We start from the raw sequence: 57671 nt of genomic DNA on the forward strand, positions 1-57671 counted from the left end.
TGCCCTTTTCCTAGTGTTCGGAGCACTATTTATATTTAAACAAAGTTTGGTCAAAAGACCTCTTTTTCACTTTGAGGTCTTGAGATACAAAAATGTGATTTTGGGAGTTATCCTATTTTTTCTCTTTTATATTATTCGCAGCTGCCTCAACAATGTTTATACCGTAATGGCTACCGTCTGGAAATGGCCCTGGCACTATATTATTGATGTACAATTCATCAATGTCACAGGTACTATCTTGGGGGTTATTAGTTCTGGCGTCTTACTTCTATGCAACGTATCGCCGAAATATAGCTTTGGTTTTGGCTTTTTGATATTGGCAATCTCCTGTTTTCTCTTCGTCCCTACCTTTTATTCTGATACCACAATCTGGGCCATCGGGCTCCCATTGTTCATTCAGGGCATCGGACAAGGTTGGCTGTTCACACCGTTGGTGATTTACATTTTAACAGGTGTCAAATCCCAACATGTAGGCAATGCTGGCCTCATGGGTACAAGTGTTCGATTTTGGAGTACCAATATTGGATTTGCCTTTATCCAAAACATCAGCTATATACTAAATAAAAAGCATTATAATCAACTCGAACAGACACTGAATACAGGCAATCCGCTGACACTAAATTATTGGAACACATTAATCGAGAAATATAGCGGATTATATGGCGATCAAGTGGCAAACCAAATTGTTAGTAAAAGTCTTGCCGAAAGTTTGAGTCAGCAAGCATCGCTAATCAGCAATATGGAAATATTTACTTTCCTCGGAATGCTGGGATTAGTTGTAACCGGAATAATATTTTTATTTGGCCCAGTTAAGACCCTTTATATCCGGCTGAGGTTACCTTACTTATAAATCAAACTGGGGGAACGCCTATTATAAGCAAATTAGGGGAAGCCTATCTAACAAGGTCTAGCAACTCCATTAAATCCAAAGAAAATCAACGTTTCCAATAAACTGAGCATAGCAAACTCATGCCCCTCTAGTGGACAATATTAAAAGAGGCTATTCGCAAATCAATGCAAATAGCCTCTTTTAGTATTTTATACTCCGTTCATTTAAGCATCAAATTCCTGAAGTGCTTTTTTTACACGATTTACGACTTCATCTCTGCCCAGCAGTTCAACTATCTGAAAGACATCTGGACCAAATTTTCCACCGACTAACATAATACGGAATGGCATCATCAGTTCGCCCATTTTCATTCCGGATGCCTGAATGGCATCCTTGAAGAAAGGCTCCAACTCAGCAGCCTTCCAGGTATCAAATCCTGCGAAAGACTGGTTAACCCCCTCAAAAAATGCAGTTTTTTCAGCAGACCATTTAGGCTTCACTGCGTTTAAATCGTATTCTGCAGGTTGCAGGAAGAAAAACGACGCTTGGCTCCAAAAATCTTCCACAAAGGTCAGACGCTCTTTTACCGCATCCAATACTTTACTCACATAAGTGTCATCAGCCGCGACTTGATGATGTTCCAAAACTGTTTTAATCTGCGGTAACAGCGACTCTGTTGAAGATCGTTTGATCCATTCATGGTTAAACCATTTTGCTTTTTCAAAATCAAATTTCGCCCCAGCTTTACTGATACGGTCCACGCCGAATTTCTGGGTCAATTCATCTAAAGAAAAAAGTTCCTGTTCAGTTCCATCATTCCAGCCTAACACGCCAAGCATGTTGACAAAAGCCTCTGGCAAGAAACCCATCTCACGAAAACCTTTTGTTGTATCGCCAGAGTTCGCATCGGTCCAGTTCATCGCGTAAACAGGGAATCCCAGACGATCGCCATCGCGTTTACTTAATTTACCATTTCCATCGGGTTTGAGGATTAGAGGAAGGTGTGCCCAGCTCGGCATACTATCGCCCCAGCCAAGGTATTCCCACAACAAGATATGGATAGGTGCCGAAGGCAACCACTCTTCGCCGCGGAATACATGCGAAATATCCATGGTTTTATCATCGACAACAACGGCCAGGTGATAAGTTGGCATACCGTCAGCTTTAAGCAATACCTTATCATCAACAAGATTGGTATCGAAAGCAACCTTTCCACGGATCATATCTGTAAATGTTACCGTGTCATCAGTAGGAATTTTTATACGAATGGTATGCGGAGTCCCCGCATCCAACAGGTGTTGAGTTTCAGTCTCAGATAGGCTCAACGAATTGCGCAATTGAAGTCTGTTCTCGTGGCTATAGCGAAAATTAGGCTGCAACTTACGCTGCTCATCCAGCTCCTCTGCTGTGTCAAAAGCATAGTAAGCATACCCATCTGCGATCAATTGCTCAGCATATTTCCGGTAAGATGGTTTTCGCTCACTTTGACGGTAAGGCCCATATTTCCCCCCTATTAACGGACTTTCGTCTGGCGTCAGGCCACACCATGCTAAACATTCGTTGATATATTCCTCAGCACCTGGGACAAAACGAGTTTGATCCGTATCCTCGACACGTAAAATAAAATCTCCCTGATGCTGACGCGCATAGAGAAAATTAAACAAAGCTGTACGTACCCCACCAAGGTGAAGACCACCTGTAGGGCTTGGTGCAAAACGCACTCTGACTTTTCTTTCTGAACTCATGAAGCAAAATTACCACAAAATTTTTGATTTGGGCGGTACGACCACTTCTTCAATGAAATAAAAGTGCAGAAAACAGACATTTATTCAGTAATTTGCGATGAAGGACACGAATACGGAATCATGAAACCCTATCAGATTAGCCAGCAACGCTGGAAATTTATCTTGCTCATCTTTGCAGCAGTCATTGCTGTTGCCTCCTTGGTGTACACCAATTACCTCGTTCGAAATCTTGCTCACGCCGAACGTTCAAAGGCCGAGGTATGGGCCATGAGCACTAAAAATATCATGACCATGCCCGACGTAGATGATGAGTTCATTACATTTATCTACGCTGTAAGAGACAGCCTAAATTTGCCAGCAATTATTACTGACGATAGAGAAGATATCATTTTTTGGCGGAACCTCGATTCTACGAAGACCAATATTAAGCCCGGACAAAACGACAGTGTTACAAAGCATCTAAATTATGACCCAGCTTATTTTCAAAAACAGTTGGCATTTATGAAAAAAAGCCATCCCCCCATTACTTTGGAATTGGAAAATGGGCAAAAATGGCATGTATACTACAAAGATTCTTGGTTTTTGCAACAGCTAAGGGTGTTTCCGTACGTACAACTATCGCTCATTGCACTCTTCCTTATCATTGCATATACCGTTTTCAACTCTATCCGAAAATCTGAACAAAATCTTGTTTGGGTAGGCCTCACCAAAGAAGCGGCACATCAATTGGGGACCCCCATTTCATCGTTGATGGGTTGGCTAGAACTGATTCGTATAAAATTTGATGCCGAAGAAGATGATACCCTGAATGAAATGGAAAACGACATAAAGCGGCTTGAGATTGTCGCTGACCGCTTTTCAAAAATAGGGTCCACCCCCGTACTGACCAATCACAACCTCTACGAGGTCATTAAAAATTACATGGATTATTTCCGTATACGGACTAGCAATAAAATTACTTTCGAATTAAAAGGAGACAAACATCTTGAAGCAAAGCTCAATATTCCACTCTTCGACTGGATTATAGAAAATTTATTGAAAAATGGTGTAAATGCCATTGGTACAGAAGGAAAGATAACTGTTAATATTTCAGAAAATATTGCGAAAGAAGAAATTTTTATAGACATTAGCGATACGGGCAAAGGAATTCCGAGATCTAATTTTGAATCAGTTTTCCAGCCAGGCTTCACAACAAGAAAGAGAGGCTGGGGGCTCGGGCTTAGTCTGACAAAGAGAATGGTGCGGTATCACCAAGGACAAATCTTTGTAAAAGAATCTGAATTAGGTAAAGGAACAACATTTCGAATAATCTTAAAAAGCAATTTAAAATATGAAGCCACTCAAATCTGACGAATATCCAGCAGTCTATGCGCCATATATTGAGACTGTCGTCGATAACGTGTTTGATGCACTCGAAGAACAAACGCTCTCCTTTCCGGCATTTCTGGACACAATTCCTGAGGAAAGAGGCAATTTTAGATACGCCGAGGATAAATGGACTATCAAAGAAGTCGTTGGCCACGTCATCGACAATGAACGCATCATGGCCTATCGTGCGTTGCGCTTCTCCCGAAATGACCTGAAGGAGCTCGCCGGTTATGACCAAGACTACCTCATTCAGTATTCGCGCTATAATGACCGTACCTTGGAAAGCTTGAGCAAAGAATTCACCTTTATTCGCAAAGCCAATATGATGCTTTTCAACAGTTTCAATGACGCTGAATTGGAGCGTAAAGGAATGGCATCTGAGCGACTCACAAGTGTAAAAGCACTGTTATATGTCATTGCGGGACACCTCAATCATCACCGCATTATTATCCAAGAACGTTATTTAAACTCAGACGATGTCAAAAATTTGGTTTCAGCATTACAGCATTGAGGAAATAAATGTATTTTTTAACAAATACCTGTCAGGTCTTTTGGAAATTCAAGCGACAGAAATAGATGACAACACCATTACAGCAACTATGCCTGTAACAGATAAAGTCAAGCAGCCGCATGGAATATTACATGGTGGAGCCTCGGTAGTCCTGGCAGAGTCTCTAGGAAGTATTGCCTCTAACCTGGTGGTTGATCCAGATAAATATCGCGGCGTTGGACTTGAAGTGAACGCAAACCATATACGTCCCGTAAGCGCTGGAATAATTACAGCGAAATGCAGTCCCATACATATTGGCCGTTCCACACATATCTGGGAAATAAAGATGTATGACCGGTTCAATAAATTAAATTGTATTTCCAGACTGACAGTAGCGATCGTTCCGAAATAATACAATTTATCGGGCTTTTGAGCACGCGAATTCCAAAACCATCAAATTTTAATCCGAAGCATTAAAACTTAAAGGAGGATAATTACAATTTATCCTCCTTTTTTCGTGAATTAATTCTCAAAACCGAGCAAAAAAATATGCCTTTATTTATTTCCTATATTCAATAAATTTAAGTAGTCTTGTACGTTGGATAGTTTAAAAATCAACAAAATAGCATGCAATCGATTGCTTAAAGCAACTTTTTCAACAGATTTCTACTGCGTGAACGATAACTTAACTAAATATAATTAAAAAAATGACCACTAATCCTAATTCGGGTAAAACAGCAATAGTCCCTATGCTCATTTGCTGTGCATTATTTTTTATTCTTGGATATATCACTTGGGCCAATGGCGCATTGATCCCTTTTGTACGCTTAGCATTTAATTTAGAGACCGACACACAAGCATTTTTAATTCTATTTGCGTCGTATATTGCCTATTTTTTTCTCGCATTACCCAGTTCATGGATTTTAGGGAAAACAGGCTTTAAAAATGGATTAGTGGCCAGTCTAGTGTTAATTATTTTAGGCGCCCTTATCATTATTCCTGCCGCATCAAATTTGAGCTACAAACTGTTCTTGGTCGCTATCTTTGTGCAAGCTTCAGGTATGGCGCTTTTACAGACAGCGATTAACCCTTATTTAAGTATAATCGGCCCCATAGAAAGTGCCGCTCAAAGGATCTCCATCGTAGGGATTTTCAATAAAACAGCTGGCATGATTGTTCCAGTAGTCTTGGGGAGCATCCTATTAAAAGATTACGACAGCATTTCCAGTAGAATCAAAGAACTCAAAGCAGGTGCAGAACACGATGCACTGTTAGCAGAATTATCTGAAAGGCTTCATGGACCCTACATTGGAGTGGCTATCGGTGTTGCGATTCTAGCGATTGTCGTATTTGCTGTAAAAATGCCCGAAGTTGATGTCAATAAGGAAGAAGAAGCAACAGATGCTGCTGCTGTCACCAGTACTAAAAAGACAAGTATCTTTCAGTTTCCACATTTATTTTTAGGATTTCTCGCTATTTTCTTCTGCGTTGCAGTCGAAGTAATGGCAGGTGACATCATCGGAACGTACGGAAGATTATTATCACTGCCGCCATTTTTTGTTAAGTATGGTACTACGTTTACGCTAGTATGTATGTTAGTTGGCTATTTCATTGGTATCATCTCTATTCCAAAATTTGTATCGCAGCAAACCGCTTTACGTATCTGTACAATTGTTGGGATAACATTTACGGCAATTTCGGCATTTTCTACAGGACTGACGTCTTATATCTTTGTAGCCCTATTAGGTGTCGCTAATGCATTGATGTGGCCAGCAATTTTTCCGCTGGGTATAAAAGGACTAGGACGCTTTACGAAAACAGGATCAGGCATTATGATTATGGGTATTGCCGGAGGAGCAATCTGGCCGTTGATATATGGTTATTTGAAGGACACTTTACATGTTGACTTCCAACATGCGTTTCTCTTTGCGATGGTTCCGGCCTACCTGTATATCTTATTTTTTGCCACTAAAGGGCATAAAATTGGAAAAGGAAACACTTAGTAGAACACAATAGCGGACGAGCGAAAGGGCATCTAAAAATAGATACCCTTTTTCTGTGAAATTCTTCCTATTTTTAGAAGATAGATAGAGGCGTGAAACTGTTGAAAACGCGTATATAACAAAACAAACAATGATACAGATGAAAAAAAATCTTTTTGCAATTGCCATTGCCGCAACCATGATGTTTACGGCTGGAGAATCTTTCGCTCAAATTAAGCTTCCTGCAGCCAGCAGCTCACAAACAATTACACAAGGATTAGGTATTGAAAATGTAACACTAAACTATAGCAGACCAAGTATGAATGGACGTAAGATCTTTGGTGATCTTGTCCCTTATAATCAGGTGTGGCGTACAGGAGCAAATACCAATACCACATTAACCTTTGAAGGAGATGTTACATTAAATGGCAATAAGCTTTCAGCAGGAACCTATTCGCTTTTTACGATCCCAAACAAATCGGAGTGGACCATCATAATCAGTAAAAACACAAAACAATGGGGCGCATACACGTATAAACAAACTGAAGACGCTTTACGTTTCAATGTTAAACCACAAACATTAGCCAATCCAGTGGAAACTTTTACCATCGCTTTTGACAATGTTACGCCAACAGATGCGGTTTTAAGTTTGGCTTGGGAAAAAACTGCTGTAAAAATCGCCCTCAAAGTAAACCAGCAAGATAAAATATTAGCGTCAATCGACGAGGCTATGAAAGGGGAGAAAAAACCATATTTTGCAGCCGCTCAATATTACTTTACTAATAATTTGGATCTGAATAAAGCTTTAAACTGGTTTGATGAAGCTGCTAAAGCCCAACCCAAAGCTGCACATGTGCTCTATTGGAAAGCAAAAGCTCAATTAAAAGCAGGAGATAAAAAAGGAGCGGTAGAAACTGCGACGAAAGGTCTTGAAGTGGCCACAGCTGACAAGAACGCTGAATACATCAAGTTGAATACACAAGTGATCAATGCTGCAAAAAAATAGCGGTCTATACGCAGCAATGCCCCAAAAAGCAGCTAACTTTTTGGGGCATTGTATTTAATAATCATTTTTTACAACTCATCTTTCAGTAGCTGCTCAAGTTCCTCCGGCGAAACGTTCATATTGACATTTCCATCTTTCGCAAAAGATATCTCACCAGTCTCTTCCGAGACAATCACAGCAATAGCGTCGGAGACTTCCGTTACACCAATTGCCGCCCGATGTCTTAATCCAAACTGCAAGGGCAGATCCTCACTATCCGACAAAGGCAATACACACGATGCTGTCATAATCTTAAAATCGACAATAACGACCGCACCATCATGCAAGGGACTATTTTTATGAAAAATACTTTCAATCAAGCGCTTGGAAATATGAGCATCGATATATTCACCACTACTTTGGTAATACTCCTCATCAAAATATTTTGAAAAAACCAACAACGCCCCGGTGCGCGTACGCGACATACTTCTACAGGCTTCAATAACAGGTCTTAAATCATCCGTCAGATCCTTTTGTATAGCCTTCTTATTCCCGATAAACGACCAAAAAACCTTTTTTCGCTTCATCGATATATTCTTCCCAACATGCAGCAAAAACCGCCTGATTTCTTGCTGGAATACGACAATTAACGCAATCGAACCCACCGATATAAAACCGCCGAATATTTCTGTCAACAACCGCATATGCATCTGCTTGACGACAATATAAACGCCATAAAACAATGCGACGCCAATCAGGATATTAACAGCAATGGTTCCCCTAATCAAACTATAAATGTAGTAGATAATAATCGCTACCAATATAATATCAATAACGTCCAAGAGGCGAAAGCCGCTAAATAGGCTATAGTCGATTCCATCCATACATGCAAGTTAAAAAAAAATAGATATTATTTGTATTTTTACAACACAACATACAGCAAAATGACTAGACTTTCAGTAAATATCAATAAAATCGCAACGCTCAGAAATTCTAGAGGTGGGAATAATCCTAATCTAGTCTCAGCGGCATTGGCCTGTGAGCGTTTTGGGGCTCAGGGAATCACTGTTCACCCCAGACCAGATGAGAGACATATCCGCTATCAGGATGTATTTGACTTAAAAGAAGCAATTCAGACTGAGCTGAATATTGAAGGAAATTGCCAGGAGCAGAAATTTATTGACCTTGTATTGGCCAATAAACCAGCACAGGTTACATTAGTGCCTGATACCGAAGGTCAATTAACCTCCAATCATGGCTGGGATACCATTAAGAACAAAGCATATCTAAAAGATATGTGCAAATTGTTTAAAGATGCAGGGATACGTGTTTCTATTTTCGTTGATCCTGTCGAAGAAATGGTAGAGGCTGCTGCAGAAACAGGAACAGATCGCATTGAGCTTTATACAGAAGGGTTTGCAACGGAGTATGGTTTCGATAAAGAAACTGCTATAAAGCCCTATTTCAAGGCAGCCTTAAAGGCACGTGAAGTCGGATTAGGACTGAATGCAGGCCATGACCTGGACCTCAACAATCTGCAATATTTCAATCAGCATATTCCGGAACTGTTGGAAGTAAGCATAGGCCATGCACTTATCTCTGATGCGCTGTATTTAGGATTAGAGGAAACGATCAAACGTTACCTCACCTGTTTGAAGTAGTACAACTTTCGGCAAAGACAGAAACCTATAATTAGTAAGCACAAGTTATTTCAGAAAAAAGGGCTTTCGTTAAGAAAGCCCTTTTTATTACCTTCATATCATAAGGCTAGCATGTTGATTTGCTCCGATTAATGAATGCCCTTAAAGATTCGATTCCAACGAATTTTCGAGAGTCCTGTGCCAATATCGTCCCAGCTCATCCAGGTAAATAAAGCCTTTCCAACAATATGGTCCTCGGGAACAAATCCCCAACCTCTTGAATCAAGGGAATTATGGCGATTGTCACCCATCATCCAAAAGTAATCCATTTTAAATGTATAGTGATCTGCTTTGACATCATTGATATAGATTCCATCCGCGCGCTTTTCAAGTTTATTGTTCTCATACACGCGGATAGCTCTTTCATAAATTGGTAAAGTCTGCTCATTTAAAGCAACTGACCAACCTTTTTTCGGAATTAAAATCGGTCCAAAATTATCAAAATTCCATTTGTATTGTGGATCGTACGGATAAGCACCTTCACCAACTGGGCTCCTTCTTATCTCTTTGACATTCGACCAGGATTTCACAATGGCCAGCTCATCTTGAGTCATGAACAACTGATATACACCAGGCTGCTGATCGCCACCTATTGCTTCAATTCTCAACTCCTTTAGCCTTTCCATATCTAATGGTGTACCATCCGTTAATACCAGATAATCCAATTGACTTTCAGGAGGATCAAATCCCGGTTGATCATTCACAAAAAGTTTGGCATCTTTCATGGAAATCTTATCCCCTGGCAATCCCACACAACGTTTAATATAGTTCTCACGCTTATCAATCGGCCTTGCCTGAATCGTAAACTGCGAATTCACGGTCTGCCAGCCATACGCTCGAACAAGATCATAATAACTTGCATTTTGGTTTTCGAGCGCGACAGTGTCACCAGCGGGAAAATTAAAGACGACCACATCATTGCGCTCAATCTTCTGAAATCCAGGCAGACGTTTATAAGGAAGTTCAATCAATTCTGAATATGCTTTCCCTCCTGTAATGGGCATGGTATGATGCGCAAAAGGAAAAGCAATCGGCGTATTAGGAATACGTGGCCCATAATTTAACTTGCTGACAAATAGGAAATCGCCAACCAACAAGGTACGTTCCATAGATCCTGTTGGAATCATATAAGCTTCGATCAGAAAACCACGAATAAGCGATGCTGCGACAGTGGCAAATACAATAGCGTCAGCCCATTCGCGTACCATGGACTTTTTGTATGGATATTTAATTTTATACTCTTTATACGATTCAAGGGCTATTTCGGCACGTTTCTCCTCGGTCAGTTCAATACCTTCCTGCGTAGCTGCCTTTAAATTTTTTGCATATAAACCATTCAAAAAACGCACATTATTATCCTTTGCCCACATGGGCAGCACAATAAAAGGCACTAAAACTGCAGCCGCATTTTCCCAAAAACGACGCTTCCCAAAACAATGAATAAAATCAAGATAAAGATTATAGAAAATAAAGACATTGACAATTGGAACAAGCAATAATATTACCCACCATAGCGGTTTCCCCATCAATTTTGCCTGAATATACTGGCTGTAAAAAGGAACGATCGCTTCCCAGCCTTTTCTGCCAGCTTTAACATACAATTGCCACAACCCATATCCCGATATTGCTGTTAAAACCGCAAATATAATTAAGCCCATAAACTACTAATTAGTACTATTTATTAAAATCAAAAATCTCTGTAACTTGATAAAAGCCTTTTTTACCATTCAACCATTCCGCGGCAACAACAGCACCCAAAGCAAAGCCATCGCGGCTATGTGCAGTATGCTTAAATTCTATCTGGTCAACCTCCGAACTATAAAGTACCGTATGTGTTCCCGGAACCTCTTCAATGCGATGACTTTCAATCAATAGCTCTTGGGGCTTTGGAATAATTTCATCTTGCTCGCCAACAACAGTATTCACCCAGTTGGTCTTCACATCACTATTGTCCAATATCCCTTCAGCAATGGTAATTGCCGTACCGCTCGGCGCATCCAGTTTGTGAATATGGTGAATCTCCTCGACTTGAACATCATATTGCTTGTAGGGTTGTAATGCCTTTGCCAACATGCGATTGATATGAAAAAAAACGTTCACACCGATAGAAAAGTTAGACCCATACAAAATCGAACCTCCAAACGCCAGACACTTCGCCTTAACATCTTCCAATTGATCATACCAGCCCGTTGTCCCTACCACAATAGGTACTCCTGCTTCCAGACAAAGATTCATATTATCCAATGCTGCAGAAGGCACACTAAAGTCTATCGCGACATCAGCTCCTCTCATGTCATCAGCAGTCAGGTTAGGACGATTATGTTCATCCACAACTAAAAAAATTTGATGGCCTCTTTTCAGTGCGTATCTTTCGATAATCTGCCCCATTTTGCCATATCCCAAGAGAATGATGTTCATATATTCAGAAAAAAGTATAGTTTATTTTTAAAATTAAAAAATTTCAATGAAATACCCCTATTTAAAAACCATAATCCCTGATCTTAGAGACCCTGTAAAACTAATATTACTGAAATTCAAAGTATACCATCCGTCATCAACAGTCATTTTAGATCGAAATATGAGGTCGAAGAAATCAGATTTTAATTGAATTTCATGGTCAATTTAAGTCCAACAGTGGGTTTAAACGAATAAGTTCCCGACGCGAGACTGGCATCCATTAGAGTCGGTCCAATTAAGAAAGCAGTCTTTTTAGGCTTATCATCACCAATGCTCCAACGATATTTAAGCATCGAGTCGATATAGGCTTCGGCAACGTTAAGGCCATACACACCCAAAGTAAGAAGCACCATGAGATCGCGATCTCGCCGCGCATTATCTTTTGCACGAATGATAGACTGCTCGGAAACGTTGAGATAATATGGGTCTATTGGCCTTCCAAGAGCCTTATCTTGCAACACCCCCAACAATTCTTTATAATAGCGGTTATTAAAATCAAAAACAAGCACCGTTGTCAATAGCCCCCCATAAATTGCAGGGACCTTTATCCACCAAACGCCTCCATTTGTATATTGCCCCCATCCAGGAAGAATCAAAGAACGTTTCCAGGCTTGCTTATTTTTTGCTTCAATCGCCAAGCGGGTCGAATCTTTGAACACCACCTTCTCCTTTGCCTTAGCTTCCTCTTTCTCCCGCTTTTTACGTTCTTTCCTAGATTCCTTCTTTACAGTATCCTGTACCGCTTTTTGCTTTATGCTATCTATTTTTACAGGTGTTACCTGTTTCTTCGCAATGGAATCCACCGTCTGACCATGCACTATCGACAGCACAAACACGGCAACGATCAAGCTTATTAATTTGGCCATATTACCAATCTAATAATTCTAGAATGCGACTTAAATCATCTTCTGATTCAAAAGGAATTTCGATGGCACCTTTCCCTTTGGTACTCTTGAGATTCAATTTGACACGCGAAGAAAATTTAGATGCCAGGTCATCTTCAATTTTCTGCAGTTGAAAAGACATCGGAGCCTTATCCTTTGCCGCCTTTTTCTTACCACCTTTTTGTAGTTCACGTACCAGTTCTTCGGCTTTGCGAACAGACAAACCTTGATCAATAATCAACTTAAAGATATACAGCTGCTTATCAACTTCAGGAATATTAATCAATGCGCGAGCATGTCCCATGGTCAAAGCACCATCCCGTATTGCCGCTTGAATGACAGGCGGAAGTTTCAATAAACGTAGATAATTTGTAACAGTAGAACGGTTTTTGCTCACACGCTCTCCCAGCTCTTCCTGCTTTAAATTACACTCCTCTATCATACGCTGAAAACTCAAGGCGACTTCAATCGCATTTAAGTTCTCCCGCTGGATATTTTCAATCAAAGCCATTTCCAGCATCTGCTGGTCATTAGCTGTACGGATATATGCTGGAATTTCGGTAATGCCAGCCAAACGAGACGCACGGAGACGACGCTCGCCAGAAATCAATTGATAATTACCATCCGAAATTTTACGTACGGTGATGGGTTGAATTAAACCCTGTAGACGAATAGATTCCGACAGTTCCTGTAAGGCAACCGGGTCAAATTCTGTTCTCGGTTGAAAAGGATTGACAGCTATTTCCTCTACACGGACATGGCTAATACTGCCATTCTCTTTCGTTGTCTTTACAGCAGTGGGTGTTACTTGAGGAGCCTCTTCCACTTGCTGATTACTTTTAGCAGGAACTTCTACACTATCGTTTAATAGCGCACCTAAACCTCTTCCCAGTCCTGTTTTACGCTGATGTGCTGCCATATTATGCGGTTACTGTTTTATTCATTTCACTAAGATGCCCGTTTTTCTGTAAGATCTCACGCGCCAAATTCAAATAATTGATTGCCCCTTTACATGACGCATCATGCATGATGACAGAAATTCCAAAACTTGGAGCTTCGCTCAAACGGGTATTCCGCTGAATAATCGTATCAAAAACCAAATCCGTGAAATGTGTTTTTACTTCCTCGACCACCTGATTCGATAGCCGCAAACGGACATCGTACATGGTTAACAAAATGCCTTCAATCTCCAAGCTCGTATTTAAACGATTTTGAACGATCTTAATCGTGTTTAATAATTTACCAAGACCCTCTAAAGCAAAGTATTCGCATTGCACAGGAATGATGACAGAGTCCGAAGCAGACAGTGCATTGATTGTAATTAAGCCCAAAGAAGGCGAACAGTCAATGATAATAAAATCATAATCGTGTTTCACCTGATCCAAGATTTTTTTCATCTTGTACTCCCTTTCATGCATATTGATCATCTCAATTTCTGCCCCAACCAAATCGATATGAGCAGGCAAAAGGTCTAAATTTGGCGTTTCTGTCGATTGGATAGCCTCACGGGGATCCAAATCATTTACCAAACATTCATATACACTTGCGGTGATTGTACGAGGGTCAAAGCCAATCCCAGAAGTAGAGTTTGCTTGAGGATCTGCATCCACTAACAATGTTTTATATTCTAAAACCGCCAAACTTGCCGCCAAATTAATTGACGTCGTGGTTTTTCCGACCCCACCCTTTTGATTTGCAATTGCAATTACTTTTCCCATCTGAATGAAAATCTTTCTTAATTAAAATGTCATTTTATCCCACATTTCACTTTTTTGAAGATCAATTTGCCAAAATCTCTATCCGCAACTCAAATTAACAGAACAAGTTCAGCATATTTCGTACTTTTGACGAAGCAAAAGCACATATCCTCAGGATGCTAAGATACAAAAAATCGAGATATGTATTCACTTTGAAATTGCGCTTTTTATAAGTACCAACAACACAATGATTTTAATAATATCCGGAACAAACCGCCCCAATAGCAAGACGTTAAAAATAGCAAAGTGCTACAAGCAAATACTTGATCGTAAGTCAATTGAAAGTGACATTTTTTCTTTGGAAGATCTACCAGCAAACATTTTAGAGACAGATCTTTATGGCAAAAGAAGCGCAGCATTCGAACCTATCCAAGAAAAGGTCAGTAAAGCTGAACTGTTTATCTTCATCGCCCCAGAATACAACGGAAGTATACCCGGAGCACTCAAGCTTTTTATCGACTGCTGCACATTTCCGATCAGCTTTTATCACAAGAAAGTTGCATTGGTCGGACTATCTTCTGGACGCTATGGCAACCTTCGTGGGATCGATCACCTCACTGGGATATGCCACTATTTAAGAATGCATGTGCTTCCCCTCAAGATTTTTATCCCCGGGGTTCAGAACGAATTGAATGATGACGGAGAATTATTCAAGGAAGATACACTGCAATTCATCAATGAGCAGATTGATGAAATGATCCGATTTTAATAACGGCTACCAAAAAAGAGGCCTTCAGTGATACTGAAGGCCTCTCTCAAATGTATAGGCACTATGCGAATAGCGGCTAAGCTAATACCCAAAAATCTCTTTTAGATTTAGCTTTTTAACTTCCCCTAATTTGGCGAGATCAGCTGGTTTAAGACTGTCTTCTTTCGCTACGACACAATAAACATAGGGCTTTTGGCTCATTTCCTTCTTATGAAAAGCATGCAGATTTTCATACGTCAATTTCGGTGCCTCTTCGTAAACAACTTTACGAATATCGGTTGCATTCCCCAGACGTTGTGCTGCCAAATAACTCCCTAAGATAGAAGCATTCAACACACGCTCACTGGCAATTGACTTTTCTAGACTAACTTTCGCGATATCCAGTCCTTTAGCACTTTCAGGCAATACATCCAACAACTCGTTCATGCCTTTAATCGCATCGTTAAACTTATCTGCCTGTGTGCCAACGTAAGCCCCTACCGTATAGCGATTGCCTTTTTTATACGGTTGTCCATAATAAGCGTAGGTGGAATATGCCAACGCTTTTGACTCACGGATAGTCTGAAAAACAATACTTCCCATGCCGCCGCCAAAATAATTATTAAACAACGAAACAGTAGGCGTCAGGGCACTGTCGTAAATTTCTGAACTTCTATACCAAAACACCTCAGCCTGTTTCATATCAAAATCAGCAAAAAGCACCTGATTCTTGGTTGTTGGCAACTCTTCAAACACAACTGCCTTTTTTGCCACTGTGTATGTTCCGGCACTTTGTTTTAAAGGCTTCGCTTTCGCTACAAATTCCGTAGCCGATAATGGACCAAAATAAAGCATCGTGTGCTTCATATTCGCCAAATCATGCAATACCTTTACCAGATCCTCCGCTTTTAAAGCGTCCAATTCAGCATCTGTAAAGACATTATTAAATGGATTTTTAGCGCCGTATTTAGCATAGGATTTTAAACCTTCCATGATTGCAGTCTTGCTTTCTTTGGCATTTGCTCGTGCCTTTTTTACACGGGAAATATACATTTTGAAAGCCTCCTCATCAACAATACAATTGCGCAACAAGTCTTGAATCAAGTTCAGTGTTGGTGTAAAGTTTGAATTTAAGCCCGAAATCGACACCATGGTTTCCTCATTACCTGCGGATACAGAGAAATCAGATGCCAATTGATAAAAATCTTTGCTGAACTGCTCACTTGACTTATCCTTTGTACCCAAAAATTCAAGATACCCCGCAGCTAAAGACAGTAACTTATTGCTCCATTTTCCGCCGTCAAAACGATAAGACAGTGAAAACAGCTCATTATCTGAGTTCTTTACGGCAAGCACGGGCAGTCCATTTGCAGTAGCTTTTTGAATAGCTTTGTCGTAATTTACCCATACCGGCTGGATTTTATCCTCGGGCATCGCTTCAACCCGCTTTAAGAAATCAGACTGGTCGTCGCGATTGACCGTTACAGGCGTAATCTCTGGTTTAACAACCTTAACCACACTATTGTCCACTCCCTTACGTTTATAAACGACAACATAATTATTGTCGTTCAGGTATTTGTTTGCAAAGTCCACCACATCTTGCTTGGTAATCTTATTCAACTCATCCGAATACCCCACAACAGCTGCCCAATCTTGACCAGAAGTAAAGGCATCCATCAATGATTCAGCACGGTCGCCATAGCTTTCGTTCTGTTTAATTTCATCTTTCTTTGCATTATTGACAATTGCCGTTATCAGATCATCCGAGAAATCACCTTTTCTCAATTTCGCCAATTCTTGCAACAGCAACTGCTTTACCTCTTCCAAGCGCTGTCCCTGACCTGGATTACCCTGTAGTAGCAGCAAGGAATAATCTTTTAATACGTAAGGAAAAGCACCGGCACCTAACAATTTTTGGTTCTTCACCAAATCCAGATCAATCAGACCCGCAGATCCGTTCGTTAAGATCTGACTCATCAAATTGAGCATGCGGGCATCCTTCGTTGCAGCACCTGGAAAACGGAATCCCATCAGCATAAACTCTGCATCCGGACCTTTGACCTCACGGACAACAGGTGTCAAAATCGGCTTTTCAGCATCAAAAGTGTAAGCAGGAATCTCTTTGGGCTGCATAAAAGCAAAGCTCTTATCCACTTTTTTAACGACCTCAGTGGGATCAAAATCACCCGACATAATGACCCCCATATTATTAGGGACATAATATGTATCAAAATACTCACGAATGGCCTTCAACGACGGATTTTTAAGATGCTCTACCGTCCCAATAGTGGTCTGTTTTCCATAATTATTATCAGGAAAAACAGCCGAAAACATCGATTCCACGGCCTTACGATTATCTTTATCCAGACTTATATTTTTCTCTTCATAAACAGCTTCAAGTTCGGTATGAAACAAGCGCAATACGGGATTTCTAAACCGTTCAGCTTGTACAGCGAGATACTTATCCAATACATTGCTAGGGATTTGTTCCTGATAAACAGTCTGTTCAAATGAAGTGAAAGCATTCGTTCCTTCTGCTCCCATGGACGCCATCAATTTATCGTACTCATTTGCTATCGCATATTTGGCAGCTTCTCCAGATACTTTATCGATCTCCCTATAAATCGCTTTCCGCTCAGCTTCGTCGGTCGTGCTATTGTATTTCTCATACAGCGCATCGATCTGATCCAATAGCGGTTTTTCCTTAGCCCAGTCTTTAGATCCAAATTTATCCGTTCCCTTGAATAGCATATGCTCCAGGTAATGCGCTAAACCCGTATGCTCTTTCGGATCGGTTTTACTACCTGCCTTTGTCGCAATGTAGGTTTGGATACGCGGTTCCTTTTTTGTGGGGCTCAATATCACCGTTAAGCCATTTTTTAACTTATAGAACCGAGAGTGAGTGGGGTCATTGGTTACGTACTTGTAGGTGTATCCCCCTTCAGATGCTTCTTTCCAATCGAATTTTGCACTTTGGGCAAACAAGGCAACCCCTGCTGTTGTTAGCACAAACGTAACAGCAGTTATTCTAAATAGGTTTCTAATCATATTTCCTTTTTCTTTTCAGCTCAAACTTAGATAAATTGCTTTTTATATGCAATACGATGAAACATATAACAGAAGATTATTTACCATTTTGATACTGTGAAAGTTAAGCGAGCCGATAATGCTTACTGCTCACGTAAGATACCTTGCTTAAAAATGGTATTTTTTAACCCATTTGTTCCCCAACGGTATAAATGGCTCTTGTTACAATGATATATCATGCTTACTTTTGCAAAAAATTAAAAAAACGCTAACGTTTTATTTCATGAAATCAAGAATGCTTGCTTTTGTGACCTTGGCCCTGCTCTCCTTTCGTACCATAGCCCAGGTTACACCCCGAACAGAAAATTCAACAGACACTTTACAAAGCCTTATCCCAGCCAAGAAAAGACTGATATTTCAACTTGAACATGAAAGTGGTGGCGAACTTAAATTTAATGAACGTTCCAAAGAAACACTAGCCGACTCCTACTATAACGGCTTAAATTTCAGAGTAGGCTTTCAGACCCAGTTTCAAGATTCGATAAAAAGCATTTACAATGAACTGTACAACTATCCGATCTACGGTATTGGTATCTATAGCAGCACCTTTGGACAGGAACATCTGGGCCAACCTTTTGCAGCATACGGCTTTGTGGCTATTCCCATTCGACCAAAAGTAAATTCGAGATGGAATTTCAATTATCGGATTGCCCTCGGTCTCTCCGGCAGATTCAACCCCTATAACGAAGAAGACAACCCTTTCAACCTCCTTATCGGCAGCAAAAACAACGTTTTTATTGATTTCGGAATCCAGGCCAACTATCGGTTAAACAAACATTTTCAGGTCGGTGCTGGCGCGGCATTTCACCACTTTAGCAATGGAGCACTGGCATTACCCAATACAGGGATAAATCTCGTCCCTTTGAGCTTATCCGTTTCGTATACACCAACAGACAAGCCATTTGATTATAGAAAAACGCGTATTCCCCCGATGGAGAAAACCGAAGAACTGCACTTCAATTATGCTTTTGGTTTCAAGCAGATCGACCGGGAGCATGATAGCCAATATTTTAAATCGATGTTGGGAGCATACTATAGCAGACATTTGGGCTACAAATGGCGGCTCGGCGCTGGAGTTGATGCATTCTATTCAGCCAGCGGGAATGATGAAAGAGTGGCGGGCGACAAAGCCGGCAAATTTTCAGCCTTATTTTCTTACGGGCCAGCGGTCTACATAGATCATGTCCTAAATTCGAGATTGTACATCAACGGAAATGTGGGGACCTACCTGCATCGCAACAAATTCAATGGCGAGAGCATGCCCATATACCTTAGAGTAGGTGTACGCTATAAAGTCTACAAAGATTTCTTTGCTGGCGTTTCTATTAAAGCCCACGGAGGTAAAGCAGACTTTATTGAATGGACGACAGGCTACGGCATTAAGCTAGGTAAAAAGAAGACCTAAAAATAAAATAACCACAGGAGATTCCCTAAGTAGACTAACTACCTTAAAGAGAATTTCGAAACTTTATAAGCAATTCAATGCATAAAAAAAAGCGTTCATGATGAACGCTTTTTTATTGTGGGGATTACTGGGTTCGAACCAGTGACCCCTACCTTGTCGAGGTAGTGCTCTAAACCAGCTGAGCTAAACCCCCTAACGAAAAAAAAGCACCAGTCAATGATGCTTTGTGGAGGCTACAGGATTCGAACCTGTGACCCTCTGCTTGTAAGGCAGATGCTCTGAACCAGCTGAGCTAAGCCTCCGTTTTGGATTGGTGGAGAATACTGGATTCGAACCAGTGACCCTCTGCTTGTAAGGCAGATGCTCTGAACCAGCTGAGCTAATTCTCCGACTTTGTATGGTGGAGGCTACAGGATTCGAACCTGTGACCCTCTGCTTGTAAGGCAGATGCTCTGAACCAGCTGAGCTAAGCCTCCATACTTTTTTAAAGAACGCCGTTCCCTAATTGCGTGTGCAAATATAGCTTAAAAATTCTATTCTCAAAATTATTTTATAAGAATTTATGCCTTAACGATCACAACAAGCTAAGAAACACCGAAATAATTTTTAGTCATAGAACTTCCACGAAATTCCAAACCTAAAGTTGGCGGTATTCATCGGATAGCGGCGCACCGTGTAGTATCCGTGTGGATAGAAGTTCTGGTTTAAAAAATTATAGCTCAAAAACATGTTTACCCGTTGTATGTTTGCTGTAATCCACAAATCCATAATTGGATAAGTCGAAAACTCGATTTGCTTATATGCATTGTAAAATTGCCCAGTACCAACCGAATAATTTGGATTTGCATAAGGTGTATTAAACTTCGCATCCAACCCAATACTGTAATCAATCACTTTATAGAAAAGATTGCTGTAGTACAAACTATGCCAAGTATACAATTCGGGAACCGCCAATACGTCTTGTTGATCTGTCTTTTGATAGACAACCAGGTTGTCTAAAGTAAAATGGTTCAATTTAAATTTTTGTCCGACCGTTACCTTCAATAAATTGGCCTTATCCAATTGGGTCGGAACAATCCATTTGTCATTTTTAGGATCGTCCTGCGGATTTGGCCGCTCTGCGAAATACGTATAATTATTCATCAGGAAATATTCGACCTTACCATGAAAACCAAGCATCGGATTAGCATATTGAAAACCGAGATTCTGAATTTTAGTATTTTTAAGATCCAAATCATTCCATTTTGCATACGTATAATTTAAATTCTCAAAAACCATCTCAGGGGATTTATTCTGTGAATACGCAGAAAGCGTCACCTTTCCGATTTTATCGCCCATCGCGATATCCGCTTTGGCATCATATAGAAAATCACCAAAATTGTGACCGAATACGATCTGATTGGCTTTCAAACTAAAATCAAGACGGTCGGAAAACTGATAGCCCAATTCGCCCTTTACGATGCCATTTTGGTAAAAGCGATCAAACGTGGTGCTATCCGGCAATTTATTAATTGCCTGCGGATAAGCCGCGCGGTTGTTATAATAGCGATTGGAATCGAGCTGGTTTTGCTCCACCCAGTTCATATCGTGTTGAAACGCCAGGTTTAATTTTGCCTCATTCTTAAATACGGACTTCCCGCGGAGGAAAAAGTTGTATTCAAACTCATTCGAAACATTCGTAATCAGGGTCTTATCATTATTTAACGCCAATGCTCTGTTGTTATAAGGCAACACTGCATACTGATCATCCGTATTCTTGAAGAAATTATAGGTTTGTCTTCTAATACGCGTATTGTGCGCCATGCTATTGGTAGGCCGAATCTCCATGGTGGGCTTACCTTTATCGATGGTATCCAATCGCCCCACATAAAGCGACTGTCTCAGAAAAAATGATTTATCCCACCATCTGGATCGAGGAATCACATTCTTGTCAGAATTGCCAAATTTAGGGTTAAAACGATTTGGAGCCTGTCTGTTTTCAGGTGCAAACGGGCGATCTTCGGTAATAGAACCGTTTTCCATGGCATCCAACCGGTTAAACACCGCATTGATCAACAGGTTATACCGATTATTTTTTGATTCGTACCACGAGGCAATCGAAGCCTTTAAATCGGAGTAATTCTGATTCAGGTAATAACCATCCGTTTTAGTTGAATGGAAATCCACATTCATATTCCATTGGGAATTGATATTTTGCGCTACCCGAGCCCTAAAGACCTGATCATTAAAGAAGAAACCCACCGCCGACAACTCAGAGTATCTGGCCCGAGCCCTAAAATATTGAACCGAATCAGGATTTAGCAAATAGCGCTCCAATGCGGTAAAACCCGACTGAAATCCAATGGTTTTTTTAGGCTGAAACAGCAGGTCGCGCGTAGCCAGACCATAAGAACCAAGGTTCACACTGGGATTCCAGGGTAAATTTTGCGGGTTATAATATTGGTAATTATGATGTGAAGTGTCAATCTGTCGTGTATAGGTACCTTTTTTTAGCATATCCAATGTTGCATATCGGATATACTTGGCCGATAGGATAACAGAATCCTTCTTTCCGTCCTCCTTGGCCCGCGCCGAATCCAATGCACTGCTCCAATCCTCTTTGCTCTGCGCAATGACATCCATGGAATAAATAAATAAAAAACACCATGCGGCAAGAATGCGTACAAACAACTTCATCTAAAATTATATAAAAACCAAAAAAGCTAAATTCACCGGAATGAACAAATTACCTTCAATACCCACCATTCCAACACCGTTACCTTGAAAAGATGACATATAAAAATGCAATTTATTGCAAAGCTATTAATTCTTTCAAAATTAATGTCATTTTAGGTTCTGCTTTCTCCGCAACTGCAACAATTTCCTGCAGGGATACAGGTTTAAGCTGTTCATGAAAGCCTTCATCCGTAACAACTGAAATGGCAAATACCGGCAGCCCCATATGATTGGCAACAATAACTTCCGGAACCGTACTCATACCGACCACATCCCCACCGATCAAACGCATATAGCGATACTCCGCTTTGGTTTCCAAATTGGGACCCGCAGAAGAAACATAAACAACTTTACGTGCAGTAATCATATGCTGGCTCGCAATTTCAAGTGCCTGTGCGATCATTTCTTGGTTATACGGCTCACTCATATCCGGGAATCGTGGGCCAAACTCAGCCAGATTTTGTCCGCGAAGTGGGTTGTCGGGCAATAAATTGATGTGATCTTCAATAATGCCAAGGTCACCTTTTTTTACTTCAGGATTTAGCGAACCGGCAGCATTGGAAACAAACAATTTTTTTATCCCCAACACCTTCATGATACGGATCGGAAATGTAATCTGCTGCATATCGTAACCTTCATAGTAATGCAGCCTCCCTTGCATGGCGACCACATTACGGCCACTCAGCTTGCCAAAAATAAGCTTACCAGAATGAAATTCAACAGTTGAAATAGGGAAATTAGGAATATTGGAATACATCAGCTGATACTCGACTTCAATCTCATCAACCAACTTACCTAATCCAGTACCTAGGATGATACCGAACTCTGGAGTAAAATCTCCAATTTTTCTACGGATAAATTCCGTAGTCTCATTTATGCTATGATACATACGTACAGAAAAACTAAGTATATCAAACTTAACTTAATTTTTCTGTACGTACAAATCAAATCAATACTTGTATTTACATCTTCTCACCAATGGAGAAACTTTTTATAGCCAAAATGTGTTAGTTGTGGGACAATGCTTTTTCGCTAGCTTTACCCGGCGTACTGATCAAAAGCATCACAAATGTGATGAAGCCATTAATGATAATCAGATCCAATCCGATAACATAAGGCGTATACACCTCGATAACATAGGTCTTAAGCAGAAATAATACTGTTGGCGAAAGGATACAGATGTAAGGTACCGCCTTATCCCGCACCGCATATTTTGTAAAAATCCCAAAAACAAATAAACCCAATAAAGGTCCATACGTATAGCTCGCCGCGGTAAAAATTGCATTGACGACCGAATCATCATTGATGAGCTTAAAGACCAGAATAACCAATAACATCACAATAGAAAAGCCAAAATGCACATAGTTACGCTGTTTGATCAAAGCTGGATCATTGGGGTTTTCCTTTTTATTGAAGTTCAAAAAGTCTACACAGAAAGAAGTCGTTAAGGCCGTTAGCGCACTATCCGTCGTTGCAAAAGTAGCAGCCGTTAACCCCATCATAAAGATGATAGCAGGAACGAGAGCCAAATGATTCAATGCAATTTCTGGATACAAATAATCACGCGTGGCCAACTGGGTGACATCAATACCGTTTTTAGCCGCATAGATATACAATAAAGCACCTACAGCCAAAAAGAAAATATTAATGACCACAAAAACGCTTGTAAAAGTGATCATATTCTTTTGCGCCTCTTTAATGGTCCCCATCGATAAGTTCTTTTGCATCAAATCCTGATCGAGCCCTGTCATCGCAATGGTCACAAAAATTCCTCCCAAGAATTGTTTCCAAAAATTTGCTTTACTGCCCACAAAATCATCCCAGAAAAAGATTTTGGAGTAGCTACTTTCTTTCACGGCCTCAAAAGTGTCTACAATACCAAAATCTAATCCTTTTGCCATAAAATAAATGGAAAGAATAACAGCAGTCACTAAGAAGGTAGTCTGTAGGGTATCTGTTACGATAATCGTCTTTAAACCGCCCTTATTGGTATACATCCAGATTAACACCAAACATATAACGACCGTAATCGCGAAAGGCACATTCCAGGCATCAAAAATAAAATGCTGTAATACGATGGCGACCAAATAAAGACGAAATGCAGAACCTATCGTTCGGGAAACCAAAAAGATAGCAGCACCTGTTTTATAAGTGGTGTACCCAAAACGCTCTTCCAAATACGTATAGATAGACGTCAGATTCATTCGATAGTAGAGCGGAAGCAATACATAGGCAATAATGACAAACCCCACTGCATTGCCAAGAACGAATTGGAAATAGCTGAATTCCGAAGCACCGACGGCACCGGGAACTGAAATAAAGGTTACGCCGGAGAGCGCGGTACCGATCATCCCAAAGGCAACCATATACCATTTAGAATTACGGTTTGCGACAAAAAAAGTAGAGTTATCAGAAGCTCCCTTTGAGGTAAAGTGCGCAACTGCGAGCAAAACCGCAAAATAGATTATTATAAAAGATAATAATATTACTGGTGACATAGTTTGTTTTTAAAATAGGTGATTAGTAGTTGGTTTTAGTCAATGCGCCGCCTGATAGGATTCTATCGCTTGTCTCACATTCCCGAACTGCTCAAGCAAAGCCGCAGCCTCATCCTCGGGCGCTCCTGTTTGATCCATAATGATACGCACACCACGACCTACCAGCTTATGATTTGACAATTGCATATCGACCATCTTATTTCCTTTTACCCGACCCAATTGGATCATCACTGCGGTGCTGAACATATTTAATACCAGCTTCTGTGCAGTACCCGATTTCATTCGGGTAGATCCAGTGACAAACTCAGGCCCCACAATTACTTCGACAGGATATTGCGCTATCTGCGCAATTGGAGAACCACCATTGCAGACGATACATCCTGTCACAAGTCCTTTTTCATTTGCGGTTTGCAATCCACCAATCACATAAGGAGTCGTGCCAGAAGCCGCAATACCCACCACAACATCGTTCTCATCGATATCATAGGCTTCCATATCCTTCCAAGCCTGCTCCAGATCATCTTCTGCAAATTCAACCGCTTTCCGAATTGCGGTATCGCCACCGGCGATCAAGCCGATGATCCATTCAAATGGCACACCGTAAGTTGGAGGTAATTCAGATGCATCTAACACGCCTAAACGGCCACTCGTACCAGCGCCGATATAAAAAGTTCGACCACCAGCCTTCATTTTCTCCACAGTGACCTTAACCAATGCTTCAATCTGAGGGATAGCCTGCTCTACAGCAAGTGGTACAGATTTATCCTCATTATTGATATTAGTCAATAATTCGTGCACAGACATCTTGTCCAAATCCTGATAATTCGAATCTTTCTCCGTTGTATTTACCATTATTAGTATGTATTGTATTTCTTTATTTCAATAATTCGGGTACATCCACAAGTTGATACCCTTTTCCCTTTAATATGCGAATGATATCATCCAAATGATGATACAGTTTATCTTTACGCCGATCATCCGTGCCCATATGAATCAATAGCATAAACCCGTTAAGCCCAAATCGTGCCTCGTAGGACCACAGATTGTGGAGAATCACTTCCGATGATAAATAACGAGTCCCCATTTCAGGATACGTATAATCGGCCGCTGTCCGTATTCCGGGTGTATAATTAACCGAAGATAGCCCCATCGCTTTTGCCCAGTTGACCGTTTCACTCGTATACCATTCATACGAAGGAATATAATAAGCCAGATTCCGGCTATCAATACCTGCACTTTGCAATGCATTCAGATTGGCTTTCAGATCACTCACAAAAGAGTCACGTGCAACCAATAACACATCTCGACTTCCCCAGTCGCTGACCAAAAGATGTTTATCCGAATGCCCCGAAACAAAGTGACCATCCCTTAACATCCGACGCACATATGGTTTAAAGGTCGGATTTCTGAGATAATCACCTGTCAGAAAAAAAGAGCCTTTAACGCCATTATGTTTTAGACTCGTCAATATCTCAGCTGTACCTTCAGATAAATCATGACCAGTAAACATCAGAGCCACCTGCCGCTTTGTCGAGTCGCCCCGGACAATAGCACCAAAAATATCTCGTGTTACTTTTTTCCGGTCGGCTCCTCCATGGCCTTATCCTCTTTTGAAGCCAACAGATAAATCAACGAAGCGGTACCATCCATTGTCGGCTCATTCGTACTATAATCTCCGTAGTCGTCATGATAGACCGCCAAATCACTTTGAAACTCCGCATAATGATCGGGATTATTCAACTTGATACCGATCAAATTGCGATAAGTAGACGCCATAATAGGGCCATCAACCAAACCTCCGTCGATCGGGTGCTTTCCCAGAAACGTAAACGCCGAATGCGGATCCACAGGTGTATCGCCCCAAGATGGAAGACCATAAACCATGCTTGTTCCCCAGGGATTCGTACCAAACAACCAGTCAAAATTAGCCTGAGCGAGCTCATCGAATTGTGCATCTCCTGTCAGTTCCTTATACCACAAACATTGGATGGCAAAAGATACAGTCAAATTATTGCTACACCAGATAAAGGGGACTCCCCGATAAAAGGCATTTAACTCTGCCCTGCGATTAACCTCCTCAATCCCTTGCTTATAGTAAGATACAATCTCCTCGCGATCTTGTCCTTTTAATCCTTTTGCCAGCTCATAATGCCCAAGGTTGATAAACGGATACCACTGATAGTGAGCGGCAGTATCGGTAATCATCCAAGGTGTCACCTTTTCCTGTCTGGCATATTGTAAACCCTCTCGGGCAAATTTCTTTTTCTTTGTCGCTGAAAAACCCATTGCAGCAGCCAACTGCATATCATCCACCCAATTGTCCTCTGCATAGATATAGGGCGATTTCACAGAAACCGTCTGTGTCACGCCGGGCTTAATAGTGGCATAGGCATAGGCGGACGCTGATTTCTTGGCCAGCAATCTGGCATACTTCCGATCTTCCTTATCAAACAACGAAGCCCCGAGGCGAAAAGCACTGCTAAATTTACCCGCAGTGGAGCTTGTCCCCGTCGTATTATTCATAAACTTACCGCGTTGCTGCGGCTCACCATCGATAAAATACACCGGCCTTTCAAATCCACGTCCATAATACGGATCTTCCTTGGGCATCCGCATACTGGCATGATCCCGGTCGTCTCCAATCTGATTGTACATTTCGTTAGCCTTGGGATGCATCTTCAACAACCAATCCAACCCCCATTTTGCTTCATCCAGGACATCTGCCCGGCCATTTTTACCATCAAGCCCATTCGCCAGCTTCCGATCACCAAACACTCTTGGAAAATCACGATAGGCAGCAAGCAAGTGAAATGTTGCATTTGCCGAAGTTGTCGCATATTGCAAATAATCAGAAGCATCGTGCCAACCACCACCAGCATCGATACGCGAACTATCTTGAATTCCCACCTTTTCGGCGTAAAGCGTAAAACCATCGTGTGTATGGCAACTATCTTGCAGAAAGGGATTGAACAATGTCCGTTGTTGCCGCATATATCGCAATACAAAATCTGCGGCCCCTTTATGGACGTCCCGTGCAATTCGGAATGTTGCTGATTTTACATCGTCAGCCTGAACAAAGAAGCGTCCTGTATCTTGTACGGCAGAAAAATCAAAACGAAAGCTTTGAATAAAAGGACCGTAAGACCCATAATCTTTTCCAACAGGATGCACATACACGGTTTTACCTGTTTTTGCGTTTTTAATCTCAAAAGAACGAAGCTGCCTGATTGATTTCCCACCCCATACTGCAACCTTCTTACTTGCTGGAGTATAACCCAATTGGTTTATTCTAATCCAAGCATTTTGCTGTGCTTTCGCAAAGTTACAAACAAAACATGCAAAAACAAGCATAAAAGCTTGACGTAAATTTAAGAAGTTTAGACATTTTTTTATCATATCAAGGCATTTATTTTCAAAAAAGATGTTTTTGTCAAATTGTTTAAAATGCTAATGACACTATTTTACCATCCATTGTACTCGCAATCACCCCTTTTTGACCAAGTATTGCAACCGGATTAAGCATTCCATTCGATATTTTATATTGCCACACAACATCGCCTGTTTTTGCGTTTACTGCAGAAAGTAATCCCGAATGACTCGGCACAAACACCAATCTGCCGTTTGTTTTGATAACCGATGGTGTCAACTCATAAGGCAACTTCAAGGCAGACTTCCAAACAACATCCATGCTGTTTCCGGCCACCGATACACCCAACAGATCACCATCCATTGTCTTTACATAAACCAATTTTTGATCCTCCGAAAGTCCCATCGACTCCCGTACTCGAATCGTATCTCTCTTTTCCCGCCAAATAACAGCTCCTGATTTCGCATCCAGCGCCGTCATAAAGCGATCGGGCGCAACCACAAAAACACGATTATTTACGCCCACTGGATTACACGCTGCGGCAGAAAACATGCGATTGGCCTGTCCATTGTTCCATTCCCAAGAAAGACGACCTGTCTTGGCATTCAGGGCATAAAACCCATTACTCCATGAACCGAAAATGACATTGCCCAAATAATAGGTCGGTAATGTTGACACAAATCCTTTGACCTGATCAAAACTCCATTTTACAGCACCTGTTTTAATATCCAACGCTCTAAACTTACCATCAGAACCGCCGATAAAAGCAACGCCATCGTGTAGTAATGGCGATCCCAAAACCGCCTTCTCTGTCTGCACCTTCCACAGTAATCGACCATTCCGAGCATCCACGGCATAAATTGCATGATCCGATGATCCAGCCACCACGATTCCTTTCGAAACTGCTGGCGTGGAATACACTTTACCTCCAGTACGGAATGCCCACAACTTCCTACCGGTCTTTAAATCGAGTGCAAAGATATCTCCGGCAGTGTTTGATGTAATCACGCTATTTTTGTAAACCGTCAGTCCCGCTCCGATATCACTTGCATCTTCAAAAGTCCAATTGACCTTAACTTGATTGGCATATTTTGCATTGACAGCATAACTAGGTCGTGGGTAAGTCGCGGTTTCATTTTCAAAATGATGATTGAAAAGAGGGACAACGAGCCAGGGCTTTTCTTGCGTACCCATTCCCGGGTTACGCTCTTGATAAGTGGCCTTACCATCTGCTATGGTTACAATATTATAACCACCAATTTCCTTATTTGCCCGCAGGTTGGAACGCCCCATTACACCAGGAATTCCTTCCCAATCGTACAATTTATTGATATGCCCATGCCCACAAAACGCCAGCTGAACATTTCGAGTTTTGACCCTTTTCAAGGCGTCAAACCAGTTATTCAACGATGAATCTTGTGGATAGTGGTTAATATAGATCAATGGTAGCTGTTTATCCGGGTTCGCGGCAAAAACAGAGTCCATCCAGACCAGATTTTCGCGTGGAATCTGACCGGGGCTCATCCGCATATTCGGACCGGAATTGGTACCCATAAATGCATAACCTTTGTGCTTAAAGAAAAAAGTTTCACCACCAAAAACGGTGCGAAAAGTATTGGCCCCATTTTCAGACCAATTTCCATCATGATTCCCCGGAATAACATACCAGGGAAGCTGCAAGCTATCCAAAATTTGCTTAGCCAGCTTGAGCTCATGATCAGCACCAAACTCGGTGATATCACCAGACAGTATCACGAAATCGATATCTTTCACCGTATTTAGGTCTTTTACTGTACGTCGCAAATCTTCCGCTCCTGTTGCACCGCCAACATGCGTATCGGTCACGTGAGCGAATTTGAAGGATTGCTGTGCTATCGAGACATTAAAAATGCAGGATAATGCAATAAAAAAGGTAATAATTGGAAACCTCATGCGTAATGTTTTCTTAAAAATAGCGTTTTTATGCATAAAAAAGAAATAAAAATGCGTTTTTATGCAAATCTAGTGTTTAATATTGGTTTAGATGCGCCTTAATAGTATTCGCTATCAAAGCATAAAAAAGCCTTGTCTACAAACATAGACAAGGCTTAATAGGTATGTAAATTAAATTACCACCCTTTAGTTTGGGTTAATTTATAACCTTTGGCAGCATATTCATTCACCTGCTCTAATCCAACAGGCGCAGTATAAGAGCGATCTGTAAATGATTCCCGGTTACGTACGTCCTCAACGCGATAATAACCAATTAACTTATCGCCATTCGTACCATCGTACGAAATGGTATTACCATTCGCATCCACCACTTTCAACAAACCTTTTTTGCTGTCCACCAACAGAGCCGGCATATCTTGTTTAACATTGATCCAAGGCCCCAAGAAATAGTCGTTGTTTTTGCTGAAATCCATGTAATTCAACTTCTTCCAACGCTTGATATCAAGCAGACGTAATCCTTCATAAACAAACTCCATACGTCGCTCACGTCTGATTTCCCACATTAACGGCGAAACGTCAGCATCGCGGGAAGGATCATTTGCAATGGCGCCAACTTGCAATGGAGCTGTTTTCTGAACACCCTTTGCAACCGCAACAGCGTCAAGCGGACGATTACGGATTGCATTAATGGATTTATCGATATCTGTCTGTGTCACTGCAACACCACCGAAACCTTCTGCCAAAATTTGCTTCGCCTCAACCCAGTTCAGCACAACTTCCGCCAGGCGGATAACAGGAGCATCCGATGTATTTGTACTGGAAGCCCAAGCTGCCGGATAAGTTTTGCCCAAATAACCCAAAGCTTCTCGCGATGCAAACTTATACGCATAGAAAAGTGTCGACGAGGATGTTAGGGGTTTCTCGTAGATGGAAGCCTCAAAACGAGGGTCACGCGTCAGCGCCAAATCTTTTAGCGTAAAACTATTTGCATTTGCCAAAGAAGAACTTTGCCATGGCTTACCGTCGTTACAGATAAAAGATTTAATCAACACAAGATTAGCAGCATTACTCTGACCTTCGGTACCATTGCTATACGATCCTACACTATGCGTTGCGCTCTTCGTAGCATCATAAGCGCGGTACATAATCACCTCCTTATTAGCACTTAAATCTTCCGAAGCAAATAAGCTTTTGAAATCACTGCTAAAATTATAGGCATTGGAAGCCATAACAACTTCTGCGGCTTTTTGTGCCATTTCAAGGTATTTTTTTGCTCTTTCCTTATCTAAATTGTGATAGTACAAAAAGGAGCCTTCAAACAACATCAGTCTAGAGATAAACGATGCCGCCACATATTTGTTCAAATATTGCTTACCATCATTTGTACGCATATTATCCAATACATACTGAAAATCGTCATACACATGATCCATCACAACCGCACGGCTGTCGCGATCTTTGTACATCAAATCCAGTTCAGTATCTTTCAACTCCTTATCATAATAAGGTACGTCACCAAACACTTCGACCAGTCGACTATATTCAAACCCTCTGAAAAAACGAGCTACCGCCATCCAATGACGGTATGTTTCGTCATTGATATTCGGTTTGGTTTTGTTCTCAATACGGTCGATAAAGATATTTGCTTTACGCACATAAGTAAAACTCCATGTCGGACCGGCATATTCACGGATCATTTCAGGAGTTTCCATTAAAGCTATCGTGCTGGAATATTGATTTTTTCGACTTGTAGGAATCGTATTCTCAAAATTATCCTGAATATTTTTCTTCGTTAGATCATCCGAAAAATCATAACCTGTCACCGGCGCATAAGCCTTAGCGAAACCTGTATTATATCCCGTAAAATAATTGGCATAAAAACCGTTAGCGTACAGGCGCAGCGCAAGCTCGTTGCCCCAACCTTTATCATCTTCCAAGCTTGTCAACTGATTACGATCAAGCACGTCTTTATTACAGGATGATAGCACCAACGTTGCTCCGAGCGCCAAAAATGCTATTTTCTTTGTAAATTTCATTGTTGTAAATTTTAAAAATTAACCTGAACACCAAACGACACCGACTTAAACATTGGTGTACCAACTCCTGTTCTACCCGAGTTATAATTTGTAGCATTAAAAATAGAAAATCCATTGATTGCCTCTGGGTCTACTGGTAAGCCGTTCAGCTTATCAAAAGTGAAGAAGTTTTCCAATGAAGTATATACTCTTGCCGTTTTGATAAATGCTTTTCGCGTAAATGTCGATGGAAGGGTATAACCCAATGTGATATTTTTAATACGTAAATAAGACATATCCAATAGGTAACGGGACTGTTTAACCATATTGTTTGCATCATTGCTTGCCGCATTATTATATGCTCTCGGATAGAAAGCACCTGTATGGTCTGCAGACCAGAAATTATCAGCAATTGCTGCAGGCATAGCACCATCTGAAGCATTATAACCTGGAATCGTCAAGAAACCATTACCCCAGATCTGACGTTTTCCAACCCCCTGCATAAATCCAGAAAGATCAAAGCCCTTATAGTCAAATCCCAAACGGAAGCCATATTCATAACGCGGTGTTTCGTTACCGATAATCTCCATATCACCATGATCATCCAAGGTACCAGCTCCGGCATTAATCTGACCATCGCCATTCAAGTCAGTAAATTTCACGTCACCAGGACCAAATTTAAAATTACTGCTTGTCGGGAAGGTATTGTAAGCGCCGTTAGGATCTGAAAGCTTATTAAATTTCTTTTTATTAATTTCAATCTCCACCATCTTTCCCGAAGCATCATATTCAAAATCACCCGCCTGATACAATCTATCAGTACGATAACCCCAGATTTCACCCACATCTTTACCATTATAGTAATCTGAAATTACCCGCGTGTTTGTATATTGCAGAATAGTCGTTTTCGCATCGGATAACGTTCCTCTGACATTAAAGCCAAAGCCACTTTCAAAACGATGGTTAAAATCTAAAGCGAGTTCCCATCCTTGTGTACGTAAGGCGCCAAAGTTACCCTGTGGTGCTGGAGCTCCAAACGTTGCGCTAACATCGCCACTTGGGACGATCATGTTTTTAGTATCTCTTCGATACCAATCGAAAACTAACCCCAATTTGTTTTTGAACATGCGCATATCCAAACCTATGTCTGTCGTTTCAATACGCTGCCATTTCAATTCACTTCTTACTGCCGAAGGAGTTCCGATCGTAAAATAACGGCTACCGTCAGCACCCAACCAAGCGACATCCCCAGGTATCATGGTCGATGTGTATAAACTTGGAGGTACAGTTTGGTCACCAATAGATCCCCACGAGCCTCTGAACTTCAACTGACTAAGCGTAGGCTTAGCCCATTCCATAAAACTCTCTTCCGAAGCTACCCAACCTGCCGAGAAAGATGGGAACCATTGCCATTTCAGATCTTTCGGAAATTTCGAAGAACCGTCATAGCGAATGTTTGCCTCCACAAGATATTTATTTTTATAGGCATAATTTACACGTCCAAAATAGCCTAGTTGTGCCTCCCATGCAGCATCACCTTTCGCTAATTGCGCAGACGTATTTACACCGAAACCCAATTGTGGATTACGAATATCCAATAAGTTAAATGTTTGCGAAGAGTTCATATCATAATCCAACGTCACACGGTTAACACCGGCAATAAATTTGAAATCATGATCATCGTCCAGATTTAAATCATAGGTTGTGAACGCATTGATCGTATTGTTACGACGAGCACCTGAAGCTCTCAAAAAGTGATCAGGATTTGCTCCATTAGCTGTATACGTATAATAATTCAGATCATATGCAGGCATCGCTCCTGTAACACCTGCAGCAACCACCTGACCATCAGAATTTACATAGATCGGATTGCCCGAAGCATCTTTTCTCGCTACACCCGCAACCCAAGAATCTGCTGCAGTAAAACGTGTACCAGGCTGCGTTGTGATTTCCTCTTGGTTGGAGAATGTATAATCAAAATCAACTTTCCAGTTCTTCTTGATATTCACAGTGGCTCCTAAATTCAGATTGATGTAGTTATTTTGGAAACTCGCCGTATTTGCCGAAGACGTCTCGCTCCATGGACTACGAATCATATTACCTCTGTCGTCATACCCCATCGGATACAATGAGCTCCAGCGGTAAAGATACAACCATGGATCTGCGGTGGTTGAACTTGTTGTATAAGGATACTCTTTTTTGCGGCGCGATACCATTGCACCACCGCGTACAGTTAAGTATTTATTAATATCAGAGGATATGCGCAATGCCGCATTTGTACGGTTAAACTTGTCATGATCCGTTGTTTTCATCATACCAGACTGACTCAACAAACCCATGCTCAAATTATACTGTGTCTTACCAGATGTACCCGAAAGACTTAAATCATGCTGAGAAGTAGGCGCAGCATTACGGATCATATAATCCTCTACGTTGTAGGTACGAACGCCGTACTTTTTAGTAGGTTCGGCAGGATTGACATACCAATCACGACCATAAACAGTAGGATCATTAGCACCAATGGAGTTGCCGTAATTCTTTTTCCAATCCAATGCCCGTTGATAGCTTTCGCGGTTAATCTTATAAAAAGCACCTGTCTCAGATTCTCCGACACGTTCAGCTGCCTCCAAAGAGTATTTAAGTGCATTCACATCACCCATATTATAATCTACGGCAGAGTTCTGGAAGGAGAAGTTATTGGAATAATTGATATTGAAGCTATCACCACCCTTTGCTCCTTTTTTTGTGGTAATCAATACCACACCAAATGCCGCTTTAGCACCATAAATAGAAGATGCAGCTGCATCCTTTAGCACCGAAATAGACTCGACATCTGCAGGATTAACCAATTGGATACTTGGAATCTCCACATTATCCAATAAAATAAGCGGACTAGATCCCCCAGCAATCGAACCCATTTGACCACGAATTTTCATCACAGGATCGGATCCAACTTCTCCACTAGGCACCACAACGGTCAGACCCGGTGTCGTACCTTGAATACCACGGCCGACATCTGCAATGGCACGGCCCTGCAGATTATCCTTTACGTTAATAGTAGAAACAGCACCAGTTAAATTACCTTTTTTCTGCGTACCGTAACCCACCACCACAACTTCATCCAACGCTTGATTATCGTCGGCTAGCGTCACATCAAGCGAACCTGAAGTTACGGTAACTTCTTTCGTCACGTATCCAATAGATGAAAAACGCAACTTGCTCCCCACGGCAGCTGTAATTTTAAATTGTCCTTGAGCATCGGTCTTTGTTGACGCAGTACCGCCAATCAAAAATACACTTACCCCAGAGACTGGACCTTTTCCATCCTTTACAGTACCTTGCACCGTATTTTGAACCGCACCTTTTGCAGAAGAACGTAGAAGAGCGCTTGTTAAATTACCACTGTTCAACGTACCTTCTTTTTTTGTAAAAGAATAGGATTCAGAAGGAAAACTCAATCCAAGAGCAACAGAAAATAGTACAAATTTTCTCATTGATTATAGAGTTTTAAAATAAATGATTCTAGTTAATATTTGTTAGTTATTGCTATTCAAAATCAGTGTAAAGCAGATACTTTTTACGCATTTGCTTATATGCCTTTAAGTCATCAGACCACGACGCACGAATCTGTTTCTCGGATTGACCAGCAAGGATCTGCTTGCGTAATTGATCAGTGCCTGCCAGTTTATCAAAAAATTCAGGCCGTGCAAAAAAAGTGGATTTATCCGGTGTCTTTTGATAAAAATCTAATAGATATTTTAAGGTAAATTTTTGACCCGCTGGATCTAAAGCCCGTAGGTCTATACCATAATTTGTAGCCCCTTTTCCCTCCACATGCTTCGACATACCATGGCGTTCGCCGGGGGTAAACGTAAAAGAACCGTATACCGGATTTGTATATCCTAAAACCTGAAAAGGCCAATCTGTACCACGTCCTACCGAAATATCAGTCCCTTCGAAAAGGCACAATGAAAGATATAAACGGACAGACAGTGGATTGGGTAGACTTGGCGAGGGAACTACGGGCAAATCATACATTGTCTTGTGATCCCAGTTTTGCACCTTCACTATCTGTATATCCGCCTGGCGCCCATTTTCCAACCAACGTTCTCCATTGATCATCTGTGCGAGCTCTCCAATAGTCAGACCGTGAATCATCGCTATCTTATGCCAAGACACATCGGATTTAAATTTATCGTCATGCCTTACAGGTCCATCTACTTGATCGCCGTTAGGATTTGGGCGATCAAGAATGATCAGTTTTTTATTATGTTTTGCACAAAGCTCCATGACACGATGCAATGAAGTGATATAGGTATAAAAACGCGCACCTACATCTTGTAGATCGAAAATCATGACATCAATGGAATTCACAATGGAATCCTGCTTTTTATTACCACCATATAACGTAAACAAAGGCAAACCTGTTTTCTGATCCACATCATTCCCAAACTTCTCGCCACGTTCAACATTACCACGGAAACCGTGCTCCGGAGCAAAAGCAAACTTTAAGTCAACTTTATTCTCCATCAATACATCAACAACATGCCTTTTATCGGAACCAACAATCGAAGTTTGATTCCCCATAATACCTACCTTCTTACCTTTTAATTGAGGCAGATATAAATCAAGCTGGTCCGCTCCTGGCAAAATCACATGTTCTGCCGCCCCCGCTACGCGTATCCCATTTGTCGCATTGACCTGAGCAGACTTTAGTGAACTGCCGCAAGAGACAAAACCGGCAATGGAAATCACAAAGGCAAGTTTTAATAAGGTAGTTTTCATCATAAATAGACTTTTAGCTCATGCAGAAATGCAGTTTTATGCATGAATAATTGAAAATCAGGATAAAAGTAAGTAGAAGTTTTCGTTTTTAAAACAAAACTTGTCATAAAAACGCAAAAGAAAGTAAGTGTTCACTTTTTTTCAAAGTTGAAACTGGAATAAAATCATCAATTATGAATTACCGCACAGCCAATAAAAATATGAGTTAAACAGTAGGATTACAACGATTTAAAGAAATAATTCAATATTAAATTCATTATAAATTCACGGGACGAAAATACGAACAAGTAACAAATGCATGATCTTTACAACAGCACGCATAACACGCATAAATCAGTACTAGAAAGCACCTAAAATATTGGCTATCAAAGCGCCAAAATGCGATTCAGCAAAATACTGTAACCATTTTATTACCTCAACACCCTGCCGCTATAGGCGGCAACGCCTGAGCGCTTCTATAATCTTTTACCCCAAAAAGACAATACGAATACATCGACTATTTCAGCGCCCCAAGTATACGACAGTCTGAGTCTAGCATATATGCCATATCATGCAAAAGGGCTTTCGGATATCTCTTCCAAAAGCCCTTTTGCACGATGCTCAGATAGATACTATTTTACTACAAAACCAATACCATTGGCACTAGAACCACCAGCAGCTGCTACCGGCTTATTGACCACTTTCCAGCTTACCCCGCCGGTGAGCGCGTCATTTTCTATGCGTTGCACCATTACGGATGCAGCTCCACCATTTGTGACAAAAGCATCTGAAGCTCCGATTGATTGCATAATCTTTCCTAAATCATTATAGGTAATACCAACGGAAAAAGCATTCGTACCACCATCCACCACTACAGCATACAAATAATTTTTATCAGCATTGAGTCCCAACGCTGTATTCGCCTGTACCGTTGTTGTCGTCGAAGCCACAGTAGCACCTTTATATAACAGCCATGTACCCCCAGACACCAATGAAGCAAGATCATTTAAATTATATGCGTCCATCGACGATGACTCCGATGGTTTATTGCCTACAAAAACAGAACCGTCCTTTTTCACACCCAAAAAGGGCCTAGTATTTGATGTCGCGGTCGTGGTAGTCGTTTTCAACAGCCGACTTCTAAAGATGAACGAACCTGTCGGCGCCGAAGAGGTTACGACATCTCCATTGATTGCTGCTATTATTTTACCTCCAGAACGGCCTTCATTATATTTCGCCATATCTGCCATCGTCTGCACCGTAAATAGATAATCATCGAAAGGACTTAATGCTGCCACCTTTACATTAGACTTCGAAATATCCACCTCTAAAATCTGCATACTCATAGCCTGATTTAATTTATTCACATAACGAACATGCGTACGCTTTATTCCATCTGCAAGGGTTGTCGTAGAATCCAACTTAAAAATTGAGATGATATCCGTTTTGTCCATAATCTTTTTTACGAGCGTACCGATCTCATTGTCAGTCGGTATCACTTCCGGAGCAGTCACCACAGGCTCTTTTTGCTCAAATACAGGATAATCATCCCGCTGTTTACAAGCCACCAGCGAAAGGAGCAAGTAAAACGATGCAGTTATACACAGTTTATTTCTATATTTTTTATTTTTCATGACTATCGAATTAAGAAAAATGAAACATAAGGTTTCATGATGGTAGATGTAAAACCTTCGTACCCCAGCGCATAGACAGTATATGATCTTCGGTCCAAAATCGCACCGGCATTTGAATAAGAAGCTAATACCGAAGCGTTTGTGATAGGCGATCCTGCTCGACGTATCTTCCAGGTACGGGTTGTGATACGATTTAATTCAAAATACGGACTAGTCTCCAAATACTTCACATTTTTAGCGACCAATGAGTCCTGTGTCGGCTCAGAGGATGTTGCGGCAGCACCATAGTAGAGATCTATAGCTTCCACATTAGGCATTAGATTTGTAAAACGGTAGCGCGCCTGTGTACTATCTGGACGCGTCAAATCTTCTTCATTCAAAATCATTCTGGTATTTTTTGCCGTATCCGTCACATGAAGCGTATAACGCTTACCCGCCTCAAACTTCACCGTAGATTGGTATAATATGATTGAATCCAAACCACTATCCGTCTTATAAGGCAGTCCAACCTGCACATTAACAGAGCCCGATTTCCATTTCAGAAAGTCCGGACGTGAATCACCGCGGGTATTATAACCGCCACCTGGAAAAGGCTCTCTGCCCCGGATAAGCGGCGTAACACGCTGGCCATCAAACTTTACATACATATAACGATCGTCTGGATAAACAGAAGCCATGTTAATTTTAACAATTGCATCGTCTGCGCCCATAAACTCCACATCGCCAAAATTCTGTATGGCTTTATCACAAGAATAAAAACCAAAAAGAAACAAGCAGGCACCTAATATAATTTTCAAACTTTTCATACTTTAATCTTTAATGGATTAATTATCTTTTGTTACAAACCAGGTAGGTTTGGTGACATAATATGGATCCAAGGCTCCCCACTTATCCAACTCTTTTGCATTCCACGCATATTCCGAGTTATAACGGGGACGCACCCTATAACAGTAAGCCTGATATTGCAAGCCCGAGCCGCTAAGTGACTGATACTGCTTAAAAATATTCGTATCGTAATTATACTTGCGCAGATCACACCACTGTTCCAATCCGCCCCAGCCCCATTGTACAATATATTTCTGTCCCATAATATCGGAAAGCATCAGATCAGCCGAAGTCTGCGGAATTTCACTACTCGTCAAATATGCCTTGATCTGCGTTTCACTGATGGCAGTTTCAGCATTGGTATTGATATACTTGTTCACAAAAGTCATATGCGAGCGAATTGCATTCAGATAAGCTTCATAGGCCTCAGGAAGCGATCCCTTAATAAAAAGAGCCTCCGACTTAACCAATTGCAGTTGTGCATACGTCATCAACGGAAAATCGACTTTGTCTCTAAAAATGAATTTTCCTTCGTACACACCACCCACAATCTTACCCAGAACCGAAGGTATAATTGTCGCCGAATTGGTTACATTTGGCAGAGACCCAGAAAAGACCGTATCAGCTGTATTATCTAAATTTCTATTGATCATTCTCAAAAGGCGCGGGTCACTTGCGACACGTGAAGGCGCCGTTACGGTACCCCTTAGCCCTCCAGACAAATAACTTACAATAGGTTGACCGGCACGGCTATAGTACGTACTCGTATAAACTCCATACAACGGCCCGGCTACACTTGAGGTCTCGGCTTTATCGCCCAAAAACTTAACCGCCGCATCGTCATCATTTGATGCCAACGACTGATTCACGTAATAAAGAACAGAATCCGCATATTTTGATTTAAAATCAGGCTTATTCACCAAATGGATATACTGAAGGGCGCGAATACCATAAACAAACTTACGCCATTTCCCCATATCGCCCCGAAAAAGATTGTCTCCTTTTTCTGAACTCAAATTAGCACTATAATCGAGTGGACTCTTTTGATCCATATAATACAAAGCAGAATCACACCAAACTCTAACTTGCGCATAAACGTCTTTTTGATCGTCATACTTAAAGCTAAGCTGATCGCGCAGGGCTTCTTTCATAATAACGGGACCATGATAATCGGTAAGCATTTGGTATCCCCAAGCCTTAACGGCATAACCTATTGCGGCATACTCATATTTCTCATTTTCCACCGCATCCCGGATCATATTAGCCAGGTTCCGCCCATGGTTAAAATAGACCATTCGCCACATCACTCCACCAACATCACTCTGTAGTCTAAATCCATGCCTTTCCCAAACTTTTGAAGCATCGTCAGCAGAAGCCCCCATAATGGACTGATTAAACTTATTCATAATGGTCTGATCCTGCGCATAACCGTTTGCCATATGAAATATAATGGGAGCCAACAAAATCTCGGCCTTAGCATTTTGTGGATAAGATGGATTATCATTGATATCCATAAATTTTTTACAACCTGTCATTATCAAAGTCAATAACAACAAAGCCGTGACTATTTTTGCTTTCATAATTTTATAATTGTAGGTTAACGCCAAGGTTGAAGCCCTTCGGTCTGGCCATATTACCAAAATCTATTCCATATCCTCCAATGCCACCTATACCGGTTGTATTCGAATTACTTTCGGGATCCAATCCAGTATAATTTGTAAACATAACGAGGTCAGTAGCTGTAAAAAAGGCCTTTAGTGAAGACCGTTCACCTAAGAACCGTGTCAGTCTTTTTGGCAACCGATAACTTAACGTAATATCACGCAGTCTCATTGTGTAGATATTCCGCTCCACGAACATACCCGGCTCGATATTGGTAAAATAATAAGCGGAGGAAGTATATGGTGTTACCGCAATATGGTTGATTGTAGGATTTTCCGAATTCTCCAATCCATCCTTCAAAACACCCCTTATCACCCGTGGATCTTCTCGATTTAGCGTTTTCGTTGACATGCCCAGCGTATACATATTATAATCCAATCCGTTTAACACATCGCCACCTTTACGCCAGTCCCACAAAAATGTCAGGTACCAATCTTTATAATTGAACTTGTTAACCATCCCCAGCGTAAACTTCGGCAGGCGGTCGGCAATCGGGTAATAGCGGTCTGTCCCAGCGACCGGCAAACCAGTTGCCGGATCGATCAGTACGTCGCCTTTCGTATTCCGCATAAACTGCGTTCCCGAAAGAGCACCCATACTATAACCAGGCAATACCGCCGAGCGCACCCCGCTGAGCAGCCAAGTATCCGAATCATACAATTCCGGCAAATCTTCAGCCAGCGACAACACACGGCCTTTATATTGGGTAAAGTTGAAGACAAGGTTCCAGTTGAAATTCTTCTTGACAATGGGATTGAATATTGCCTGAACCTCGGTACCCACATTTTTCACTTTACCTCCGTTCATCATTTTTAAAACAAAGCCAGAACCATAACTCAGTCGGGGCAAAATAATCTGTCCATCACTCAGCCTGGAGAAATAACTAAAATCAAAAGAAACAAACTTTTTAAACAAAGAAAATTCTATTCCAGCCTCAAGCTCATTCGTCATTTCAGCAACGAGTTTATCATTTCCTCCGTTGAAACCATAAGCATATCCACCGCCTGTAGAATATTGAGGCTCATAGTTGGATTTGATAAAATAAGAGCGAAGTGGCCCTTTACCTGTTTTACCTGCTGAAAATCTAATTTTCCCATCTGAAATCACATCCGAGACTGCCTCAATTGGATTCAAGTCTGTAAAATTAAAGGCCAAAGACCCCGAAGGATATGAGAAATAGGGATCATTCGGCATTAAACGTGAGGTCCCATCCAAACGTCCAGATAAGGTCAGATACAGCAAAGTTTTATACCCTAACACAGCCTGACCAAAGAATCCGATAGAACGGTAGTTGTTGATGATATTTTTTGCCAGACGCGTCGAGGCATAGGTATTATTGATGCTGTAGAAATTTGGATCAAAAAAATTAGTTCCGTACTGCGAATCCGTAATTGAGCTTTGATCGCGGATTTCACCACCTAAAAACGCACTGATTGAATAATCACCAAAAGTTTTATTGACAGAAAAACGGGCATTACCGTACAGAATACGCGTATTATTTTGATAAGTACTATACTTACCACCCGTAGGTGAAGTGGAGGAACCCGAGCCGGAATAGGACTGCGGATGATAAACGCTTTCACCTTTTGTGTTGGAATAATCTATCCCCACAACACCTTCAAATCTGAGCCAGGATAATGGCTTATAGGTAAAATTTGAAGAAGCCAGCGTACGGTTGGTTTTATCGTTGGCAATGTTCCGATACACATCCCAAAAAGGATTATCCAGTTCATTATAAATATCCTTGGTATTTAACACACGATTGCCTTTTTCATCGATCCAATTCCGGACATCATATAAAGGATTAAAGCGCATCAGTGTCATCAAATAACCTGTAGTTCCTTTTCTTGCTTTATCATTGTCCGAGAAGATAAAGTTGAACGAAGTATTCAGTTCAAATTTATTTGAAAATTTAGCAGTAGAATTTAATCGCGAAGAGAAACGCGTGTATCGTGTATTGGGAACGATACCCGTATTATCATTATATTCATTTGACCAGCGATAGCTTAGATTTTCATTACCACCATTAAAGGTTAAGTTATGCTTTTGATTATATCCATTACGAAAGAAATTTTTCACATTATCTTTATTCAACTGCATATCCTCCTTGTATTTTGGACCTAATGCGTAGGAAGATGTACCATCATAATTGCCATTCAACCCTTGCATGTAGGTATACTGCCGTTCAGGAAATTTATTCACAAACTCCATTCTTCCCGAATAGCTATAATCAACCCCAAATCTACCGCTCTTAGCTTTCTTTGTTGTGATAATGATTGCACCTCCAGCGCCTGAGCTCCCATATAATGCTGTTGCCTCTGGCCCCTTCATCACAACATAAGTTTCAATATCCGAAGGGTTAATATCCAGTGCCCGATTGGAATAATCCAGATCCCGATTGGCTCCATTCATTGCTAGGTCATTTTCATTGACTGTTGAATTGTTAATCGGCACTCCATCGACAACAATCAATGCATTATTATCCCCCGAAATAGAGGCAAAACCCCGAAGCACGATTTGAGCCGAGGCACCGGGCATACCCGACGTACTGTTAATGGACAAGCCCGGTACACGTCCTTGCAAGCCTTGAAAAAAACCTTCCCGCTGTGTGTCCGAGACATCTTCTCCGCTGACTTTCGGGGTAGAATAGCCCAAGGATTTTTTTGACCGCTCAATACCCATGGCTGTTACCACAACTTCATCTAGGGAGGCATTATTCTCTTGGAGAACAACATTAATAACAGACCGGCCATTTACCGCAACTTCCTGCGATTGATACCCCACATATCTGAATACCAAAGACGCGCCTTCAGAAACTGTTATCTTGTAATTACCCTGACTATTCGTCGCTGCCTGACCTCCTTTTCCAGTCTCCCGCACGGTCACTCCAGCCAAACCGGCGCCGCTCGCACTGGTCACTCTGCCGGCAATATTTTTTTGTGCTAGGGCAGCACCACAAAAACATAGCAAACCCAAAAAAATGAGCAAACTCCTTTTCATAATTTTAAATTTTAATTCATAATATCAATTTGGTTTTAAATAGGTTGCACCGTAACCTAGTACGGTAACAAAACGCAAAATACGCACATTATTTTTTCATAAGCAGCTGCTATTTTTAGGTAACAATATTGGTTTGTTCTTCTTTTCACCTCTAATATAGCACAAAAATGCAGAACATAAGTTATTATTTTCATTTTGTTCGCATAAAGTCAAGCAGATAACTCATAAAAACGAATAACAAAGCAACAAAAAAGACAATTCGGAAAAGCATCAGCAGCAGATTATTACTATTTCGCGAATTTAAACACAAAAGCACGAATAATAGTAGCAGCACCACTAAGTAACAAAACGCAACAAGTGGCAATATATAAAAACACTCAAAACGAAAAAAGAGACTAGGGTAGTCTCTTTAATTTTAAATCATTCAGCTCGGATCTCAATTCATTCATGAATTTATCGCCCGGATCGTCTTTACCTGTAATATAATTTGGATCTGTCTCTTTCCACCAACTTGTTTTTTTGAAACGCTGATATTCATGGTGGCCCAATACAAATTCTATCGGGTATTTTTTGCTGAGATAGCGAATTAGTTCTTCATTAGCTTTCAGTTGCGCATGCGTTAGTGGATGTTCGCGGCTGCCGATATTCTCGATACCGATCGCACAATAGTTGAGTCCTATAGTATGTCGCGCAAAGATAGAATCGGGCAAAAATTGGTAAATAGTGCCATCACGATCAATGACGAATTGGGAAGATACATTCAAAGCACTTGCTTTGGTCAGTTCAGGTCTTCCCGGCAGTTTCACCGGATTGAAAGTGTTGAACGTTGCTTTCACACTATTGTTTGCAGTCCAGTGCACGACAACCATTTTAGGATGAATAATCGGGGCTGACTGGGTCAGACCATGTCTATATTTTAAATAATCCAAGGAAAGCTGTATTCGTTCCTCATTCCAAGTAACTGGTTTCTGAATAATCTTGGGAGATTGGGCGAACAACATCGTCGCCAAAAGGCAATTAACAACTAACAGAATAGATTTCATTATACAAATCTAACAAATTAAAAATTTAGGCCAGTAATCATGCTATTGAAAAAGGCCTGAAGGATATACCTTCAAGCCTTAAAATAATATCAGTATATACACTTACTTTTTATCCCAAAATACGGGTTTAGTGATATATGTTGGCGAACCCGCATCGGGATCGGCCTTTTTCACTTGGTCAAGATTATAGCTGTTTTCGTAAGAAGCTATTGCAAATCTCCTTGGCCAATCAGTTGGATTAGGAAAAGAATTTGCAAAAACATGACTAGGACGATTGAAACCTTTATAGATACCGATTGTCTCGTTATAATTACCAGACGCATCGGTGCAAAAATCCATTCTACGCAAGTCTGCCCATTGCTCTTGCGAATAAGAAAGCGCTATATATTTTTGAATCATAATTTGGCTTAACGTCAGCTTGGAAGCATCCTGAACAACAGATGTACTCTCCAAGAACTTTGTCAGATCTCCACTAGCCACTCCCATTATTTCCATATGAATTTTAATTCCATCTTTATACGCCTGGAGAGCCAGAGCAAGCTGTCCTTTTTTGAAACGTATCTCTGCTTCTATAAATTTCATTTCGGCACCAGTTAACAATAAACCTTTTCCTCCTTTTCGCGTATACCATGTTCCGGTTGACAAAACACGTCCAGTAGAAGCCGCTGTATTGCTTCGTAAGGATACATAGACAGAATCAGCATGGGAAAACTGATTATTTTTTTCGTTGAAAGTCACTGCTACAGGACCTGTAGCGGGTAAAGAAGATTGCATATCCACTACTTTTGAACGCACCATTACTCCTTTACCATTATCCATACTAGGAACCAATAGATCCAGGCGAGGGTCTACCATATTATTCCCTCCTGTAGGAGCACCTGTATAATTATTGGTGATATAGTCGTAATACAGTTTCGTTATTCTTGCAGTAGTACCGGTATTAGCCCATTGCAGTGCAGCTTTAGAATTATCACTGACATCTTTACCTTCATCCACATACTGATACGTTGTACCATCAATACTTGAAGAAGGAGCCTTAGCCAATAAAGACAGAATTTCATCCGGATTATAATTTGCCTTTTTACTATAATGGTTTAAAAAACGTGCCTTTAGACCATAGGCCAATTTTATCCACTTTTGTACATCACCACCGTTATAGGTATCGCCTTCTTTCAAAGAGGGTGCATACTGATCTTGTGCTTTACTAAGATCTAAAATTGCTTCATCAAGTAGTGGCAACACTTTCCCATAGATATATTCTCCGTCATCAAACTTAGGGGTAAGAATATCTTTATTATCAAATTCATCATAAGGCAAAATTCCATAACAGTCGACCATATATCCAAAGCCCCATGCCTTTATAATCTTACCAACACCCACATAATGATTTGCGCCAACCTTATCGGCGGCATCAATCATCGGCTGAATATTTACAGCAGTATTGACATACCAAGCTTGCCACGGCCATCCCACGGCGGCATTGGTCAAATTCCATCTTGTCAAATTCCAGTTATTGCTATTTGCATTTACCACAGCCAGTTGCTGTGTAATAAAAGAAGCCCTTGTGCCGGCGCTTTCATACCCATCAGCAAATTGAGCCAGTATAGGGGGCAAACGCTGCACAGCTGTCGGAACAGTCGTATTCGCCGAATTAGGGTTTTCATTTACATCAAGCCATTTGCTACACGAACCCAAAGCGAGTGTTGAGGCTGCAGCTACTATATAAATAAACTTTTTCATTTTTTAAAACTTTAGATTTAAACCAAAGGTTACTCCAGCAGTTGCCGGTACACCAGCATAATCCACACCTACAGAACCAGAACCAATCACGCCTGCTCCAGCAGCACTCACCTCAGGATCCATACCAGAATAATTTGTCCACAACCAGAGATTTGTTCCTGTCGCTGTGACTGATGCCGCTTTAAATATTTTAGAACGCTTCAAAAAATCAGGAGGCAAGCTATACGTCAAACTTAAGGAACGGAGACGCAACCAATTTACAGTTTCAACGAAATGAGGTGTATGCAAGGCATAAATATCTCGATAATACTCCTCTGTTGCAACAACTTCCTTAGTAATCATTTCATATGCTTTCGTCTCTGGATTAAGCGCCATGCCTGTAAAGGAAAGTTTATCACCTCTGTTTTCCGTTACTTTACTTAAGCCATTATAGGCCAAAAGATACTCTGTGCCATTTAAGATATCTCCACCTTTTCTAAAATCAAATAAGAATGATAGCTCCCAGTTTTTATAGACAAAAGTATTATTTAGACCACCAAGGAAACTCGGTTCTCTATTACCAATAGGCTTTGTCGCATCTGTCGATGTCAATGGGTATCCTGTTTTCCAATCCAACAACAAATTCCCGTCAGCATCGCGTTGCCAGGTTGAACCACTTATACCCATGAAATTTCCATTGCCAAAAGAAGCCGCTTTTCCATTTCCTACCTGCACGTCAGTAACATACAGAATGGGTAGAGAAGCTGGCAATGATTTCACCACGCCTTTGTTATGAGAGAAATTCAAAGCCAAATCCCATCTAAAATCTTCTTTTTTAATTGGAGAGGTATTAATAGACACCTCTATTCCCTTATTTTCAATCTCGCCCGTATTGACAAAACTTAATATATATCCTGTTGCATTTGAAACACGAGGTTGCAAGATTTGATCTTTAGAATTGTTTTTATAATACGTAAATTCTAAACCTAACTTGTTTTTGAATAACTTCAGATCAGTACCAACTTCAAAAGAGGTCGTTGTCTCAGGTTTCAATTGATCATTACCCCTCGTCCAATAATTTCTAAACCCACCTCCAACGGTCAATTGAGGTTCAAACAAATAGGTTGCTGTTTGATAAGCAGGCGCATCTTTACCGACCTGTGCCCATGAAGCTCGCAACTTACCATAATTCAAAATATCGCTTTTCTCCATGAGTTCCGTGAAGATTAAACTCCCAGAAAATGAAGGATAAAAGAAAGAACGATTTTGTATCGGCAAGGTAGAAGACCAATCATTACGACCTGTAGCACTTAGGAATAATAGGTTTTTATAACCGATACGCAAATCCCCATAGACACCTAGCAATCTTTTTTTGGTGATGGATTCATTGAAATACTTATTCTTTGCATCCGCATTGTTTATGCTTTCAAAATTCGGAATAGAGAATTTCTCGGCACGCATGGAATTTGCTTGAAGATATGTATCCTCAGCTGTTGTCCCCAATAAGAAATTGACATCCCAATCCTGTTTAAATTGCTTATGGAAATTCAACATAAAATTGGAATTGATGTAATTATATTGACGAATATTTTCCGAAAGCATACCATTTTGCCAGGCCTCCTTTACCGCAGAGCCAGGCGTTATAATTGATCTGAAATTCGTAGTGTAATTATCAACACCTAACTTGTAAGTTGCATCTAACCAATCCGTAATCTTCACATTCGTATATACATTCCCTAGAAAACGGTTTGTCTTGTCATTTTGAGGGTTTTTATGGATTGTCCAATACGGATTATCAACATTATCTTGAAGCGCCACGTTCGGTAGTAGTAAAATCTGTTTGCCACTAGGATCTATCCATTTTTTCATGTCCACATTGCGCGGAAAAGCTAGAATGGATTCCATATACCCCAACCCCGAACCTCCCCAAAGACCAGATCCAGTTAAGGTTTTCTGCGTGGTACTATGCGAGTAGGATGCGTTTGCGCCAAATGTAAAAACACCTACTTTTTGTTCGCCATTAAATCGGAAAGTAGTACGTTTAAAATCGGTGGTCGGCACAATACCTGATTGGTCCAAATTCGAGCCAGATAAATAAAAATTACCCTTTGCATTACCCCCTGACACATTAAATGAGTTATCAAAAGTTGTTGCATTTTGATAGAAGTCCCCTAAATTATCATAAACAGTTTCTCCAGGCTGAAAAGCATCTCCCCAAGACAGATACGTATTATCAGTAATCCTATTCCCTTTATAATTAGAACCCTGCTTAAATTTATCTTGTAACTTCGGCAGGCGATTTACCCAATTCACACCAAAGCGTGAATTTATTCCTATCGAAGTAGCCCCATCTTTCCCTTTTTTGGTGGTTACGACAATAGCACCCGCTGCCGCCCGCAATCCATACAGTGCCGCAGCCGCAGGCCCTTTCAAAACCGATATAGATTCAATATCCTCTGGATTTAAATCTAACGCACGATTACCATTCGTGGTGGAGATATTCGTATTGCCGTCAAAAGCGGAATTATCACCTTGGCCAGTGGAATTATCCATTGGCATACCATCGATAACAAATAAGGGTTGATTATCCCGTTCGAGGGAGGTACCGCCACGAATAACGATGGAAGCAGATGCTCCTGGCGCTCCTCCCGAATTGGTCACATTTACACCAGCAATCTTGCCATTTAATGAATTGATTATATTCGGATTTTTATTCTTCATCAACTCATCCGATTTAATATCTTGGACAGCATAGCCCAGCGCCTTCTTTTCCTTCTTGATTCCCATTGCCGTCACAACAACTTCTTCGAGAGCTTCCTCACTACCAGAAAGTGCAACATTGATCGTCGCATTTGTGCCAACTAATTGTTGCCTTTCTTGAGAACCCACTGCTCTAAAAATTAAAATATCACCTGGTTCTGCACTGATCGTAAAACTGCCATCGGGCTTCGTTTGTGTACTGACAGCTTTACCTTTGATGCTCACAGTGACATTGGCCATGTTACCTCCATCAGAAGCATTCGTCACTTTACCTGTTACAGTTTTGGTTTGCGCCCACAAGCTCGTTGACAGCATCACCCCTGAACAGAATAAGAGAAATTTTTTATTCATGGTTTTTAGTTAGTTGTTAATAATTGCCCGTGACAGGAGGTTCCAGTCATCGGTTTCTTCAATTGCTACACAATAGTATGAAAAGCATCGTATTTATGCAAGTTTATGCGCAATTATTTAAAAAATAAAGACCAACAATCATATTAAAGCACAATAAAATAACAAAAAAGTTAGAAATGAGCCCCAAAATAGACACAAAAACGCACAGCTTAGCAAAATAGCTATTAAAAATCTCTAAAACACTTATTAAAAACATCCATTAGTCCCCTTTAACTGTATTTAACAACAAAAATACACACATAAACACAACAAATCGACAATAGCATGCATCATCCAATAATACCAGCTTCCGTACGCAAACGCTCCGTATCTACCTAATTTTGAATAACTAATAGAAACCAGTTTCGGGGAAAGCAGGATCGATAGTTTTTGTTACAAATGGAAACAAAAACTATGCAAGGGGCTTACCAAAGAAAAGCACAAAAAAGCCTACTGTGGATCAAATCCAATCGCGTTTACGGTTTTCTCTCATCCAAAAATTTAGCCCCTCAATGCTCTATTTATTACGGATCGGATTTAAAAACTATGACCCTAATAAAAAGGCTTATAGCAGTGCCATGTCCTACAATCTTAATAATGCTATAGAAAAAACCGAAACGGGCTATGCCATCAACTTTGAAAACTTCCGTATTAGTAAAGGGATCCTTAATCCGATTATCTCCTATAGATTTGAGATAGATAAAGAGACAGAAACATTCACCCTCTTCTGGGATTATGACACAAAGCTGATCGCAGCATCTGGCCTCAATACAAGCAGTTGTCGAGTAATTCTATCTGGTCCAGAAGAACTTGCATTTTCCAATGAGGGCATGAATACGCTTCTCCAACAAACACAAACGGTAAAACTTCAACGACAAGAGCATATCGGCACCTACCACATCTATGTGTTCTTCCATAAATCAGACGGAAGCGACGAATGTACAAACAGCAAATACCTGGGTACTATCGAATGGTAGCGAAGAGCCTTCAATCTGTTACGGAGCAAGATTGATCTGTACATCAAAGTGCTTCTGAATATAAGCTTGTTGCTCGGCAGAGCCTGTTTCCATGTCGTGAATGGCACGATCTCGTTCTTTGTCAACTTCCATCTTCACCACACAGCGGTAGAACCGAAATATGTCTTTTTCAGTCTCCAGTATTAACCTCGGTACGCGGGCTGGCCTTCCTGTTTCATCTTTGGCCACCATTGTAAAGTAGGAAGAATTACAATGTTTGGTTTCGCCCGTCTGAATGTTCATCGCTTCTACTCGAATACCAACTTCCATAGAAGAGTTGCCCACATAATTCACTGAAGCGATCAAGGTGACGAGTTCGCCCACTTCAATAGGCTTCAAAAAATCCACTTTGCCAACCGAAGCTGTTACACAATAGTGCGCTGAAAATTTAGAAGCGACAGCAAAAGCGATCTGATCCATCAAGGACAAAATATAGCCCCCGTGAATTTTACCGCCAAAATTAGCATTGGATGGCAACATCAGCTGTGACATCCGAATCACCGAGTCGCTTACGGTTTTATAGATCTCTTCCATACCTATAAATGTAACTCGGATCGGTTACAATTCAAAGCAAAACATTGACAACTTCGTAAACACAGGTAGCGATAGTTAATTTCTCAAAAAAGGGATATCCGTAATACAGATATCCCTTTTCTTTAATCCTGATGGTATGGAAACCACTTATTTTATATGCTCAGCAACATAAGGCCCTTCATTACTCAGACGGTCGACAGCTTTTACCGCAACATACTGAAGCTTTTTGCTGTTTGATGTCATTGGAATTTCTTTACTTGTAACTCCAGGATCCAAAATCTCGTATTGCCATTCCCCTCCATAGTTGAGATACAATACCCATTTTGCAACCTGATCAATTTGCTGATGCTGCCATTTCGCAAAGATATTGCCCCCTTGAGGAGTCAGTAGCAAAGTCGGTTTCAACAAAGGATTTGCATTCAACCAAGGACTTGTTGGCACCAGCGCTTTCACCTGGTAGGGCCCATTAACCAAAGCCTGTGTCATGGCCGGGTTTTTGGTCAGTCCTGCCAAACTCCAGTGGATCACACCCTCCCGATTATCAGGCAATAGTGTACGTGCAGCCTCTACTTGATTCACAATTTCTTGAACATATTCTGTCCCGCGCTTGCCCACAGTATTGATACCTGGCCAAAGGTGGCGTCCCAAGGTATTTTCACTTTCCCACCATTTTAACAGCGCGGTATAACTCTGCTTAGCGGGTTGTATTGGCCAATACAATTGGGGTGCAAAATAGTCGATCCAACCTTTGTTCAACCATAATTTAGCATCCGCATAAAGCATATCATACTGACTCGATCCTTGGATTCCTGCCGGATAGCCTGGTTTCCAGATGCCGAACGGGCTGATCCCAAATTTGACAAAATTCTTCTCCTTTTTAATATCTCTATAGATACGCTCGATAAAGGTGTTTACACTATTTCTCCGGAAGTCACCTCGGGAAAGCGTGCCCCCATTACGTTTGTATTCATTGTAACTATCCATATCTGGAAAATCCTGCCCACCATTATATTCAGCATAAGGATAGAAGTAATCGTCAAAATGTACGCCATCGATATCATAACGTTTAACAATATCCATTACCACGCGAGCAGCATGGTCCTGCGTAGATTGTTTGGATGGGTCAAACCAGTAATATCCTTGTTTCAGTTTGACAACAGATTCGGGCATTTTGCGCGCCATAGAGGCTGAGGTAACAGGGCCACCAGCAGTATGGTGCGCGCGGTAAGGGTTTAGCCAAACGTGAAGCTCGATCCCTCTTTTATGAGCCTGTTCTACCCAGAAATCAAGCGGATCATAATAAGGGGATGGCGCCTGCCCTTCTGTTCCTGTCAAAAAATATGACCAAGGCTCTAAATCACTTTTATAAAATGCATCTGCTGATGGACGCACCTGAAAAATTACTGCATTAAAATTATTATTTTTCAAGAAATCTAAAATGCCGATCGCTTCCTGTTGCTGCTGTGCTGTACTCAGGTTATTTTTGCTCGGCCAATTGATATTGGCAACAGAGGCCACCCAGGCTGCACGAAACTCACGGGGTAAAGCTGGGAGATTGACGACAATTTCCTTCTTTTTCTCTGCAACTGGCTGCGCTTTTGTCTCAACTGTATTTTTCACCCGTTCGCGCTTAGGTAATGTGGGAGGATCCTTTTTTACAATTTCTACATTGGTCGCTGTGGTGTTGACAGGCTCGTGTTTCTTATTTTTCTTGGATGAACAAGAAGATAAAACAAAAAGTGCTGTCGCTAAAAATAATAGGGAACGTTTCATCAATCTATAGAATAGTGTTTTTTCAAAATAACGAACGAAGATACATATAATATTAGTCAATCTTGGACAATCGGTCAATCTTCTGCGAAATGGATCAGCGCTTTAACTCGCCTTTAAAGATCACCTTTTTCAGCTGAAAGTCGTCATTAAAGACAATGACATTTGCTATGCTTCCTGCATTTAGATTTCCGATATCCGCTCGCTTTAGTAGGTTTGCCGGATACACCGTAGCCATTCGGATCGCTTCATCGAGTGGTATACCCACCTTTTGCACGGCATTTTTTACCCCCTCCAGCAAGGAGATTGCAGCCCCTGAAATGGTCCCGTCCGGCAATGAATAATACCCGTCGTTCAATACATGCTGGTATATATCTTTATCGCAAGCGGCCACAGCATCTGTAATCATAAACAGGCGGGCTCCCAGCTGACGTTTCGCAATTTTCACAGCTTCAAAGCTGACATGATGTCCATCGACAATAATACTCGCCCGCGCTGTCGGATGATTAAAAATTGCGCCGACCAAACCTACTTCGCGATGATGCAAAGGCGACATGGCATTAAACAGGTGGGTGCTTGTTGGAATCCCCAGATCGTAACCATGGGTTCCTTCTTCGAAAGTCGCATCACTATGCCCTGCACTGAGCAGCAAATTGTAGCTGTGTAAGTGCTGCAATACATCGTCCGCTATACGTTCAGGTGCTATGGTCATCATCTTGACAACCTGATTTCCCGCCAAAAGATCGTCAATCTTTTCCTTTGTAGGCTCGATGATTAATTCCGCAGGATGCGCACCTCGTTTTTTAGGATTCAAAAAGGGACCTTCTAGATGTAACCCTAAAAATGCATCGTGCCGGAAGCATTCTGCCACGCGAATGGCATCCTTAAAGACGGGTATGGTATTGGTCGCCAGAGTCATCATAAAAGAAGTCGTGCCTTTACCGACCAAGCCCTCGGCGATGCGTTCCAAAGAGGCTACACTACGCTCGGCGGAATACAAGTCCGATCCGTCGCCATACAGTTGCAGATCGATCAGTCCTGCACAAATATTACACCCATTGACTGGATAACTGGTGTAATCCGTAGGCACGTCATGCTTATCAACAATTGCGGCAATTTTACCTTCATTAATCAGTAATGCTTTTTCTTCAAAGATCGTCTCACCAGTATATATCTTACCTCCAATTAACGCTAGCTTATTCATAGATTATTATTTCGTTTACCAATTTACCAAAATTCGAAAATATACTGTCCCTTGTAAACGATTTGTTTCACAGTCGATAAATGTACGCTCAAAGTTTTTGATCTTTTCATTTTAACTTTCTAAATTACTGTTGTAACTTAGTTCCATGTACTTATTTAGAAAGCGCAATGCAGAACGCCCGACGAATGGGAATATAAAAGCCATGCATATTATTAATGCAACGGCCATTATTGTCTTTTTATTGGGACTGATCTACAAAATATTTTTTACTTCCTAAACACTGTAATTCATGTCAAAAAAAGAAATCTTCAATACGGACAAAGCTCCGGCTGCAATAGGCCCCTATAACCAGGCGATTAAAGCTGGCAATACATTATATGTCTCTGGGCAAATCCCACTGGTTCCCGAAACAATGGAGTTAATTGCATCTGGTATAAAAGACGAGGCGCATCAGGTGCTGAAAAATATCGAAGCTATCCTGACAAATGCTGGATATACTTTTGAAGATGTTGTCAAAGCATCCATTTTCCTAAGTGATATGGACAATTTTGCTTTAGTCAATGAAGTCTATGCTGAATATTTTAAAGAAGCCCAGCCAGCCCGAGAGTGTGTTGCGGTAAAAACATTGCCGAAGCATGTAAATGTCGAGATTTCAGTCATTGCGTGGAAAGATTAATCCGTGGAAAATAGCAACGAAACAGCAAGCCGCGGAAAATATCTTTTCGCGGCTTTTTTGGCTCCCTTTATTTGGGGATTTATGTCTATACCTGTACGGTGGATACGCGGCTATCCTGCCGAAGATATCCTGTATTTTAGAATTATTACCGCCCTGTTGGTCCTTTGGGTATACCTGCTTATTTTCCGAAGAAAGATGCTTGTGGCTGATATTCGTAAATTTGGACTTCTATCACGGGCAGGCAAGCTCCGTCAAACGGGACTTATGATTCTCGCCTCCGCGCTGATCTTCGGAAACTGGTTTACTTACATCTATGCTGTCAACCATGTCAGCATTCAATCCGCCGCATTGGCCTATCTGACCTGCCCCCTAATTACCGCGGCAGGAGCCTATCTCATGCTCAAGGAAAAATTGACTGGATGGCAAAAAACTGCACTTTTCATTGCTTTCAGCAGCGTATGCCTACTGGCAAGAGGTTCATTGAATGATGTGCTATGGGCGATTACTATCGCATCCTGTTACGCGTTTTATCTGATCGTGCAACGGGTATCGACAGGCTTTGACAAACTCAATCAATTGGTTCTTCAACTCAGTATATGTGCATTGTTTGTGATACCCAAACTGATCTATAATCATCACACCATCCCTAATGAGCCGGTGTTTTGGAGCACCATAGTGCTCATCGCATCTCTGTTTACGATCATCCCTCTTTTTTTGAGCATGTATGCCCTCATCGGCATTTCATCCACCACGACTGGTGTTCTTTTGTATATTAATCCGCTGATCGCATTTACTTTGGCAGCGACCTACTTTCAAGAACCTGTACAGCCAATAAAATATATCGCATACGGTATCATCCTTATTGCTATCATCCTATTTAATGCTGCAAACATTAAACAAGCCTTTAACAGACCATCCCGAGTTTAAGCACAACGCCCCAATTAAATACACTTTTTTTGACTATGGAAGGGATGCTCGATGTATCGACATAAAAAAATGACAAACCACACATAACACTGACTAATAATCAATTACAAACAAAAAAAACGTTCATATAAAACATTTGCATTGCATAAAATTTTTGAATTTTGTCCAACAATAGTAAATTAGACCCTTATTAAGGGAAATCACACCGCTTTTTCTTCCTATAAATTAGGTATTGAATAGCTTATACTATTAAAAAATAATCATTTATTTCGCCCCTCGATTATTCAATATCTCTTCTTCTAACCAAAATGCTAAATGGAATTAGCCCACTCCATTAGAACTTCACCGTTATGAAAATACGTATATAAAAAACTGAATATAACACATATACTATATGAATAACAAATTATACTCTACTTTGAGGGTGTTGGGTATTGTTCCGACAATGCTTTTTTCAGCATCCTTATTGCATGCGCAAACCAACCAGATAAAGGGAACGGTTGTTGACGCTAAAACCAAAGCCCCTATTCCAGGCGCCACAATTAAAGTGCTGGGCACTTCCAATGCAAGTTCTACAGATGTAAAAGGCGCATTTCAGATCAATGTAGATGACAAAAACCGCATATTGAACATCAGTACTGTCGGTTACGAAAACAAAACAGTCACATTGGGCCCTGGTGAAACGACAGTAACGGTAAGTTTAGAAGAACAAACACAGCAGTTGGAAAGTGTCGTGGTCACCGCTCTAGGTATTAGCCGTGCCCAAAAATCATTAACATACTCAACACAACAGGTCAATGGTGACGAATTGAACAAAGTCAAAAGCACCAACTTGGCAAATAATTTAAACGGTAAAGTCGCCGGTGTTAACATTGCTTCCAGCTCTTCTGGACCAGGTGGTTCAGCAAAAGTTATTTTGCGCGGTAACAAATCGGCTTCCGGCAACAACCAGGTACTTTATGTTGTCGATGGGGTTCCAATCAATAACCAGACATTGGCCAGTCAGCCAGACAACGTTTTCGGCGGGCAACGTGATGGTGGCGACCCTATTTCATTGATCAACCCAGAAGATATCGAAAACATCTCCGTATTAAAAGGAGCATCTGCGGCGGCATTATATGGTAGCCAAGCAGCCAACGGCGTTATCTTGGTCACAACGAAATCAGGTAAACAAGGTCGCACAACGATCAACTTCTCATCAAGTGCACAGATCGAACAGGCTGTATCGACACCGAAATTCCAAAACCAATATGGTCAAGGTTCGGGTGGTAAAAACAGTAACACCAGTGTATTTAGCTGGGGCGACAAAACCAATGGCGCCAACTATGATAATGTAGGTGAATTTTTCCGTACAGGTAGCAACTTCACCAATTCATTGACCTTGTCCGGAGGTAACGAAAAAAATCAAACGTACTTCTCTTATGCTAATACATTGGCAAAAGGTATTCTTCCAGAAAACGACCTGATGCGTCATAACTTCAATCTCAAGGAAAGTGCTTCATTTTTTGATAATAAGCTGACCGTTGAAGGAAGCGCCAATTATATTACACAAAAATTGGATAATGCACCTAGTTCAGGATTTTATTATAATCCACTGGTAGGAACTTATTTGTTACCGCGCAGCTTAAATATTGCGGATTTTAAAAATTACGAAACGTTCAATCCAAGCCGCAATCTGAACGAACAAAACTGGTTCAGCCTAAGTGATAGTCCCACAACACAACAGAATCCATGGTGGATCGTCAACAGGAATCCAACAAGCTCTACCCGCAACCGCTTGCTTTTAAATGGTAGTGCAAAATATAAAGTAGCGCCTTGGATCAGTATTCAGGCTAGGGGAAGC

Annotated in this window: 41 protein-coding genes, 4 tRNA genes and 1 pseudogene (2 of these 46 cut by a window edge); 14 read left to right on the forward strand and 32 right to left on the reverse strand. The window is 41.0% G+C overall.

Annotated features, from left to right (window positions below):
• On the forward strand, positions 1-850 hold the 3' portion of the coding sequence (locus tag B2107_RS18075) for an MFS transporter (RefSeq protein ID WP_293957144.1). Its footprint begins 728 nt before the window's first position; only the last 850 of its 1578 coding nucleotides appear in the window; its start codon lies beyond the left edge, outside the window; its stop codon occupies positions 848-850.
• Between the two features lie 203 nt (positions 851-1053).
• Here the strand turns inward: B2107_RS18075 and gltX are convergent, their stop codons facing one another.
• Positions 1054-2574, reverse strand: a complete 1521-nt coding sequence (gene gltX, locus B2107_RS18080; RefSeq protein ID WP_293957145.1) for a glutamate--tRNA ligase — start codon at positions 2572-2574, stop codon at positions 1054-1056.
• Between the two features lie 120 nt (positions 2575-2694).
• On the opposite strand from gltX, the gene B2107_RS18085 reads away from it, so the two are divergent.
• The 5 genes from B2107_RS18085 to B2107_RS18105 all read left to right on the forward strand — a co-directional run bounded on the left by B2107_RS18085 (position 2695) and on the right by B2107_RS18105 (position 7420).
• Positions 2695-3924: a sensor histidine kinase gene (locus B2107_RS18085; RefSeq protein WP_293957353.1), complete on the forward strand. Its 1230-nt coding sequence runs from the start codon at positions 2695-2697 to the stop codon at positions 3922-3924.
• The gene (locus tag B2107_RS18090) at positions 3905-4453 is read left to right on the forward strand and encodes a DinB family protein (RefSeq protein WP_293957147.1); all 549 of its coding nucleotides are present in this window, start codon (positions 3905-3907) and stop codon (positions 4451-4453) included. Before B2107_RS18085 ends, B2107_RS18090 begins: the two co-directional genes overlap by 20 nt.
• A complete protein-coding gene (locus B2107_RS18095; RefSeq protein WP_293957148.1) occupies positions 4419-4844 on the forward strand; it encodes a hotdog fold thioesterase in 426 nt (141 codons plus the stop codon). Before B2107_RS18090 ends, B2107_RS18095 begins: the two co-directional genes overlap by 35 nt.
• Before the next feature lie 295 nt (positions 4845-5139).
• Complete coding sequence (locus tag B2107_RS18100) at positions 5140-6435, forward strand: sugar MFS transporter (RefSeq protein WP_293957149.1); 1296 nt, start codon at positions 5140-5142, stop codon at positions 6433-6435.
• Between the two features lie 139 nt (positions 6436-6574).
• Positions 6575-7420 (forward strand): DUF2911 domain-containing protein, encoded by an 846-nt coding sequence (locus B2107_RS18105; protein WP_209578523.1) that lies wholly within the window; start codon positions 6575-6577, stop codon positions 7418-7420.
• Positions 7421-7488: 68 nt separating this feature from the next.
• On the opposite strand, the gene cdaA is transcribed toward B2107_RS18105, so the two are convergent.
• Complete coding sequence (gene cdaA, locus B2107_RS18110) at positions 7489-8283, reverse strand: diadenylate cyclase CdaA (protein ID WP_209578522.1); 795 nt, start codon at positions 8281-8283, stop codon at positions 7489-7491.
• A 60-nt stretch (positions 8284-8343) separates the two neighbouring features.
• Between cdaA and B2107_RS18115 the strand changes: the two genes are divergently transcribed.
• A complete protein-coding gene (locus tag B2107_RS18115; protein ID WP_293957151.1) occupies positions 8344-9060 on the forward strand; it encodes a pyridoxine 5'-phosphate synthase in 717 nt (238 codons plus the stop codon).
• A gap of 128 nt (positions 9061-9188) precedes the next feature.
• Here the strand turns inward: B2107_RS18115 and lepB are convergent, their stop codons facing one another.
• From lepB to B2107_RS18140, 5 genes are all read right to left on the reverse strand, one after another.
• Positions 9189-10757: a signal peptidase I gene (gene lepB, locus B2107_RS18120; RefSeq protein ID WP_293957153.1), complete on the reverse strand. Its 1569-nt coding sequence runs from the start codon at positions 10755-10757 to the stop codon at positions 9189-9191.
• A 16-nt stretch (positions 10758-10773) separates the two neighbouring features.
• Positions 10774-11517 (reverse strand): 4-hydroxy-tetrahydrodipicolinate reductase, encoded by a 744-nt coding sequence (gene dapB, locus B2107_RS18125; RefSeq protein WP_293957154.1) that lies wholly within the window; start codon positions 11515-11517, stop codon positions 10774-10776.
• Between the two features lie 182 nt (positions 11518-11699).
• A complete protein-coding gene (locus B2107_RS18130; protein WP_293957155.1) occupies positions 11700-12422 on the reverse strand; it encodes a DUF5683 domain-containing protein in 723 nt (240 codons plus the stop codon).
• A gap of 1 nt (position 12423) precedes the next feature.
• Positions 12424-13359: a ParB/RepB/Spo0J family partition protein gene (locus tag B2107_RS18135; RefSeq protein ID WP_293957156.1), complete on the reverse strand. Its 936-nt coding sequence runs from the start codon at positions 13357-13359 to the stop codon at positions 12424-12426.
• 1 nt (position 13360) lies between these two features.
• Positions 13361-14158, reverse strand: coding sequence for a ParA family protein (locus B2107_RS18140; RefSeq protein WP_209578516.1), 798 nt, complete (start codon positions 14156-14158; stop codon positions 13361-13363).
• 226 nt (positions 14159-14384) lie between these two features.
• Between B2107_RS18140 and B2107_RS18145 the strand changes: the two genes are divergently transcribed.
• Complete coding sequence (locus B2107_RS18145) at positions 14385-14906, forward strand: NADPH-dependent FMN reductase (protein WP_293957157.1); 522 nt, start codon at positions 14385-14387, stop codon at positions 14904-14906.
• A gap of 81 nt (positions 14907-14987) precedes the next feature.
• Here B2107_RS18145 and B2107_RS18150 read toward each other — a convergent pair whose 3' ends face one another.
• On the reverse strand, positions 14988-17933 hold the full coding sequence (locus B2107_RS18150) for a M16 family metallopeptidase (RefSeq protein WP_293957158.1): 2946 nt from the start codon (positions 17931-17933) through the stop codon (positions 14988-14990).
• 262 nt (positions 17934-18195) lie between these two features.
• On the opposite strand from B2107_RS18150, the gene B2107_RS18155 reads away from it, so the two are divergent.
• Positions 18196-19377, forward strand: a complete 1182-nt coding sequence (locus B2107_RS18155; protein ID WP_293957159.1) for an acyloxyacyl hydrolase — start codon at positions 18196-18198, stop codon at positions 19375-19377.
• 118 nt (positions 19378-19495) lie between these two features.
• Here B2107_RS18155 and B2107_RS18160 read toward each other — a convergent pair.
• From B2107_RS18160 to B2107_RS18260, 21 genes are all read right to left on the reverse strand, one after another.
• Positions 19496-19570: transfer RNA gene (locus B2107_RS18160), tRNA-Val, on the reverse strand.
• Positions 19571-19604: 34 nt separating this feature from the next.
• Positions 19605-19679 (reverse strand) — tRNA-Val (locus B2107_RS18165).
• A 9-nt stretch (positions 19680-19688) separates the two neighbouring features.
• A tRNA-Val gene (locus B2107_RS18170) sits at positions 19689-19766 on the reverse strand.
• A 9-nt stretch (positions 19767-19775) separates the two neighbouring features.
• Positions 19776-19853: transfer RNA gene (locus B2107_RS18175), tRNA-Val, on the reverse strand.
• A 130-nt stretch (positions 19854-19983) separates the two neighbouring features.
• Entirely contained in the window at positions 19984-22053 is a 2070-nt protein-coding gene (locus tag B2107_RS18180; RefSeq protein ID WP_293957160.1) for a putative porin, read from the reverse strand.
• Positions 22054-22165: 112 nt separating this feature from the next.
• Positions 22166-22981: a purine-nucleoside phosphorylase gene (locus tag B2107_RS18185; protein WP_293957161.1), complete on the reverse strand. Its 816-nt coding sequence runs from the start codon at positions 22979-22981 to the stop codon at positions 22166-22168.
• 118 nt (positions 22982-23099) lie between these two features.
• The gene (locus B2107_RS18190; protein WP_293957162.1) at positions 23100-24590 is read right to left on the reverse strand and encodes a sodium:solute symporter; all 1491 of its coding nucleotides are present in this window, start codon (positions 24588-24590) and stop codon (positions 23100-23102) included.
• A gap of 39 nt (positions 24591-24629) precedes the next feature.
• A complete protein-coding gene (gene murQ, locus B2107_RS18195) occupies positions 24630-25442 on the reverse strand; it encodes an N-acetylmuramic acid 6-phosphate etherase (protein WP_293957163.1) in 813 nt (270 codons plus the stop codon).
• Between the two features lie 22 nt (positions 25443-25464).
• Entirely contained in the window at positions 25465-26100 is a 636-nt protein-coding gene (locus B2107_RS18200; RefSeq protein WP_293957164.1) for a polysaccharide deacetylase family protein, read from the reverse strand.
• A 59-nt stretch (positions 26101-26159) separates the two neighbouring features.
• Positions 26160-27986, reverse strand: coding sequence for a glycoside hydrolase family 9 protein (locus B2107_RS18205; RefSeq protein WP_293957165.1), 1827 nt, complete (start codon positions 27984-27986; stop codon positions 26160-26162).
• A gap of 43 nt (positions 27987-28029) precedes the next feature.
• Positions 28030-29889, reverse strand: a complete 1860-nt coding sequence (locus B2107_RS18210) for a PQQ-binding-like beta-propeller repeat protein (RefSeq protein WP_293957166.1) — start codon at positions 29887-29889, stop codon at positions 28030-28032.
• A 176-nt stretch (positions 29890-30065) separates the two neighbouring features.
• Positions 30066-31925 (reverse strand): RagB/SusD family nutrient uptake outer membrane protein, encoded by a 1860-nt coding sequence (locus B2107_RS18215; protein ID WP_293957167.1) that lies wholly within the window; start codon positions 31923-31925, stop codon positions 30066-30068.
• Between the two features lie 11 nt (positions 31926-31936).
• Complete coding sequence (locus tag B2107_RS18220) at positions 31937-35398, reverse strand: SusC/RagA family TonB-linked outer membrane protein (RefSeq protein WP_293957168.1); 3462 nt, start codon at positions 35396-35398, stop codon at positions 31937-31939.
• Between the two features lie 52 nt (positions 35399-35450).
• The gene (locus B2107_RS18225; protein ID WP_293957169.1) at positions 35451-36692 is read right to left on the reverse strand and encodes an exo-beta-N-acetylmuramidase NamZ family protein; all 1242 of its coding nucleotides are present in this window, start codon (positions 36690-36692) and stop codon (positions 35451-35453) included.
• Between the two features lie 608 nt (positions 36693-37300).
• Positions 37301-38302, reverse strand: a complete 1002-nt coding sequence (locus tag B2107_RS18230) for a phosphodiester glycosidase family protein (RefSeq protein ID WP_293957170.1) — start codon at positions 38300-38302, stop codon at positions 37301-37303.
• A gap of 2 nt (positions 38303-38304) precedes the next feature.
• Positions 38305-39108 (reverse strand): DUF4397 domain-containing protein, encoded by an 804-nt coding sequence (locus tag B2107_RS18235; protein WP_293957171.1) that lies wholly within the window; start codon positions 39106-39108, stop codon positions 38305-38307.
• Between the two features lie 18 nt (positions 39109-39126).
• Positions 39127-40707 (reverse strand): SusD/RagB family nutrient-binding outer membrane lipoprotein, encoded by a 1581-nt coding sequence (locus B2107_RS18240; RefSeq protein WP_293957172.1) that lies wholly within the window; start codon positions 40705-40707, stop codon positions 39127-39129.
• Between the two features lie 4 nt (positions 40708-40711).
• The gene (locus tag B2107_RS18245) at positions 40712-43789 is read right to left on the reverse strand and encodes a SusC/RagA family TonB-linked outer membrane protein (protein ID WP_293957173.1); all 3078 of its coding nucleotides are present in this window, start codon (positions 43787-43789) and stop codon (positions 40712-40714) included.
• Positions 43790-44184: 395 nt separating this feature from the next.
• Positions 44185-44832: an N-acetylmuramoyl-L-alanine amidase gene (locus tag B2107_RS18250; protein WP_293957174.1), complete on the reverse strand. Its 648-nt coding sequence runs from the start codon at positions 44830-44832 to the stop codon at positions 44185-44187.
• A gap of 102 nt (positions 44833-44934) precedes the next feature.
• Positions 44935-46572, reverse strand: coding sequence for a SusD/RagB family nutrient-binding outer membrane lipoprotein (locus B2107_RS18255; protein WP_293957175.1), 1638 nt, complete (start codon positions 46570-46572; stop codon positions 44935-44937).
• Positions 46573-46575: 3 nt separating this feature from the next.
• A complete protein-coding gene (locus B2107_RS18260; protein ID WP_293957176.1) occupies positions 46576-49662 on the reverse strand; it encodes a SusC/RagA family TonB-linked outer membrane protein in 3087 nt (1028 codons plus the stop codon).
• Positions 49663-50081: 419 nt separating this feature from the next.
• Between B2107_RS18260 and B2107_RS18265 the strand changes: the two are divergent.
• Positions 50082-50678, forward strand: a pseudogene (locus B2107_RS18265) (DUF6266 family protein); the annotation flags it as partial.
• Positions 50679-50696: 18 nt separating this feature from the next.
• On the opposite strand, the gene B2107_RS18270 reads toward B2107_RS18265, so the two are convergent.
• The 3 genes from B2107_RS18270 to nagA form a co-directional block, all read right to left on the reverse strand.
• Entirely contained in the window at positions 50697-51251 is a 555-nt protein-coding gene (locus B2107_RS18270; protein WP_293957177.1) for an acyl-CoA thioesterase, read from the reverse strand.
• 147 nt (positions 51252-51398) lie between these two features.
• Positions 51399-53024 carry a glycoside hydrolase family 10 protein gene (locus B2107_RS18275; RefSeq protein ID WP_293957178.1) on the reverse strand — a complete coding sequence of 542 codons (1626 nt, stop codon included), beginning with the start codon at positions 53022-53024 and terminating at the stop codon, positions 51399-51401.
• Positions 53025-53118: 94 nt separating this feature from the next.
• Positions 53119-54225 (reverse strand): N-acetylglucosamine-6-phosphate deacetylase, encoded by a 1107-nt coding sequence (gene nagA / locus B2107_RS18280; RefSeq protein WP_293957179.1) that lies wholly within the window; start codon positions 54223-54225, stop codon positions 53119-53121.
• Between the two features lie 145 nt (positions 54226-54370).
• Between nagA and B2107_RS18285 the strand changes: the two genes are divergently transcribed.
• The 4 genes from B2107_RS18285 to B2107_RS18300 all read left to right on the forward strand — a co-directional run.
• Positions 54371-54502 (forward strand): DUF6728 family protein, encoded by a 132-nt coding sequence (locus B2107_RS18285; RefSeq protein WP_293884183.1) that lies wholly within the window; start codon positions 54371-54373, stop codon positions 54500-54502.
• A gap of 12 nt (positions 54503-54514) precedes the next feature.
• On the forward strand, positions 54515-54901 hold the full coding sequence (locus tag B2107_RS18290; protein ID WP_293957180.1) for a RidA family protein: 387 nt from the start codon (positions 54515-54517) through the stop codon (positions 54899-54901).
• 3 nt (positions 54902-54904) lie between these two features.
• Positions 54905-55828 carry an EamA family transporter gene (locus B2107_RS18295; protein WP_293957181.1) on the forward strand — a complete coding sequence of 308 codons (924 nt, stop codon included), beginning with the start codon at positions 54905-54907 and terminating at the stop codon, positions 55826-55828.
• 394 nt (positions 55829-56222) lie between these two features.
• Positions 56223-57671: the beginning of a SusC/RagA family TonB-linked outer membrane protein gene (locus B2107_RS18300; protein WP_293957182.1), read on the forward strand. The gene runs 1611 nt beyond the window's last position; 1449 of the gene's 3060 nt are visible here — the first part of the coding sequence; it begins with the start codon at positions 56223-56225; its stop codon lies off the right edge, out of view.

The sequence above is a fragment of the Sphingobacterium sp. UBA7855 genome, assembly GCA_002500745.1.
In the GTDB taxonomy this organism is placed as follows: Bacteria; Bacteroidota; Bacteroidia; order Sphingobacteriales; family Sphingobacteriaceae; genus Sphingobacterium.

What these genes read in the sequence shown, in the direction of transcription:
- gltX (WP_293957145.1), bottom strand. Translation starts at nt 2,574, where the DNA reads ATGAGTTCAGAAAGAAAAGTCAGAGTGCGTTTTGCACCAAGCCCTACA.
- B2107_RS18085 (WP_293957353.1), top strand. Translation starts at nt 2,695, where the DNA reads ATGAAACCCTATCAGATTAGCCAGCAACGCTGGAAATTTATCTTGCTC.
- B2107_RS18090 (WP_293957147.1), top strand. Translation starts at nt 3,905, where the DNA reads ATGAAGCCACTCAAATCTGACGAATATCCAGCAGTCTATGCGCCATAT.
- B2107_RS18095 (WP_293957148.1), top strand. Translation starts at nt 4,419, where the DNA reads ATGTCAAAAATTTGGTTTCAGCATTACAGCATTGAGGAAATAAATGTA.
- B2107_RS18100 (WP_293957149.1), top strand. Translation starts at nt 5,140, where the DNA reads ATGACCACTAATCCTAATTCGGGTAAAACAGCAATAGTCCCTATGCTC.
- B2107_RS18105 (WP_209578523.1), top strand. Translation starts at nt 6,575, where the DNA reads ATGAAAAAAAATCTTTTTGCAATTGCCATTGCCGCAACCATGATGTTT.
- cdaA (WP_209578522.1), bottom strand. Translation starts at nt 8,283, where the DNA reads ATGGATGGAATCGACTATAGCCTATTTAGCGGCTTTCGCCTCTTGGAC.
- B2107_RS18115 (WP_293957151.1), top strand. Translation starts at nt 8,344, where the DNA reads ATGACTAGACTTTCAGTAAATATCAATAAAATCGCAACGCTCAGAAAT.
- lepB (WP_293957153.1), bottom strand. Translation starts at nt 10,757, where the DNA reads ATGGGCTTAATTATATTTGCGGTTTTAACAGCAATATCGGGATATGGG.
- dapB (WP_293957154.1), bottom strand. Translation starts at nt 11,517, where the DNA reads ATGAACATCATTCTCTTGGGATATGGCAAAATGGGGCAGATTATCGAA.
- B2107_RS18130 (WP_293957155.1), bottom strand. Translation starts at nt 12,422, where the DNA reads ATGGCCAAATTAATAAGCTTGATCGTTGCCGTGTTTGTGCTGTCGATA.
- B2107_RS18135 (WP_293957156.1), bottom strand. Translation starts at nt 13,359, where the DNA reads ATGGCAGCACATCAGCGTAAAACAGGACTGGGAAGAGGTTTAGGTGCG.
- B2107_RS18140 (WP_209578516.1), bottom strand. Translation starts at nt 14,158, where the DNA reads ATGGGAAAAGTAATTGCAATTGCAAATCAAAAGGGTGGGGTCGGAAAA.
- B2107_RS18145 (WP_293957157.1), top strand. Translation starts at nt 14,385, where the DNA reads ATGATTTTAATAATATCCGGAACAAACCGCCCCAATAGCAAGACGTTA.
- B2107_RS18150 (WP_293957158.1), bottom strand. Translation starts at nt 17,933, where the DNA reads ATGATTAGAAACCTATTTAGAATAACTGCTGTTACGTTTGTGCTAACA.
- B2107_RS18155 (WP_293957159.1), top strand. Translation starts at nt 18,196, where the DNA reads ATGAAATCAAGAATGCTTGCTTTTGTGACCTTGGCCCTGCTCTCCTTT.
- B2107_RS18180 (WP_293957160.1), bottom strand. Translation starts at nt 22,053, where the DNA reads ATGAAGTTGTTTGTACGCATTCTTGCCGCATGGTGTTTTTTATTTATT.
- B2107_RS18185 (WP_293957161.1), bottom strand. Translation starts at nt 22,981, where the DNA reads ATGTATCATAGCATAAATGAGACTACGGAATTTATCCGTAGAAAAATT.
- B2107_RS18190 (WP_293957162.1), bottom strand. Translation starts at nt 24,590, where the DNA reads ATGTCACCAGTAATATTATTATCTTTTATAATAATCTATTTTGCGGTT.
- murQ (WP_293957163.1), bottom strand. Translation starts at nt 25,442, where the DNA reads ATGGTAAATACAACGGAGAAAGATTCGAATTATCAGGATTTGGACAAG.
- B2107_RS18200 (WP_293957164.1), bottom strand. Translation starts at nt 26,100, where the DNA reads ATGTTTACTGGTCATGATTTATCTGAAGGTACAGCTGAGATATTGACG.
- B2107_RS18205 (WP_293957165.1), bottom strand. Translation starts at nt 27,986, where the DNA reads ATGATAAAAAAATGTCTAAACTTCTTAAATTTACGTCAAGCTTTTATG.
- B2107_RS18210 (WP_293957166.1), bottom strand. Translation starts at nt 29,889, where the DNA reads ATGAGGTTTCCAATTATTACCTTTTTTATTGCATTATCCTGCATTTTT.
- B2107_RS18215 (WP_293957167.1), bottom strand. Translation starts at nt 31,925, where the DNA reads ATGAAATTTACAAAGAAAATAGCATTTTTGGCGCTCGGAGCAACGTTG.
- B2107_RS18220 (WP_293957168.1), bottom strand. Translation starts at nt 35,398, where the DNA reads ATGAGAAAATTTGTACTATTTTCTGTTGCTCTTGGATTGAGTTTTCCT.
- B2107_RS18225 (WP_293957169.1), bottom strand. Translation starts at nt 36,692, where the DNA reads ATGATGAAAACTACCTTATTAAAACTTGCCTTTGTGATTTCCATTGCC.
- B2107_RS18230 (WP_293957170.1), bottom strand. Translation starts at nt 38,302, where the DNA reads ATGAAAAATAAAAAATATAGAAATAAACTGTGTATAACTGCATCGTTT.
- B2107_RS18235 (WP_293957171.1), bottom strand. Translation starts at nt 39,108, where the DNA reads ATGAAAAGTTTGAAAATTATATTAGGTGCCTGCTTGTTTCTTTTTGGT.
- B2107_RS18240 (WP_293957172.1), bottom strand. Translation starts at nt 40,707, where the DNA reads ATGAAAGCAAAAATAGTCACGGCTTTGTTGTTATTGACTTTGATAATG.
- B2107_RS18245 (WP_293957173.1), bottom strand. Translation starts at nt 43,789, where the DNA reads ATGAAAAGGAGTTTGCTCATTTTTTTGGGTTTGCTATGTTTTTGTGGT.
- B2107_RS18250 (WP_293957174.1), bottom strand. Translation starts at nt 44,832, where the DNA reads ATGAAATCTATTCTGTTAGTTGTTAATTGCCTTTTGGCGACGATGTTG.
- B2107_RS18255 (WP_293957175.1), bottom strand. Translation starts at nt 46,572, where the DNA reads ATGAAAAAGTTTATTTATATAGTAGCTGCAGCCTCAACACTCGCTTTG.
- B2107_RS18260 (WP_293957176.1), bottom strand. Translation starts at nt 49,662, where the DNA reads ATGAATAAAAAATTTCTCTTATTCTGTTCAGGGGTGATGCTGTCAACG.
- B2107_RS18270 (WP_293957177.1), bottom strand. Translation starts at nt 51,251, where the DNA reads ATGGAAGAGATCTATAAAACCGTAAGCGACTCGGTGATTCGGATGTCA.
- B2107_RS18275 (WP_293957178.1), bottom strand. Translation starts at nt 53,024, where the DNA reads ATGAAACGTTCCCTATTATTTTTAGCGACAGCACTTTTTGTTTTATCT.
- nagA (WP_293957179.1), bottom strand. Translation starts at nt 54,225, where the DNA reads ATGAATAAGCTAGCGTTAATTGGAGGTAAGATATATACTGGTGAGACG.
- B2107_RS18285 (WP_293884183.1), top strand. Translation starts at nt 54,371, where the DNA reads ATGTACTTATTTAGAAAGCGCAATGCAGAACGCCCGACGAATGGGAAT.
- B2107_RS18290 (WP_293957180.1), top strand. Translation starts at nt 54,515, where the DNA reads ATGTCAAAAAAAGAAATCTTCAATACGGACAAAGCTCCGGCTGCAATA.